Genomic DNA, 56,389 nt, shown 5'->3' with positions numbered 1-56,389 from the left:
CCGTGACAGCGGGCAAGCTCAAGGACGGCTGGCTGATCCGCTGGCGAGTACGCACCACAACCTCCACCGCAATAGCCGGACCGTGGTCAGAATGGCAGGCGGCCACGGTCGCGGTGAGCGGGACCGCCGGCAACGGCCTGGGCGCGGTGCCGGCCACCCGCGGCACCGACTCCTGGACACTGGCCTCGGCCACACCATGGCTGTATGCCAAGGTGACCGACGCCGGCGGATCAAAGCTGGTGCTGGGCGCGGAAATCGAACACGACCCGGCCACACCCGCACAGGGCACCGGACTGATCTGGTCCGGCAAGGGCACCACCTCCTACACCTCCGGCGGCAACGCCTGGGTACAGGTACCGGCAGCGAAACTCACCGACGGCATGAAGATCCGCTGGCGAGTACGCGGCGTCACCACCGCAGGCGTCGAAGGCCAATGGTCCCCCTGGCAAAACGCCACCGTGGACCTCCACAAGCCGAGCATTGACGGCTTGGGGATGAGTCCGGCGATTCGCGGCACGACGTCGTGGACGGCAGAGTCGTTGACGCCGTGGATGTACGCCAAGGTGACCGACCCGGAAAACCGGCCCAGCAAGCTCAATGTCGAGATGGAGCACGACCCGGCCACCGGTGACGAGGGCACGGGCCTGATCTGGTCGGGCACCTCTGACAAGGAATACGCGTCCGGGACCAACGCCTGGGCGGTCGTACCGGCCGAGAAGCTGACCGACGGCTGGCACATCCGCTGGCGAGCACGGGCCACGACCACCTCCGGAGTGTCGGGCCCGTGGTCGGGTTGGGTGTACGCGACCGTGGCGGCGCTGCCGTTCGAGTCGTTCTCCCCGGCGCACAACAGCCAGGTGGACACCCTGACGCCGGTGCTGTCGGCGAATGCGCGGCCCTTCAACAAGGGCGAGGTCAAGTACTGGTTCCAGCTCTGCGCGGGCACCGCACCGAACTGGCGCTGGTGCAAGGACTCCGCGGAGACGACCGAAGAGTGGACCAAAGAAGGCACCTGGCAGGTCAACGACAAGCGGTTGAAGTGGGGTGAGACGTATTCGTGGATGGCCAAGGCGGCCACGACCTACACCACGGTGACCTCCTCGTGGCGAACCTTCACCCCCGCACCGGAGCAGGGCAACATCAACGGGCTGCTGGCCGCCGGCACGCAGGGCCGCGAGTTCAATCACACCTCGGGCAACTTCGCGCACTCCGCCACCGACGCCTCAGTGGCGGTGGTAGGACCGCCACTGTCGGTGAGCCGTACCTACAACAGCCTGGACCCGCGAACCGACGGCATGTTCGGTGCCGGGTGGACGACCCGCTGGGACATGCGGATCGAGACGGAGCCGACCGGCAGCCTGCTGGTGACCTACCCGGGCGGCGAGCAGATGCGGTTCGCGCCGACGGGCAATGGAACCTTCGCACCCCCGCAGGGAACATTCGCGACGCTGGCCGCCGAGCAAGCGGGTGGCTGGCGATTGATGGACAAGTCGGCCACTTCCTACTGGTTCGATGCTTCCGGCCTCCTCACGAAGATCACAGATCATCGGGGACGCGCGCAGGAGCTGACCCGCGGCACCGATGGCAAGCTGACCAAGGTGACCGCCACGGGCGGCCGCTCGCTGTCATTCACCTGGGCGGGGAACCACGTGACGAGCGTGTCCACCAACCCGGTGGACGGCAACCCACTGACCTGGACCTACACCTACGAGGGTGATCAGCTGGTCAAGGTGTGCCCGCCTACTTCGGCGACCGCCTGCAACGGTTACACCTACGGCGCAAGCTCGCGGTACAAGAGTGTGATCACCGATTCGCGGCCAGAGTACTACTACCGGCTGAACGAAGCAGAGACCCGTACCGGCGCCACCGTCGCGAGCGCGGCGGGCTGGAACATCACCGAGGAGCAGGCCAAGCTGAACGGGACCACCCCGGCCGACCTCGGCGCCCAGGTGCCGGGTGCGCCGGCCGGGTCGCCGGACACCGCGATGCGCTTCAAGGGAGCGACGACCTCGACCTTCGTGCAGCTGCCGCGGAACGCCGTGAGCGGCCAGGGCGGGGAACTGGCGGTCGAGGCGTGGTTCAAGACCACCGTCTCCGGCACGGTCATCGGCATGCAGAACACCGCCGACAACACGCCGTCGGCGTCCGCGCCGGTGGTGTACGTCGGCACCGACGGCAAGCTACGTGGCCAGTTCTTCACCGGCCTCTCCACCGTCGCGCAAAGCCCGATCACCTCCACCGGGGCGGTGAACGACGGAGCCTGGCACCATGTGGTGCTGTCTGCGGTGGAGACCAAGCCTGCCACCGACTCGACGCCGGCGGAGCATACCCAGACGCTCTACCTGGACGGTGTCGCGGCGGGCACGTTGGCCGGGGAGATCCAGCACGGTGACATGGTGGAGACCCGGATCGGCTCCGGCTACGGCTCCTCGGCCTGGCCGTTCACGACCGGCACGGCCGCGGTCTTCCCGTTCAACGGCGACATCGACGAGGTGGCGGTGTACGGCAAGCCGCTCGGTGTAGCAGCGGTGGCGCGGCACTTCGCGGCCGGGAAGCCGCAGCCGCAGCTGACGCGGGTGACGTTGCCGTCCGGCCGAGCCTGGGTGGTCAACACCTACAACCCCGACGGGGGCCGGTTGGCCACGCAGGTCGACGCCAACGGCGGCAAGTGGACCCTCGCGGAGCCGGTGTATGAGAAGCAGACGACGCTGTCGACGTTCATGACGGTGAAGGTGACCGACCCGCACAACGGCGTGGTCACCTATGTGGACGACGCACAGCGCGGCTACCGGCCGGTGTCGCATACCGACCAGGCCAGCGCGACCACCAAGTGGGCGTATGACGTAGGCGGGTACCCGGCCAAGGTGATCGACGCCAACGGCAACGTGGTGGAATCGGCGTTCAACGAGCGCGGGAACCTGCTGTCGAAGAAGACGTGCCGTACCGCGGACAAGTGCCACACGGAGTACTACTCCTATTTCGTCAACGTGGACAAGCCGTTCGACCCGGGCAACGACGCGAAGGTCGCCCAACGCGACGCCCGGTCAGGCTCGGCCGCGGATGAGACCTACAAGACCTCGTGGGCATACAACGCCTTCGGCGAAGAGATAAAGGTCACCACCCCGGCCACGGAGGATTTCCCGACCGGTCGCAGCACGAGCAAGATTTACACCGACGGTACCGAGCCCGCGACCGGCGGCGGCACCATGCCCGCGGGCTTGGTGAAGTCAGCCAAGGACTTCAAGGGCAACGAGACCACGTACGCGTACAGCGCCGCCGGTGACCTGGTCAGCGAGATTCTGCCGTCCGGTTTGGTGAGGAAGCACACTCACGACGCGTTCGGCCGGGTGATCGCCACGACGGAGATCTCCAAGGCGCACCCCGAGGGTGTGACCAGCACGTTCACCTACGACGGCCTGGGCAAGGCGCTGACCAGGACCGAGTTCGGGATCAAGAACGAGCTCACCGGCAAGACCCACACGCCGAAGTGGTCTGCCACCTACGACGCCGACGGCCTGCTGTTGACCGAAACCAGCGCGGATGCGACGGGTGGAGACGCGGCGCGGACTACGACCTACACCTACGACGCCTACGGACGGCAGGAGACGATCACCGGCTCCGAGGGCGCGGTCACCAGGTTCGGCTACGACCCCAAGGGCCAGAAGGTTAGTTCCACCGACCCGCGCGGCGCCACTCTGGCCTACACCTACACGCCGCGTGGCCAGCTGGCCACAACGGTGCTGAAGGGATGGACGGGCAGTCCGCTCGCCCCCCAGCAGGCCACCGACGTGGTGATGGAGTCGATCGCCTACGATCCGGCGGGCCGGGTGGCGTCCAAGACCGACGCGATGGGCCGCACCACCGCCTACACCTACTACGCCGACAACCTGCCGTTCGAGCAGATCGCCAAAGGCGCCGCGCTGAACGGCTCCGGCACCGGCCGCGACGTTGTGCTGGACTCGCGGGTCTATGACGCGGCCGGGCTCCTGACCAGGCAGACCACCGGTGGCGGCACGCTGCGCATCGACGCCGCCTACGACGCCGCCGGACGGACCACTTCGCAGGTGGCGGCCCCAGAGACACTGGCACGCAAAACCAGCTTCGCCTACGACGCAAACGGCAACGTGACCAAGATGACGCGCACTGGCGCGGCCACCAGCCGGAGCGAGGTGTCCGAGTTCGAATACGACGTACTCGACCAGCCGATCCGGCAGACCGTCCGCAACGACGGCGCCGACCTGGTCACCACGCTCACCGTGGATGATCGCGGTCTGGTGACCGCGATGACCGACCCACGTGGCAACGCCACGGGGGCCAACGCGGCCGACTTCACCACCAATGTGACCTACAACGCGGCCGGGCTGCCGGTGCTGCTGCAACTGCCCGCCGTCCAGGTGGAGCGTAACGGCGGCGCCGCCGTCAGTGACCGGCCTACTTCCAAGCTGGGCTACAACACCTTCGGCGAGCGCACCCATCAGGTCGACCCCGAAGGCCGCAACACCACGGTGACCTACGATCGGGCTGGGCGCGCTACCGCTCAGACCCTGCCTGTCTACACCCCGCCCGGCGGGCAGCCGATCACCCCGACCGCAACCTCGGAATACGATGCCGCCGGCCAGTTGATCAAGGCAACCGACCAGCGCGGTCAGACCACGACGGCCCTCTACGATGCGCTGGGTCGCAAGGTCAAGGTCACCGACCCACCCGCCAACGGAGCCGCGGCCGGGGCGTGGACATTCGGTTACAACCTGCTCGGTGAGGCGTCATGGACGGTGGACCCCACAGGAGCGCGGTCGGAGGCCACCTACGACGACCTCGGGCGGCAGATCACGCTCACCACGATCGAGCGCAGGCCGACACCCGGCATCTACGTCACCAAGCTGGAATACGACGACGCCGACAGGCTGACCAAGACCACCCGTCCCACCGGCGATGCCTCCACCCGCGCATACGACGCGGCCGGCGCGCTCATCAAGCACACCGATGCGCTCGACAACGCCACCACCTTCGGCTATGACCTGGCTGGCCGCGCCACCACGACCACCAACGCACTCAGGCTCACCTCCCAGACCCTTTACGACCTGGCCGGCCGCAAGATCGAGACCCGCGAGCTGGACGCCAACGGCACCGTGCTGCGTACCCGGAAGACGGGCTACGACCTGGCCGGTAACCCGATCAGCAACACCTCGGGGGCGGGGCACACCGTCACCCGCTCCTTCGACGCGGCCAACCGCATCACCCAGTTGGTCGAGCCGGTCTCCGAGAGCGAGCAGATCACCAGCACCTTCGGCTACGACGCGGCCAGCGCGCAGACCCGCGCGACCAACGGACGCGGCCACTCCACCTACACCACCTACAACAGCCTCGGCCTCGTGGAGACGGCGATCGAGCCGGCCACCGCGCAGCACCCGGACCCGAAGGACCGCACCTGGACCGCCACCTACGACGCGGGCGGCAACCCCACCGTCACGCTGGCCCCCGGCGGAGTGCGCGTCGAGCGCACCTTCGACGAGCTCAACCGGCTCACCAAGCAGACCGGGACGGGCGCCGAGGCCGAGACCGAGGCCAAGACGTTCGGCTACGACCAGGCCGGACGCCTGATCACCGCGAACGATCTGACCTTCAGCCTCGACGACCGCGGCCAGTTGCTCAAATCCAGCAGCGCCGTCGCCGGTGACCTCAACGTCTACGCCTACGACGCCAACAACCGGCTCACGCAACGCGTCGACGGCACCGGCACCTCTACCTTCAGCTGGGACAACGGCGACCGGCTCACCCGATCGGTGGACCCGGTCTCCGGCACCACCCTTGACTACAGCTACGACAAGGCCAACCGCCTGACCGGCATGGCCTATGGCGCGGGCGGTGCCCGCCGCACCTACAGCTACGACGATTTGAACCGGCTCACCAAGGACACGCTGACCACCTCAGCCGCGGCACCGATCGCGTCCATCGAGTACGGCTACGATCCGGACGACAACATGACGTCCAAGACCACCGCCGGAACCGCTGGTGCGGGGAAGAACACCTACACCTATGATTGGGCCAACCGGCTCACCTCCTGGACGGGGCCCGGCGGGGGCAAGACCGATTACGGCTGGGATGCGGCCGGCAATCGGATCAGGGTGGGCGACAAGACCTATGACTACGACGAACGCAACAGGCTGACCGCAGGCGATGGGCGTACGTACACCTACACCGCTCGCGGGACCCTCGCCGAAGAAGGCGGCGGCATGGTCCGCATCACCAAGTTCGACGCCTTCGAGCGCATGGTCAGTGACGGCGACGTGCAGTACGACTACGACGCCCTCGACCGGGTCGAAACCCGCGTCCAAGGCGGCAAGACCCAGCGCATGACCTACGACGGCATCACCAACAATCTCGTCACCGTCGCGGACGGCGCCACCGGTACCAAGACCGCGATGTTCGGCCGGGACGCCCTTGGCCGCACCCTCGGCCTGTCGGACGGCGCCGGCGCCCAGCTCGCATTCTGTGACCTGCGCGGCGACCTCATCGGGACCTTTGCCGCCACCGGCACCTCACTGGTCGACTCGGTCGCCTACAACCCCTTCGGGGAGGTCATCACGCGCACCGGGGCGACCCACACCCTCGGATATCAGGGCGGCTACACCGACCCCAGCTCGGGCAAGGTCAACATGGCCGCCCGGTGGTACCAGCCCAACACCGGCAGCTTCGTCAGCCGCGACACCCTTACCCAGAGCCCCGACCCCTCGGTCCAGCTCAACCGCTACGCCTACGCCAACGACAACCCCCTCACCAACACCGACCCGGACGGGCACAAGGCCAAGGCGAAAGCGAAGGCGGCGAAGACAGTGAAGACGGCGGCAGCAAAGAAAGTGACATGTCCTGCAGGCTCAAAAAAGGGCAAGGGCGCCATATGTGGCGATGCGGCAGTCGAATATAACGATTGCCGTGATGCCGGCAACAAGAAGAAGCAGTGTCAGGGCATGAAGACCGACTATGTTGAATGCCGTAACGAGAAGAAGACAGGGAAAGCCCTGTGTTCTGATTATGCCAATGACTACATTGGCTGCCGTGTCGGCAGTAACGGTAATCACCCCGCGACACCGCAAGGTCACAACACCTGTTCAGGTGCCAACAAGGAAGAGCGCCGGTGCTCCCTGGAACGGGATCGCAACAGTGGATACGGCGCCAGCAACGGCGACTGTGAGATCGCTCGACAGGACTACGTCTCCTGTAGGGGCGACAAGAAGAACCGCGATGACCACAGGATATGTAGCGAATATGCCGAGTTGAACTATAAGTGCAGAAGGCATGACGCCAGCATCTGCGGCAACAACCTGGACAACATGCTTACGTGCTACGCGAGAGGGCTGTCGGAGAACGAATGCGCCTTCGGCGCCAACGCAAACTATCACTGCCGGGGCAGCGTAAAGGCCGGCGACCTTAAAAATGCGAGCGCCTGTAAAGACACATGGGACACATTCCTTGAAGAATGCGTGGGCAAAGCGGGACTGGAGAAGTCCGGCTGCACAAAGGGCAGGGATTGGCAGGATGTTTCCTACACCATCTGCGATAAGCTGGCAAATAATTACAACTGTGTCGGCTACATCAGCAGTAAGGACGCAGCCGCCATTCTGGAGAACAAAGAGAACGTGGACCTGCTTGTTTTCGCAGCTGGCATGGATCTCTGTGCGGCAGTAGTGGGCCCTGGAAACCCCTGGGTTGGCGGTGGCTGTGGAGTGGCTAAAGTCCTCGCCGATTCGGTTGCCAAGGTGATCGACGGGATCAAGAAGGATTCTGTTTCCACGGCTCTGGGCGGCAGCGCCAAGCACGGCGAGGCGGGCGGGATTCAGCTTGTCATGAACATGAGTATTTGCACTACGGTCGCATATGAAGGAGCAGTGGAAGCTTATTGCGATCCCAAAAACCCATACGCCAAGAAAACGACGTACAAGCCCCTGTGACAGCGAGGTGAACCAATACCAAGGAGAACGACCAACAGCTTCGCGGGAGAGACGACTCTCTGTGGCCCTCTCATCCTCTCGCAAGCCGTCATCACCGGTATTCTGTGGCACAGCGACATCGGCAAGCAGTGGGAGATGGGTGTACCGCCATGACCGGCCGTCTTAGCGTGAAACGCCTTGTCATCATCGGCCTGGCCGTGCTGGGTGTCATAGCGATGGTCGGCTCGTTGCTGGTCTACCTGCGGCGGGAAGCCTTCGTGAATGAGCGGACCCTTCTAGCTCGCTCTCTCGCCCTCCAGGCGAGCGAATTGAGGGATGTGGATCCATACACATCCCTCAGGCTCGGCGTGGCTGCGGTACATATCAGCCCGGACGCCACAAACCGCAGGGCATTGATTGAAAGCCTCTTGGTGCTACGGCGCGAAGATCTTTTCTCGCTGAATCCAAGGGGTGCCCGCAGTGTGGCGTTGAGCCAGGACGGCCACGTGGCGCTCATCAAAGACGCAGACGAGATCGGCGTCTGGGACCTGAGCGGAGTGCTCGAACCGAATATGGAAGGTGCGGTCGAAAAGCAAGCCAAATTGGACGGTGATTACGAAGATGTGGACGCCCTCGCACTCTCCGCCGACGGTCGGACCGCGTTGGTCGGCCAAGATGACGGCACCGCGGTGCTATGGGATCTGAACAACCTCGCAAAGCCCACTCGCTTAGGAGCTGTCGACGCGAGTGCTGAAAATGAGGCCGATCGCCGGATAGGGGCGCTCGCATTGTCACGTGACGGTCGCACGGCGTGCATCGGTGACCTCGACGGCAATTTTTCCATCTGGTCCCTCGGTGTAAAAAAGAAACCGATCAGGCGCTCGCATGTTCGGCCACCGAGTGGCCGTGTCAGCAGCATTTCCCTTGACGCCGATGCCCGCCTTGCCGCTATCCTGACAAAGGATAAGGACGTGGCCATCTGGGATCTCGGCCGCCACGACAACCCAATCCAACGCAGCAGGCTGGCTCTGCCGTTCAAGACTGCAGAGCCGATATATCTTACCGCAGACGGAGGCGAAATCCTCGTCGGGAGCTCACACCGGGCGGATATATGGTCGCTGGCAGACCCTGCCAAGCCGATTCACACTGCCACTCTGGATATGCCCAACAAGGATCTTTACGGTATCGCCCTCTCCGACTCCGGGAAGATCGCACTTTTTGCGGGAGACGGCGGCAGTGTGCCGCTCTGGGATCTGTCGATTCAATCTCGGCCGGCAAACGTCTCCTCCCTGAAGAATTACTCCCAAGAAGTCAGCCGCATCGCCGTCAGTGCCAACGGAGAGGTGGCGCTGACCGCTGGCCCCGACCGTGGAGTGACGATGTGGGACCTGAGGGACATGCCGGAGATACTGGAGGATCCCGTGGATGTCGCTTGTAATGCTCCAGACAGTCTGAAGATTACTCGCGAAGAGTGGGCTCGATACGCCGGCGACGCTGATTGGACGCGATACGGTGGCGGCCTCTTGGGTGAAGACACCTTGGCAGCGTGCTCGATCGACTGGGCGCTGGGCCTGAACCCACGGCGTGAATCTCAGAGCAAAGTCGGAAAAGCATGAAAGGCGCCCTCTGAGCTGGGAGGATGGGCCTTCGCCACGCTGCCGTCGGACCATTCGAAAGGACACCTCGCACTGAGGCTTTTCCAGCCCGAGCGACGGGCTCTCCTTGGTGCATGGGCCGGGAAGGTGCGCCCCTGGGGGCCCTGATAACGCCAAGGGTCAGCCCGTGGCCGCCCGCCGCAGGTCGAACAGGTCCGACGGGGAGATCGGCATCTTGTCGATCCGGATCCCCTCCGCGTCCTCGATCGCCGAGGCGATCACCGCCGAGACCGGGATCACCCCCGCCTCCCCCGCGCCCTTGATGCCCAGGGGATTCAGCGGGGACGGGGTCTCCAGGTGGGCGGTCTCGATGAGGGGCACCTCGGTGGCGTACGGCATCAGGAAGTCCATGAACGAGGCGTTCAGCAGCTGGCCGTGACCGTCGTAGACCATCTTCTCGTACAGGGCCCCGCCGACGCCCTGGGCGACCCCGCCGTGGATCTGGCCCTCGACGATCATCGGGTTGATCAGTTTGCCGCAGTCGTGGACGACGGCGTAGCGCAGGATGCGGATCTCGGCGGTGAGCGGGTCGGTCTCGACGACGGCCGCGTGCATGCCGGAGGCGAAGGTCGAGCGGATCGGCGAGTAGTAGTCGCGTCCCTCCAGTCCCGGCTCCTCCCCCTCGGCCACCGGCGGCCGGTCGTAGGACGCGGCGCCCGCGAACTGGGTGGCCCTCGCGGCCTCCTCGTCGAAGGCGTAGCGCAGCGGGTTGGACAGCACCGCCACGGTCGCCAGCGGGATCGAGGCGCCGGGAATGCCCGCCACCCGCACCTCGCCGTCGACGATCTCCAGGTCGCGGGGGTCGGCCTCCAGCGCGTCGGCGGCGATCCGCAGCGCCTTCTCCCGCACCTTCCTGCAGGCGAGCGCGATCGCGTTGCCGCTCATCACCGCGGCGCGCGAGGCGAACGTGCCGACCGCGTAGCCGAACCTGCGGGTGTCGCCGGTGACGACCGAGACCCGTTCCATCGGCACGCCCAGCTCGGACGCGGCGATCTGCGCGAACACCGTCTCGTGGCCCTGGCCCTGCGAGGTGAGGCCGGTGGAGACGTGCACCCGGCCGTCGGAGGTGATCTGGACGTGCCCGCCCTCGTACGGGCCGACGCCGGTGCCCTCGACGTAGCAGCCGACGCCGATCCCGATCGTGCGGCCCTCCTCGGCCGCGCGGGCCTTGCGCGCCGGGAAGTCGTCCCAGCCGATCAGCTCCTTGAGCATCCGCAGCGACTCGGGGTAGTCGCCGCTGTCGTAGATGAGCGGGCGGCCGTCCTGGAAGATCAGGCCCTGGTCGTAGGGGAACTCGTCGGGCTGGATGAAGTTGATCGCGCGCACCGCCGTGCGGTCGGCCCCGAGATATTCGGCGATGTGGTCCATCGTCCGTTCCATGCAGAAGACCCCCTGGGGGCGGCCCGCGCCCCGGTACGGGGTGACCTGCACGGTGTTGGTGTAGATCGAGGAGAACTCGACCCGGTAGGCGCCGATCCGGTAGGGGCCGAGCAGCTGGGTGGAGGTGATGATCGGCACGATGATCCCGTACGGCGTGTAGGCGCCGTGGTCGTGCAGGATCTCGACGTCCAGGCCGAGCACCCGGCCCTCGTCGTCGAAGCCGACCCGGACCGACTGCACCTGGGCCCGCTCGTGCGCGGAGGAGACGAAGTGCTCGCGCCGGTCCTCGGTCCACTTGACCTCGTGGCCGAGCGTCATCGCCGCCCACGGGACGAGGATCTCCTCCGGCCACGGGTGGACGATCTTCACGCCGAAGCCGCCTCCCACGTCGGGGGCGATCACCTCGACCTTCGGCAGCGGCAGGCCGAGCTTGGCCGCGATGGCCATCCGGACGCTGGTGGAGGTCTGGGTGCTGGAGTGGACGCGCAGGGAGCGGTCGTCGGCGTCCCAGCGGGCGTGCACGCCGCGTCCCTCCAGCGGCATGGACGCGCTGCGCTCGATGTCGAGCCGGAACGACAGCGTGTGCGGCGCGGCGTCGATCGCCTCTCGCGCGCCGAGCCCGTCGGCCGAGGGCACCTCCTGGACGAGGTGCGCGCCGACGTTGCCGGGCACGCCCTCGTGGACGAGCTGGGCCGACTGCGCGGCCTCCTCCACGCCGACCACCGGCTTGAGGATCTCGTAGTCGACCCGGATGAGCGCGCAGGCGTCCTCGGCGAGGTAGCGGTCGCGGGCGACGACCATCACCACGGGCTCGCCGACGTGCCTGACGATCTCGCGGGCCAGCGGGTACGCGGTGCGGCCGTGGGTGAGCGCCGGGTGCGGGATGAGCAGCGGCAGCGGCTGGGCGAGCGCGCCGGGCAGGTCCTCCCAGGTGTAGATCGCCACCAGCCCGTCCACCTCGATGGCGGCCGAGACGTCGATGTCGCGGATCCTGGCGTGGGCGTGCGGGGAGCGGACGAACGCCGCCTCCAGCGACCCGGATCCCAGGTCGTCGAGGTAGAGGCCCTTCCCGGTCAGCAGCCGGGGGTCCTCGCGCCGGACGACCGGCTCGCCGAACAGTTTCGTGGTCATGATCGCCTCACCTGACGTCCCGCCGGGACGTGCCCGCCGCCTCGGCCGCCCGGGAGCCCCCTGAGCCCGCGCGGGAATCCCCCGCGCCCGCCCATGAGGTGCCCGCTCACGGCTCCTCCGCCATGATCTCGGCCGCGCGGTGGACGGACTTGACGATGTTCTGGTAGCCCGTGCACCGGCACAGGTTGCCGGAGATGCCCTCCAGCACCTCCTCGTCGGTCGGCGCCGGGTTGTCGCGCAGCAGCGCGGTCACCGTGCACAGGAAACCCGGGGTGCAGAAGCCGCACTGCAGGCCGTGGCACTCGGCGAAGGCCCGCTGGACCGGCGAGAGCGTGCCGTCCTCCTCGGCGAGCCCCTCGACGGTGGTGATGTCGCGCCCGTCCACGGTGACCGCGAACGTCAGGCAGGAGCGGACGGGCTCGCCGTCCAGCAGCACCGTGCAGCACCCGCAGACCCCGTGCTCGCACCCGACGTGCGTGCCGGTCAGCCCGAGGTCGTGCCGCAGGCAGTCGGACAGCAGCCGCCGCGCCGGGACCTCGGCCTGCCGGAGCACCCCGTTGACGGTCAGCGTGATCTCATGCATCCGCGGCCTCCCTGGCGGCGTCACGGAGTGCCTGCTCGGCGAGGACTCCGGCGAGGTGCCGCCGGTAGGCGGCGGTCGCGTGGATGTCGGTCTCGGGATCGACCCGTTCCCGTACGAGCCGGGAGGCCGAGGCCCAGTCGGCCGAGGCGGCCGGGCGGTGGCCGACGGCCTCGGTGACGTCGACGAGCAGCGGGACGAGGGCGAGGCTCACGCACGCCACCGTGGCCGAGGTGATCCTCAGGTCGTCGTCCAGCACGACCAGCGCCGCGATCCCGGCCAGGGCGTAGTCGCCGTGCCGCCGGGCGACCTCGCGGAACGCGGTGCCCGAGCGCGGGGGCGGCGCGGGGAAGAACGCGGAGACGGCCAGCTCTCCCGGGGCGACCGCCGACTCCAGCGGTCCGGTGAAGAAGTCCCCCGCGGGGACGTCCCTGACCGCGCCGGGCCGCGCCAGCCGTACCGAACCCCGCAGCAGGGTGAGGACGGCGGGCAGCTCGGCGGCGGGGTCGGCGTGGGCGAGGCTGCCGACGACGGTTCCCCGGTTGCGGATCACCGGGTGGGCCACCAGCCGGAGCGCCTGGCGCAGCAGCGGCTGGGCCGCGGCGGCCGGTTCGTGCCGTTCCACCTGGGCGTGCCTGGCCAGGGCGCCGACCCGGACGCCCTCCGGCGCGACGTCGACGAACGCCAGCTCCGGCAACCGGTTGATGTCGACCAGGTGGCCGGGGGCGGCGAGCCGCATGTTCAGCAGCGGGATCAGGCTCTGCCCCCCGGCGAGCACCTTGCCGTGCTCCCCGGCCCCGGCGAGGGCGTCGAGCGCCTCGCCGAGGGAGCGGGGGGCGTGGTATTCGAACGGGGGTGGCTTCACCCGGCGGCCTCTCGTTGCGGCTCGGACACCTTCGGACCGGCGCCGCCGCCGGTGCCGCCCCGCCCGTCGATGACCCGGAGCAGGTGGTATCCGGCCACCACCACGATGGTGCCGAGGGCGATGCCCTCCAGCGTGAAGTCCGAACTGATCATATGCTTGACCGGGCCGATGGCGAGGATGATCCCGGCCCCGATCGGGACGAGGTTGACGGGGTCCGCGAAGTCGACCCGGTTCTCGATCCAGATCTTCGCGCCGAGCAGGCCGATCATGCCGTACAGGATGACGGTGATGCCGCCGAGCACGCCGCCCGGCGTGGCCGCGACCAGCGCCCCGAACTTCGGGCACAGGCCGAACAGGATCGCGATGACGGCGGCGATGTAGTAGGCGGCCGTCGAGTAGACGCGAGTGGCGGCCATCACGCCGATGTTCTCGGCGTAGGTGGTGGTCGGGGAGCCGCCGAAGGCGCTGGCGACGACGGTGGCGGCTCCGTCGGCGGCGACCGCCCGGCCCATGTACGGGTCGACGTCGGTCCCGGTCATCTCGCCGACGGCCTTGACGTGGCCGACGTTCTCGGCGACCAGCGCGATCACGGCCGGGAGGACCAGCAGCACGGCGGAGAACTTGAAGTCGGGGAAGTGCATGCTCGGCAGGCCGATCCAGTCGGCCGACGCCACCGCGTCGAAGTTCACCCTGGGGTGCGTGTCGACCGCGCCGGTGCCCGCGTTGAAGGCGGTGATGTTCCCGAAGACCTTGTCGGCCCCCCAGGAGAGCACGAAGCCGATGATCAGGCCGAGCAGGATGCCGATCCTGCCGACGAAGCCCTTGAAGAGCACGATGATGACGAAGGTGACGGTCATCGTGATCAGGGCGATCCACTGGTCCTGCGGCCAGTAGATGTCAGCGACGACGTACGCCAGGCCGAAGCCGATCAGCATCACGACGGCGCCGGTGACGACCGGCGGGAAGACGCGGTTGATGATCTGCACACCGAGGAAGTGGATGGCCACGCCCACGAGCGCAAGGACGAGCCCGGCGACGAGGATGGCGCCGGTGACGATCGCGTCGGTGGCGGGCGTGTCACCGCCCATGAGCGCCCGGATCGCGAGCACTCCGCCCACGAACGAGGCGCTGGTCCCGAGGTAGCTGGGGATCCTCCCCTTCACGATGAGCAGGAACATGATCGTCCCGACGCCCGAGAACATGATGGCGACGTTGGGGTCGAGTCCCATCACCAGGGGGAAGACGAAGGTGGCGCCGAACATCGCGACCACGTGCTGCGCCCCGAACCCGACCATCCGCGGCCACGACAGCCGCTCGCCGGGTCTGACCACCTCTCCCGGGGCGAGTGTCCTGCCGTCGCCGTGTTTCGTCCAACCTGCAACCATCGAGCCCCACCTTTCACCGGGCCGTCGGTCGGTGACCACCCCGCGGGCTTCCCTCCGGCGAATCCCCTTACAGCTGTTGCGGGCACGTTAGGACGGAAAGCATGCCCTTACACCGTCATGATCTGCCAAATCTGAGCGGCCGACCAGTGGACACCTCGCGCACGGCCTATCTATCCGCCCGGTGAGATGGGTGAGGATCGCGTACGCCGCACCCGTGTGCCCGGCGAGGGGCACGCGGGAGCACTCTCCGGTCCAGCGAAGGGCACGCGGGCGCGCTCTCCGGCCCGGCGAGGGGCACGCACGACACACCCGCCGACCTGGCGAGGGTTCACGCGCACGGCAGTCCCGCCGCCCCGCCGAGGGTCACGTGTGACGCGCACGTCGATTCGCGACCACGTGGATCTCGAAGCCGTCGCCGGTCACCACCTGGCCGTCGCGGATCTTGCAGGTCTTGCGGAGCTCGACCTCGCCGTCCACCAGCACGTTGCCGTCGGCGATGAAGTGCTTGGCCTGGCCGCCCGTCTCGGTGACGCCGCAGTATTTGAGCAGGTCGCACAGCGGGATGTACTCGGTGTCCAGCTCGAAGGTCTCGTTCACGCCGAACAGCTTAGATCCCGCGTACGCGCCGGATCCCCCGTCGCGTCCCGGCGCGGGCCGCGGCCGTCAGATCCCGCGCATCCGCAGGACGTGCAGGGCGAGGGTGAGGTTCAGGCGCAGGTGGGCGTCCTCGGTGAAGCCGCCGAGCATGCGCTCCAGCTTGCCGATCCGGTAGCGCAGCGTGTTGTAGTGGAAGTGCAGCCTGCGCGCCGTCTCGGCCACGTTGAGGTTGGTCTCCAGCAGCACCTGCAGCGTACGGCGCAGGTCGGCGTTCTCCACGTCGTCGTCGGAGGCGAGCGGCCCGAGGGTCTCGCGGACGAAGGCGTGCAACTCCGCGGTGTCGTTGACCAGGGAGAGCAGGCGGTAGACGCCGAGCTGGTCGAAGTGCGCGACCGCGCCGTTGCCGTGGAGCTGGCGGCCCACCCGCGCGGCCTTCAGCGCCTGGCCGTACGCCTCGGGCAACGCCTCGGCCCCGACGGCGGTGCGGCTGGCGCCGGTGGAGAAGGTGGCGGGCAGGGACTCGGCGAAGGCCGCGGCGGCGTCCTTGGCGAGGCGGCCCGCGTCGACGGACGCGTCCACGACGGTGACGACCTCGTGGGAGAACCCGGCCACCGCGCCGCGCGCGTCGTGGCGGCGCATCGCCGCGGTCCAGCAGGTGACCAGGCGGTCCTGGGCGGCGCGCTCGTCACCTTCGGGGTCGAGCTCGGCCACCAGCACGGTGACCGGGCGCTGCAGGTCCCAGCCGAAGGCCCTGGCCCGGGAGGCGACCCGCTCGGAGCCCCCGGCCCTGCCGGTGAGCACGTCGCGCAGGAAGTCGGCGCGGTACTTGCTCTCGACGGCGTTCACCGCCTCCTGCCGGGTCACCACCAGCGCGGCGACCGTAGCGGCACGTTCCAGAATGCCGACGTCGCCGTCACCGATGGACCCGACCGGGCCGCAGGCGACGATCCTGCCGTGGTGGTGGCCGCCCGCCACGACCGGCACCGAGGTGTGGCGCCCCTCGGGTGCCCCGGGGGCCTCGCGCAGCGTGGCCACGTGCTCGACGGGCCCGGCCGCGGCGAGCACGTGGCCCGCCCCGTCCAGCACGGCCACCCCCACGCCCAGCAGCCCGGCGACCTCGGCCGTCACCTCGCGCAGCCCGCCCCCGGCGAGCACGACCTGGACCAGCGCCCGGTGCGCCTCCTCGGCCCTGGCCAGCACGGCGGCCTGGCGGTTGAGGATGTCGGTCAGGACCTGGTTGAGGATGTCGTCGAAGCCGACGTTGTCGGGAAGCTGGATCAGCGGGAAGCCCAGCCGGTCGGCCTGCTCCACCATCTCCTCGGGCAGCTCGTCGAGATAGCGTCCGAGCTTGATGGCGAGCGCGGCCAGGCCGCGCTCGTCGAGGTCGGCCACCAGCCTGCCGAGCGACTGGGGGGTGTTGCGCAGCGGGTAGCCGGTGGTGAGCAGCAGCTCGTGCGGCTTGACCCAGGCCAGGACGTCGGGCACCTCCATCACGTTGAGGCGCTGCACGACGCGGTCCAGGCCCCGCTCCCCCGCGATCAGCCGGGCCCCCGCGAGTGTCGAGACGCCGAGGACCTCGCCGACGGCGACGCCATGGATGATCGTTCCGGTGCTCGCCGGGCGCACGGGGGGTTCCATTAGGCGATTGTGACTGATGGACCCGTCTGTCAGGAAGAGCCAACCTTTGGACAGACTGTTGGCAGCTTTCTCCGTACGGCCTGTGTCCACGCCCGTTCTACCGTCGGCTCAATGGATGGGGGGTCCGTGAGCGAGCGAACCGCTGGAGAGAGCACCTTCACACCCACGGGGCCGGCCGAGGAGCGCTCATGAGCATCAAGACGCGCCCGAGGGCGCAGCGCGTGCACGTACGGACGCACCGGACCGGCGCGGCCAGCACGGCCCTGCGCCAGATGCTGGAGGCGCCCCGCCGCCCGGCGCGGGTGCTGGCGGCCTTCCCCGCCGGCGTCTACCTTGAGGTACGCACCGAGCTGGAACCGCAGGTCATCGCGGTGTTGACCGGCGAGGCCACCCGCCTGCCCAACGCCATGGTGGTCACCGACCCGATGCCCCTGGTCGCGGTGGGCGACGAGGCGTCCGTCGGCGACGGCTCGATCGACGTCGGGCGGCTCAGCCTGCGGGCCCACCGCTGGTGGAACCCGGCCCCGCCGCTCGGCGCCGTGGACGCCGCGCGGCTGGCCCGCTCGCTGCCCGCGATGGCGGAGCTGTGCGAGCGGTCGCCGAGGCGTCCCGGGCTGGAGGGCAACGGCGCGGCCGGACTGCTGGCCCAGGGCTGCGCCGAGGGTTCGCTGCTGAAGAGCGTGATGGCCGCCGAGCAACTGGTCGGCCTGGGTCCCGGGCTCACGCCGAGCGGTGACGACGTGCTCGCGGGACTGCTGGTCGCGCTGCGCCACCTGGGCGGGGCGACGGGGGCGGGCCGGGCCGTCTGGCTGGCCGACTGGCTGGCCGCGGCGGTCACCTTCGACGTACGCGGCAGGACCACCCCCATCTCGGCGGCGCTGCTGCACTGCGCCGCCCGGGGCGAGGCCAGCGGCGAGGTGCTGGCCGTGCTGCGGGGCATGGCGGGACGGCAGTCCCTGGAGCCGGCGCTGCACCGCCTTCTGCAGCTGGGCCACACCTCCGGGGCGGACCTGGCGTGGGGGCTGCGGATCGGGCTCGCGGCGGTGATCGATCTGGAAGGCGGGGGCGATGGCGAGTACTGATGTGGTCCGGACGCGTACGGGGGTCTACCACGACTCCGTGAGCCTGATGCGGGTGAGCCGCGCGGCGTCCGCGCTGCCCGGCGTGGAGGTCGCGGTGGTGGCGATGGCCACCGAGCTCAACCTCGGGATCGCCGCCGAGCTGGGCTTCGGCCTTCCCCCGGCGGATCCCGCCGACCTGCTGATCGCGCTGCGCGGCGAGGCGGACGCCCTGGAGGCCGCGTCCGCGGAACTCGACGGGCTGCTCGCCGCGCTGTCGGCCCCGTCCACGAGCGGTGGCGGCACCGAACGCCCTCCGCGCACCGTCCGCGCGGCGGCCCGCGAGCGCGCCGCCGCCCTCGCCCTGGTCTCGGTGCCGGGCCCGTACGCGTTCGCCGAGGCGCTGGACGCGGTCGAGGCGGGCCTGTCCGTGATGATCTTCAGTGACAACGTGCCCGTCGAGCAGGAGGTGCTGCTCAAGAGGCGCGCCGCCGAGCGCGGCGTGCTGGTCATGGGTCCCGACTGCGGCACCGCGGTGGTCGGCGGGGCGGGTCTCGGCTTCGCGAACGTCCTGCGACCGGGCCCGGTCGGGGTGGTGGCCGCCTCGGGGACCGGCGCGCAGCAGGTGACCTGCCTGCTCGACCTGGCGGGGGTGGGGGTCTCCCACGTGCTGGGCGTGGGCGGTCGCGACCTGTCCGCGGACGTGGGCGGGCTGTCCACCCTGCGCGCCCTGGAGGCCCTCGACGCCGACCCCGCCACCGAGCTGATCGTCCTGATCTCCAAGCCCCCGGCCCCCGAGGTCGCGCGGGCCGTCGAGGAGGCCGTCGCGAAACTCCGCACGCCGGTCGTGACCGCGCTGCTCGGCCCCGGCCGGGACGACCTGACCTCGGTGACCGAGGCCGCCCTGCGCGCCCTCGGCGTCCCGGTCCCCACCTGGCCCTCCTGGCCCGCTCCCGGGACGAGTGGCGCGGGAGCCGGGCTCTCTGGGCTCTCCGGGTCGAGCGACGCGGGAGCCGGGAAGGCCGGGAGGAACGTGCGGGGGATCTACTCGGGCGGGACGCTGTGCGTGGAGGCGCGGCTGATCGCCGGGACCGGCGAGTTCACCGACTTCGGAGACGACGCCTACACGGTCGGCAGGGCCCACCCGATGATCGACCCGACGCTGCGCCTGGAGGCCCTGGCGGAGGTGCCGTCCGGCGACGTCGTCCTGCTCGACGTGGTGCTCGGTCACGGCGCCGACCCCGACCCCTCGGCCAGGCTCGCGCCCGCGATCGCCGAGGCCGTCGCGAGAGGCGTCACGGCGGTGGTCGCGCTGGTCGGCTCCGAGGGCGACCCGCAGGGGCTGGCCGCGCAGGCCGGGGCCCTGAACGCGGCGGGGGCCGCGGTGTTCACGTCCAACGCCGGGGCCGCCGGGTACGCCGCGCGAGCGGCCTCCGGGACCACCACGGACGCTCGTTGACCGCTCGTTGACCGCTCGCCGGAAGGCGGAGGTCTCCGGGCTCGTCTCAGGCCGGGTCTCATGCCCCGGTCCGGGGTCGGGCTCGGGGTCGGGTTCCAGGACCCGGCCGCAGGCTCGGGTTCGAGTTCCAGACCCGGCCACGGGCTCGGGGTCCGGGGCCGGGCTCCGGCCGCGGACTCGGCTCGGGTTCCAGAACCCGGCCGCGGGTTCGGGGTTCAGGTTCGGGTCGCGGGCTCCGGTTTCGGGCTCGGGGTTCAGGTTCGGGCTTCACGCCCGGGTCTCAGGTTCAGGGAGAAGTGATGACGCTGTCCATGCTTTCCGGCGAGCCGGAAGTGATCACGGTGGGGGCCGACCTGCTCGGTGAGGCGCTGGACGCGCAGGCCGTCCCGCGCGTCCGGGTGGACTGGCGCCCGCCGATGCCCGGCACCGAGGCGGACCTGGCCAGGGTGCTGGCCGACCCGCGCAGGGTCCGCGCCAACGAGACGGCCGTGGGCCGCCTGGTCTCGGCGCGGCCGCAGCTCGTCGGGGTGCGGCCCGCGCACGAGGTGCTCGACCTGCCGAAGGGGACGTTCCTGCACGCGGGGCCGCCGATCGAGTGGGAACGGGCGTCGGGCCCGATGCGGGGCGCGCTCATCGGGGCGATGCTGCTGGAGGGCCTCGCCTCCGACGCCGGGGAGGCCGAGGAACTGCTGGCCGCCGGACGGGCCCGGCTGGACTCCTGCCACCACCACCGGACCGTCGGGCCGATGGCGGGCGTGGTCACCCCGTCGATGTGGATGTTCGAGGTCCGCGACGCCGAGCACGGCGGCACCGCCTACTGCTCGCTCAACGAGGGCCTGGGCAAGGTGCTGCGCTACGGCGCGTACGGCCCCGAGGTGCTGGAGCGGCTGCGCTGGATGGGCGAGGTGCTCGGCCCGGTGCTCCAGGCCACCCTGGAACGGAGCGGGCCGCTCGACCTCAGGTCGCTGGCCGCGCAGGCCCTGCAGATGGGCGACGAGCTGCACAACCGCAACCGCGCCGCCACCTCGCTGCTGGTGCGCGAGCTCGCCCCCGACGTGGTGGAGGCCGCTCCCGGCCACGCCGCCGAGGTCCTGCGCTTCGTCAACGGCAACGACCACTTCTTCCTCAACGCGGGCATGGCCGCGTGCAAGGTCAGCACGGACGCCGCGCGGGACATCCCCGGCTCCACGATGGTCGTCGCGATGGCCCGCAACGGCACCGACTTCGGGGTCCAGGTCTCCGGGCTGGGCGACCGGTGGTTCACCGGCCCCGCGGGAGTGCCGGACGGCCTCTATCTGGGCGCGTACGGCCCGGACGACGCCAACCCCGACATCGGCGACTCGACGATCACCGAGACGGCGGGGCTGGGCGGCTTCGCGATGGCCGCGGCCCCGGCGATCGTGCGGTTCGTCGGCGGCGACGTGTCGGACGCGATGGCGGCGACCCGGTCCATGTACGAGATCACCCTGGCCGAGCATCCCGCGTACCAGATCCCGGGGCTGGACTTCCGGGGCACGCCGGTCGGCGTCGACGTCACGCTGGTCGCCAGGACGGGCCTGCTGCCCACCGTGAACACCGGTATCGCCGGACGGGTCGCCGGGACCGGACAGGTCGGCGCGGGCCTGGTCAGCCCGCCCTCCTCGGCCTTCACCTCGGCGCTGGCCGCGCTGGCCGAGGCCGCCGATCGTGAACATCGGACGACTGAGTGATCTTTCATCTATTAAGATTGGGTAAAGCTGACATTTTGTCCATCCGCCGGTAGCATTCGGCGACGTCGGAGCGCGGACGCAGGCTCAGTGATCCGAAGAACACCGATCCTGACAAATACCGTCACGTGCTTTCTCAGCATGCAAACTTCCATGACCAAATGCCATCTCGCTATCGTGTCCACCTCACGAAAGCGCTGGTTATGGGGAACGGGGAACGATGACCGATCGCTTGCTCGGGAGAAACCCCCAGGGGCCTGAGGGCGGCGATTCCGGCGGCGGAACACCGGAGGGCCAGGGCAGGCTGGTGGGCAGGCGCTACCGCCTGGTGTCACCGGTGGGCCGTGGCGGCATGGGCATGGTGTGGCACGCGCACGACGTCCTGCTCGACCGGGACGTCGCGGTCAAGGAGCTGATCCTCCCCTACGGACTCGACCACGCGGGCACCCAGGGAGCCCACCGGCGGATGCTGCGCGAGGCCCGTTCGGCGGCCCGGCTCAGCCACCCCGGCATCGTCACCGTTCACGACGTCGTCGAGGAGGACGGCCGCCCCTGGATCGTGATGGAGCTGGTCCGCGCCTGGTCGCTGGAGCAGGCCGTGCGGCAGAGCGGCCCGCTGCCGGTGGTCCAGGCCGCCGAGATCGGCGTCCGGGTGCTCGACGCGCTCCGCCACGCCCACGCCGCCGGGATCATGCACCGCGACGTCAAGCCCGGCAACGTGCTGCTCACCTCCGACCGGGTGGTCCTCACCGACTTCGGCATCGCCGCCATAGAGGGCGACGTCGCGATCACCCAGACCGGCCTGCTGATGGGCTCGCCCGCCTACATCCCGCCGGAGCGGCTGTCGGGCCAGCCGGTCACGCAGTCCTCCGACCTGTGGTCCTTCGGCGCCACCCTGTACGCGGCGGTCGAGGGGCGGCCCCCCTACGAGGGGCCGGACGCGGTGGCCGTGCTCGGCGCGATCCTCACCCAGGAGCCCAGCCGCCCCCAGCGGGCCGGTGCCCTGATCACCGTCATCGAGGGCCTGCTCCGCAAGAACCCCGCCGACCGGATGAGCGCCTCGCAGGTGTCCGACCTGCTCGACAGGGTGCTGCGCAGCCACGGCTCCAGCACCCCGAACCGCGCGCCCACCCCGGCGCCCTCGTCGATGCCGGTCCCCGGCGACTCCATGCCGATCCACCTGATGCCCCCGCTGGACATACCGTCGGGGCCGATGCCCTCCCGGATCATCGAGACGCCCTCCGGCCCGATCCGGGTGCCGTACGGCTCGGGCAACGACTCCTCCGGCGGCCACCCGCTCCCCTACGACGCGCTCGCCGGCCCGTCGGGGTCCCACCGCGCGGACCTGCTGTCCTTCCCCGGTCCCACTTCCGGCGGATTCCCTCGGGCGGGCGGACCGCAGGCCGACGCGGCCACCGGCCTGACCGGCGGGCACCAGCGCGGGTACGACGCGCTGCGCATCCCGGCGACCGGACCAGACGGCAACTCGTTCGACCCGCTGACCAGCTTCTCGGGCGACCTGCCCGCCGCGCCGTCCACTCAGTCCGCACCGCTGTCCGCGCCACCGGCCGCGCCGCGGCGCGGCGGGCAGAGCGAGGCCTCCCGAGCCCGCGAGGCGGCGCTCTGGCCCACCCCCTCCTCGCAGGAGTCGTCCTCCCGCGCCGCCGTACGGGACTCGCAGCTGACCTCCCCCGGCCGGACCGGATCGCGCGGGACCTCGCGCCGCGCGCCGGGAAACGACGGCGGCGGCCCCGACCTCCGCCTGCTGATGCTCGGCGGGGGCGGCGTGCTGGCCATCGTGGTCGCCGGCCTGCTCGTCTTCCTGCCCGGCGGGAACTCCGATCCCGCGACCCCCGCGACCCCGTCCACGGCGATCTCCACGGCGGCCGAGCCGCTGACGCCCGCGGGGCCGAGCGAGGTCCCCGAGGGCTTCAAGCTGGTGGACGCCGCCGGTGTCTCCGGCGCGGTGCCCGACGACTGGACGGTGAAGGAGAGCGCAGGCGCGGTGGCCACCTTCTCCGGGCCGAAGGGGGGCGGGCAGAACATCGTCGTCGCCAAGGTGCCGGTCGCCGAGCCGGTGCTGGCGCTGAGCAGGGCGAGCAAGAAGGGCCTGGACGAGTACACCGAGGTCGGCGTGACGACCGTGAGCTATCGCGCGTGGAAGGCCGCGGACTGGGAGTACACCTACGTCCAGCCCAACGGCGTCCCGATGCACGGGCTGACGCGCTACGTCGCCGTCAACGGCCTGACCGCCTACCAGATCACGTTCAGGGTCCAGGATCTGGACTGGGAGAAGAACGCGGAGATCCTCCAGACGTTCTTCGCCACCTTCGTACCGGTCGACTGATCCCGCCGGTCGTCCCCTCACCCCGCCGGTGAGACGACCGCGTGGTGCGGTCATGGGTAATAACCTCGTGGCGCGGTCATGAGTGATGACAGACTTCGCTAGTGACCGCGAACCCCACCAATACCGCGAATCCCGACGGCTTCCCTGACGGCTCTCCCGGCGGATCCTCCGGCGGCTCCCCCGGTGAGGAACGGATCGCCGCCGTGCGGCGGCGGACGCTCACCGTCCTGTCCGCGGCCCAGATCAGCGGCGGGATCGGTGTCGCCGTGGGACTCACCTTCAGCTCGGTGACCATGGAGGAGCTCTCCGGCTCCACCGCGCTCAGCGGGCTGGCCGGGACCGCGGTCGTGCTGGGCGCCGCGCTGCTGGCGCTGCCCACCGCGAGATCGTCCGGCAGGGGAGGACGGCGGGCCGGGCTCGCCCTGGCCTACGGGTGCGCCCTGCTCGGCTGCCTGCTCTCGCTGCTCGCCGTCGGCCTGGGATCGTGGCCGCTGCTGCTGGCCGGGCTGGTGCTGTTCGGCGCGGCCAGCGCGGGCGGCCTGGCCTCACGCTACGCCGCGACCGACCTGTCCCCGCCGGGGCACGCGGCCCGGCACCTGTCGCTGGTGGTGTGGGCCACCACCATCGGATCGGTCGCCGGGCCGAACCTCGCCGAGCCCGCCGAACGGTTCAGCGCCGGGCTCGGGTTGTCGGCGGGCAGCGGTCCCTTCGCCCTCGCCCTGCTGGGCTTCGCGATCGCCCTCGGCATCATCGTGATCGCCCTGCGTCCCGATCCGCTGCTCCTGGCCCGCGCCACGCTCCCGGCCCCGGACGTGTCTCCCGCTTCCGGCACCCCCGAGTCCGGCCCGGCCGACCCCTCGGGGAAGGGCGGGGGCACCTTCCGTACCGCCTGGCGGGTGCTGCGCGGGACGCCCCTGGCGGGCCGCGCCCTGGCCGCGATCGCGGTCAGCCACACCGCGATGGTCTCGGTCATGTCCATGACGCCGATCCACCTCGACCACGGCGGCTCGACGTACACGGTCATCGGCGTCGTGATCAGCCTGCACATCGCGGGGATGTACGTCCTGTCACCCGTGATCGGCTGGCTCGCCGACCGGGTCGGCAGGATCCCGGTGCTGGTGCTGGGGATGGGCCTGCTGCTGGCCGCCACCGTCCTCGCGGGCGGCGCCGGGGCGCACGACGTCCCGCGGGTGACCATCGGCCTCGTCCTGCTCGGCCTCGGCTGGTCGTGCGGGCTGATCTCCGGCTCGGCGATGCTCAGCGAGGCCGTGCCACTGGAACACCGCACCCCCGTGCAGGGCCTCTCGGACCTGCTGATGAACGTCTGCGGCGCGACCGGCACCGTGATCGCCGGAGTGATCGTCGGCAGCCTGTCGTACGGCGTGCTCGGCGCGTCCGTCGCGGTCATGGTGGCGGTCACCGGCACCTGGCTCGCCCTGGCCCGCACCCGAGCCTGAGCCTGAGCCGCGACCACCCCCGCCCCGGCCACGTCGGCCCGTACCCGGTTCTCACCGTCACCGCCAGGGAACCCCCGGGACCGCACGAGGCCGGAGCCGGGAGCGGGACCGAGGCCGGGAGCGGGACCGGGACCGACGGCAGGAAACGGGAGCGGGAGGGAAAGCGGGCCCGGGACTGACAGCCGGGAACGGGAGCGGGCTTGGGGCGGCGGCCGGGACCAGGAGGTGCGGCCGGGAGTGTGGGCAGGGCCCCGGGCGTCATTTGGCGTCGGCGTAGCACCTGACCGGGACGGCCTGCATGGGGAAGCGCACCGGGGTCGACCCGAACAGCAGCCGGGTCGCCTCCTCCGCCGCCTTGCCGACCGCCGCGACGACCTCGCCGGCCTGCTCGGCCGGGCAGTGCACCATCACCTCGTCGTGCTGGAAGAACACCAGCCTGGCCGGGTCGGGCAGCAGGCCGCGCAGCACGGCCATCAGCGCGAGCGCCCACTCGGCCGCGGTCGCCTGGACGACGAAGTTACGGGTGAACCGGCCGCGGTCGCGGGCCGCGCGGCCTCCCTCCGGGCCGGAGACCAGCTCCCGCCACCTGGCGGAGGGCGGGGGCGAGGTGCGGCCCAGCCAGGAGCGGACCACCTTGCCCTCCTCCCCGGCGCGGGCGGCGTCTTCCACGAACCGGTGGGCGAGGGGGAAGCGCCGGCGCATCACGGCGAGCAGCCTGGACGCGTCTCCGCTGGTGCCCCCGTACATCGCCGACAGCATGGCGAGCTTGGCGTTGTCGCGCTCGCCGCCGAACGCCTTCGCCAGCGCCTGGTAGAGGTCGGCCTCCCCGGCCGCCCTCGCCAGGCCGCCGTCTCCCGCCATGGCGGCGAGCACCCGCGGCTCCAGCTGGGCCGCGTCGGCGACGACGAGCGTCCAGCCCTCGTCGGCCACGATGACCTTGCGCATCAGCTTGTGGATCTGCAGGGCCCCGCCGCCGTTGGTGGCCCAGCGGCCCGTCACCACGCCGCCCACCACGTATTCGGGCCGGAAGCGGTGGTCGCGCACCCACTGGTCGGCCCAGGCCCAGCCGTGGAAGCTGTAGAACCTGGCCATCTCCTTGTAGGCGAGCAGGGGCGCGACCCCCGGGTGCTCGACCTGCTTGATGTCGTGGGCCCGGGTGGAGGCGACCGGCACGCCCGCCGCCTTGAACGCCCTGACGATCTGCTGCGGGGAGTCGGGGTTGAACGGCGTGCCGAAGGCGGCGGCCACCTGGTCGGCCAGCGCCTGGAGCTTGGCGGGCCGCATGCCGTGCACCGGGCGCGGGCCGAGCATGCCGGTGAGCAGCTCGTCGTGCACGTCCTCCCGCCAGGGCATGCCCTCCTGGGCCATCTCCGCGGCGATCAGCGCCCCGGCCGACTCGGCGGCGACCAGCAGCCGGAACCGCCGCGGGTCGGCGGTGGCCTCGACGCGGCGCAGCTGGTCGGCGTACACCTCGGCGACCAGGTTCGCGTCCGGCGGGGGCGCCTCCTCCTCGAAGAGGGTGGCCTGCCGCGCCTGGGAACCATGGTGGTCGTCGGGCACGGGGAGGCCGTGCAGCCGGGCGTAGGCGGCGGGGACGGACCTCGGCTCGCCGAACCGCCCCTCGTGGGCGAGCAGCAGCCCCTCGGTGAGCACCAGGTCGTGGCAGCGCGCCAGCCGCACCCCGGCGGCGAGCAGCGCGGGGTAGACCTCCCGCGTGTCGGCCCAGACCCAGCGCGGGTCGCGGGCCTCCAGCTCGCGGGCGGCCGAGGCCAGGTCGGCGACGGCCCCGGCGGGCTCGCCGTCCACACGCAGCACACCCCCGCCCCCGGGAGCCACCGCGACCGACACGTGCATACCCCAACCCTGCCACGCCGGTACGACATTCTCGATCAGACGAGCGGGATGGCGATCTCGTCCTCGAGCGGGGGTTCGATCTCCTGCGGCAGGCAGCCGGTGGCGGCGAAGCAGCGGATCCTCAGCGTCTCGGGGGTCACCGAGATGTGCAGGAAGCTCTTGAAGAACGGCGGGGTGTCCCAGTCGGACAGCTCAGACAGGTAGCGGTGGAAGGTCCTGCCCACGGGCAATCGCAGCGGCATCGGCCACCCGCCGAGGATCCGGGCCGCCCACCTCATCCGCCGGGTGATCGGCACGGGCGGGATGTCCCGTACCGGGGTGTTGCCGATCCGGCGGGACATCAGCGCCGCGCTCTCGTCGGGGGTGAGATAGAGCCAGCGCATGCGCAGCCGGTCGCTGTAGAGCCTGCTGTAGAACGACAGCGAGTCGCCGCGCAGCGGGTAGCAGCGGTAGTCGTCCTCGTCCAGGCCGCCGACGGTGACCCTCGGGATGGTGTGGGTGGCGTGCATGAAGGCACCGGAGCCGCCCGCCACGAGATACTGGATGGTCCGCTCCCCGACCTTGATCGGGAAGCGCTGGTAGTTGTGCACGTCGCCACCGATCGCCGCGACGTAGTTGTGCGCGGGATCGGTGACGATGTCGTCGACGGTGCCGCCGCCGGCCAGCTTCGACGGCTTGTAGTCGTTGCGGGTGTAGATGGGCTTGCCGGTGATCAGCACCTTGGGCCGGGGGTCGCGGGAGACCGTGCGCAGCCAGTCGGCCTGCTCCCTGTCGATGTCGCCGCGGATCCCGGTGTCCACGCCGACGATGAGCAGCCCCGGGGTCTCCATCGCCCAGTAGGGGGCGGGCTGCACGGCCCGCTGCTCGGGCCTCGCCCGCCGCTCGCGCGCCCTGGCCAGCCGGGCCTCGTCGATCTTCTCCGGCTTGCGCCAGAGCAGGCCGCGCAGCCCCGAGGGCGACAGCTTGAACCCCTCGTCCTCGGCCGCCAGCGCCGGGGCGTCGCAGAAGACGCGCATGAAGCCGCCGAGCCCGTCGTACCAGTCGTGGTTGCCGGGGATCGCGTAGATCGGCGCCCGGTAGTCCTGGTAGGGGCGGAAGAACTTGTCCTCGTACTCGTTGCCCGAACCGGTGGGGTAGATCACGTCACTGGCGACGACCGCGAAGGAGGTGCCCTCGCCGATCTTGAGCATGCCCGGCACGACGGCGTACTGCGAGGCGTCGCCCTCCCCCGTGTCGCCGAGGACCAGGAAGGAGAACTCGGGGCCGACGTCCATCGGGATGCGGAAGGAGGGGTCGACGCCCCGGTCCCGCTGGGAGCCCACCCAGCGCGCCCGCACCTGGCCCGAGGGGTCTCCGAACAGGATCGCGAGGACCTCGTTCCGCGACCGCCAGATGGTGCGCGGGTTCAGCCAGGAGAAGGTCTCCTTGCCGGGCAGCAGGTCCGTGAAGGTGCCCGTCTGGGCGCAGGACCAGCCGGCACCCTCCTTCGACACCCGGGAGGAGGCCTCACGCCCGCGCTCCGCCGCCTGTCCTATGTCAACCATGCCCCATATCTTGGCAATGATCTTAAAGGGCCGCACACCCTCTTCCACTATCAGGACCGGCCTGTCCGGAACTCGCCCCGGCTCCCCGGAGCGGCCACCCTCTGGAATATGGTTCTACCGTGTACGCCTACTGGGAGACGGTTCCGACCAGGTGGAAGGACAACGACGTCTACGGCCACGTCAACAACGCCGTCCACTACTCGATGATGGACACGGTGATCAACACCTGGCTGATCAGGACCGCCGGCCTGGACATCCACGATGGCGACGCCATCGGCCTGTGCGTCGAGTCGCACTGCGTCTACCGGGCCTCGGTGTCCTTCCCCGAGGCCGTCAGGGTCGGGCTGCGGGTCGGCCACCTGGGCCGCTCCAGCGTCCGGTACGAGCTGGGACTGTTCCGCGAGGACGGCGAGACGGTCGTGGCGGAGGGCCACTTCGTCCACGTGTTCGTCGACCGGGAGACACGCAGGCCCGCCGGGATCCCCGGGCCGCTCCGCGAGGCCATGGAGAAGCTCGTGGTCGCCGGTTGACCACCCCCGCCCGGGCAACGGGCCGGACCCGGCGCAGTTCCCGGCCCTCCCGGTCCCCCCGGCCGGACCCGGTCGCGCCCCCGCCCGGACCTCCCCAGCCGAACCCGGCCGACCTCCCCCTGCCCGAACCCCCGGCCCTGCCCGAACCCCCGGCCCTGCCCGAACCCCCGGCCTTGGCCGAACCCCCGGCCTTGGCCGACCTCCCCCGGCCCTGCCCGCGCTCCCCGGCGCCGGCCGAACTCCCCTGCCGCACCTCTCCGTGCGCGTCACCTCTCCGTGCGCGTCACCTCTCCGTGCGCGTCACCTCTCCGTGCGCGTCACCTCTCCGCGGGAACGAGAACGCCTGGGTTGAGGACGCCCTCGGGGTCGAGCCGGTCCTTGATCCCGCGCAGGATCTCCACGCCCAGGTCGCCGATCTCGGTCGCGTAGGCCTCCCGGTGGTCGCGGCCGACGCCGTGGTGGTGCGAGACGGTGCCCCCGGCGGCGACGATCGCCTCGGTGACCGACCGTTTGGCCGCCTCCCACTGCCCGACGGGGTCCTCGTCCTGTGCCGTGACGACCGTGAAGTACAGGGAGGCGCCGGTGCCGTACACGTGGGAGATGTGGCACATGACCAGCGGCGAGCCGAGCGAGGCGTGCAGCGAGAGCCGTACGGCGTCGTAGAGGCGGGGCAGGTTGGACCAGAAACCGGCCGTCTCCAGCGTCTCGACGGTCGCCCCCGCGGCGAGCAGCGAGTCGCGCAGGTAGGGCGCGGAGTAGCGCCCGTGGGCCCACGACTCCCCCGGCTCCGTGCCGAGGGGGACGCCGCCGAGGCCGGACAGCGCGGCGGCGACCCGCTCCCGCAGGGCGGGCACCTCGGAGAAGCCCTCGTACCCGGCGATCGCCAGGCAGCCCGCGCCGGTCGGCGAGGCGCCGATCTCGCCGGGGCGGGCCAGGCCGACCATCGTCTCGGTCTCGTCGGACAGGCGCAGCACGGTGGGCACGACGCCCTCCTGGACGAGGTGGCGCAGCGCGGCCGACCCCTCCGCGAAAGACGCGAACCGCCACCCCTCGTAGACCCGCTCGGCGGGCGCGCGCCGGACGCGGAGCCGCAGGGAGGTGATCACCCCGAAGGCGCCCTCGGAGCCGAGGATCACCTGGCGCAGGTCGGGCCCGGCCGCCGACTTGGGCGCCCTGCCGAGTTCCAGGGTGCCGCGCGGGGTGGCCACGGTCATGCCGACGACCATGTCGTCGAAGCGCCCGTACCCGGCCGAGGCCTGGCCGCTGGAGCGGGCGGCGGCGAAGCCTCCTAGCGTGGCGTACTCGAACGACTGCGGGAAGTGACCTAGGGTGAGTCCGTGCCCGGCCAGAAGCCGCTCGGCCTCCGGGGCCCGCAGTCCCGGCTCCATCTCGGCGACCATCGACTCCGCGTCGACGGCGACCAGCCGGTCCAGTCTGGCCAGGTCCAGCGCGACGACACCGGCGAAGCCCCGCCGGGTCGCGACCAGGCCGCCGACCACGGAGGTTCCGCCGCCGAACGGGACCACCGCGACCCGGTGCGCGGCGCAGGCCGCCAGCACCTCCAGCACCTCGCGGTGCGAACCGGGCAGCACCACGGCGTCGGGGGCGTCGGAGCCGTCTCCGGCGCGCATGCGCATCAGGTCGGGGGTGGACTTGCCCCGGGTGTGCCGGACGCGGGACTCGTCGTCGGCGCGCACGTGGCCGGCGCCGACGATGCCGCGCAGCTCCGCCAGCGCGGGCGGGGGGAGGGGCGCGGCGGGCAGCCGCACCTCGCCGAGCTCGGCGGCCCGGTCCTGTCGCGGGCGCACGCCCAGCACGTCCTGGAGAAGTTTTCTGACCGGTTCCGGCAGGTCGGCGGCCTTGCCGGGGTCGCCCCAGCCGGACCAGAGCATGGGATCCGCAGCGCTTGTCGGGTTTTCCACCCTTACACTGTGACACATGACGTCTATTCGTCACAACGCAGACATGGAGAACACCGACCGGGTCCTGGACGCCGCCCGCGCGGCGGTCCTCGCGGTGGGGGTGCGTCGCACCACGCTCACCGACGTGGCACGCAGGGCCGGGCTCTCCCGCATGACGATCTACCGCCACTGGCCCGACGTGCGCACCCTCGTCGCCGACCTGATGACCCGCGAGTGGGTACGCGTCGCGGACCGGTTCGCGACCGGGGACCCGGTCACCTCGGCGGTGGCGGTGGTAGGGGCACTGCGCGGCCACCCGCTCTGGCGGAAGATCGTCGAGGTCGACCCGGAGCTGCTCCTGCCCTACCTGCTGGACCGCAGGGGCGCCAGCCACGAGGCCATGCTCGCTCTCGTCGAGGCCGCGATCGTCCGAGGTCAGGAGGAGGGCACCGTGCGCCCCGGTGACCCGGCGAGGCTGTCCAGGGCCGTGCTGCTGACCGCCCAGTCGTTCCTGCTCTCCGGTCCGACCATGCTCGACCCTGCCGGTCCGGAGACCCCGGCCGACCCGGCCGGTCTTGACGACCCGGCCTCCCCGGTCCCCCCGGTCGGACTGGACGACCTGGACGCCGAGCTCGCCACGCTCCTGGAAAGGTACCTGCGACCGTGAACTCCTCTCTCAACGCCGCCCGCCGCGAACGCGAGCTGGCCGAGGTACGCGACCTCGTGGTGGACGTGCTGGTGGTGGGCCTGGGCGCCACCGGCGCCGGGGCCGCGCTCGACGCGGCCTCCCGGGGCCTCTCCGTGGCCGCGATCGACGCCCACGACATGGCCTTCGGGACCTCCCGGTGGAGTTCCAAGATGATCCACGGCGGGCTCCGCTACCTGGCCAAGGGGCAGGTCGGGGTGGCGTACGAGAGCGCGGTGGAGCGCGGCCTCCTGCTCGGGCGCACCGCGCCGCACCTGGTCAGGGCCCACCCCTACCTGCTGCCGCTGGTCCCGGAGGTCTCCCGCCGTCACGCGGCGCTGGTGATGACCGGGTACCGCGTCGGAGAGGGGCTGCGCATCGCCACGCGCACGCCTCGCCACCTCCTGCCGGGCCCCTCGCGGATCTCCGCCGCGCAGACCCTCGCCCTCGCCTCGCCGCTGACCTCGCGAGGGCTGCGCGGCGCCCTGCTGTCGTGGGACGGGCGGCTGGTCGACGACGCCCGCCTGGTGGTCACCGTGGCCAGGACGGCCGCCGCCCTGGGGGCGAGGATACTGACGCGCTGCCGGGCGCTGGAGCTGTCCGGCGACGGCGCGCTGGTCCGCGACGAGCTCGACGGGGACACCTTCACGATCCGGGCCAGGACGGCGGTCAACGCCACCGGCGTCTGGGCCGCCGGGCTGCACCCGGGCATCCGGTTACGCCCCTCGCGCGGCACCCACCTGGTGCTGCGGCCCGAGACGCTGCCGGGGCTGGCCGCGGGACTGCACGTGCCGATCCCCGGGGAGAGCAACCGCTTCGCCCTGGTCCTCCCCCAGCCCGACGGGCGGGTCCACGTCGGCCTCACCGACGAACCGGTGGACGGCCCCGTCCCGGACGTCCCGCCGGTGCCCGAGGAGGACGTGATCTTCCTGCTCGCCGTCCTGAACTCCGTGCTGGAGGAGCCGATCCGGCGCGAGGACGTCGCCGGGACCTACGCGGGGCTGCGGCCACTGATCGCCGCCGACGGCCGCACCGCCGACCTGTCCAGGAGGCACGCGCTGCTGACCACGCCGGACGGGATGGTGACGATCGTGGGCGGCAAGCTCACCACGTACCGGCGGATGGCCGAGGACGCGGTCGACCGGGCCGTGTCGCTGGGCCGGCTCGACGCGGGGCGGAGCCGCACGGCCGAGATCCCCCTCGTCGGGGCCGTCCCGGCGAACGGCCCCGAAAGCCCCGACGGCGCGCGCAACGGGAACGACAGAAACGGCAGGAACGGTGGAAATAGCGGAAATGGCACGAACGGCGAGGGGGACCAGGAGGTGGACCGGCTGCGGGAGCGGTACGGGAGCGAGGCGGACGCCGTACGGGCCCTGATGGCGGAGGACCCCTGGCTGGCCGAACCCGGGCCGACCGGGGTCACCGGGGCCGATCTCGTCTGGGCCGTCAGGCACGAGGGCGCCCTGGACGTGGACGACCTCCTCGACCGGCGGACCAGGATCGGCCTCGTCCCGCAGGACCGCGCCGCGGCCCTTCCCCTGGCACGCGCCGCACTGGCCTACTGACCCCATCCACACCCGCGCCCGTCCGCCGGGAGCCCCGGACCGGGAAACCGCCGAAACCACCGAACCTCTCCGGCACGCGTCGCACCGGCCCACCGGCCCCGTCCGGCCTCGCCCCGTCCACCGGTAGGCGCGAGCAGCAAGCCGGGGCCGCGGACCGGGGGCCGCGAACCGGGGGAGCCGTCACGTCACCGGATCCCTCTCGCGGGCGCGTCGCCTTCACACGCCTATGATCGTTTCACTCTCGCCCCTTCGGTTCACCTGTTAGGTTAGTCTTACCTAACAGGAGGACCGAGGAGAGAGCGTGAGCACGGGAAGCGTCGCGAGCGGGGCGGGCACGGCACCCAAGGGGTGCGCGCACCCGCCGGGCTGCCACACCGGCGAGCTGCCGGTCTACGCCAGCGCGACCGTCGGAGCCCGCTTCTGGCTGCTCATCGAGCACTCCGGCCCCTGGGCCTCGCACCTGGAGGACTGCAGCCTCCCCGAGGATGTTCACATCCTTATCAAACGCGCCACCCGGCTCGGCATCCGGCCCCAGCTGATCCGTCGCCCCGGACGCAGGAACCCCGAGGAAACCGGCATTCACGTCATGATCGCCGACTCCGGTTCCGCCCGGCCATGGATCGCCGAAGGCGTCATCGCAGGTCCGGACGATCTTAACCTTGACAGCGTGGTGGCCGGAGTGGTCCCGGAGTCCTGCATACTTGTGAGTGAGCCGGTTTTTCTGGTCTGCACGCATGCCAAGCGCAACGCGTGCTGCGCCCGCATTGGACTACCCCTAGCTCGGTCCTTGGCAAAAACATTGCCGGACACAGTATGGGAAACATCACATGTTGGCGGCGATCGATACGCCGCCAACCTCGTGTGCTTGCCACACGGGCTTTACTACGGCAGCATGTCTCAGGCTGCTGCGATCGCGGCAGCCGACGCGTACCGGTCCGGCGAGGTCATCCTCGACCGTTTCCGGGGACGCGCAGGCATCCCTGAGCCACTGCAGGCCGCTGAGCATTTCATCCGCATTCATACGGGTGATCTCTCGGTTGGCGGAGTGGCCGTGGAGTCCTCCAGGTTGGACGGCGCCGTCACCGAGGCATTTCTGCGCGGTAGTGGCGCTCGTTTTCGGGTAGTGGTTGAACCCATGACGCTGACAACGCCATGCGGTACGGCTTGCGCCGATACGATCACTACCTACCGGCTGGTCACGCTGGACAGGCTCACCCCTGTGCGGTACGCCACGTCCGCCCTGATCTGACCTGAGGGAACATCACGGCCAATCCAGGCGTTGGACCCAGGGACGTCACAAGCGTCCAATGCGGCATTAACCAGAAATACCTCTCACTATAAGGTGGTTTTCTCATGTCTCAGGTACGTCGGCAGACCGCCCGGCCTCGGCCCAGCTGGGGCTGGCAGGATGACGCCGCGTGCCGGGGCGAGGACCTCGTGCTCTTCTTCGGCCCCGACGGCGAGCGCCAGCCCGAGCGTGACATCCGCGAGCGCAAGGCCAAGGCGATCTGCGCCCAGTGCCCTGTTCGCGCAGAGTGCCTGGACTACGCGCTTTCCCGGCCGGAGAAGTACGGCACCTGGGGCGGTCTGAACGAGGACGAGCGCGCCTCCGAGCGTCGTCGTCGTATGCGCCGCGCCGCCAGCGCCGGCATCAGTGCCGTCGCCTGAGCAGTACCTCCACCCGGCTTCCCCCGCACGTGTGATCTCGCGCACCCCCTGCGAGATCACACGTTGTCGTGTCGGGCCCCGCTCGTGCGGCGCCCGGGGCGGGCGACCGCACGGCGGGCTTTCCCCGAGGGTCAGGGCCTGTTGCGGCCCGTCTTCCGCATCTCCTTGGTGATGCTCTTCCACTTGCCCTGAAGCTCCTTGCGGAGCCGCGCGTCACTCCTGGACGCCATCCACGCGGCCTCCCTCTGGAGCTTGTGCCAGCTTTCCAGCCGCCGCTCGGGGAGCGTGCCGTCCTCGATCGCGGCGATCACGGCGCAGCCCGGCTCGCTGTCGTGGCGGCAGTCACCGAACCGGCACCGCTCGGCGAGCTCCTCCAGGTCCGAGAAGACCATGTCCACGCCCTCGCCCATGTCGTACAGGCCGACGCGGCGGATGCCCGGCGTGTCGATGACGAGGCCGCCTCCCGCCAGCGGGATGAGCTCGCGGTGCACGGTGGTGTGGCGGCCCCGGCCGTCTCCGGCCCTGACCTGCTGGGTCTCCATGACCCCCTCCCCCGCCAGGGCGTTGACGAGCGTCGACTTGCCCGCACCCGAGGCACCGAGCACCACCGCGGTGCCCGTGCCCTGGAGGTATCCGCGGACGATGTCGACCCCCTCGCCCGTGAGGGAGCAGACCGGGTGCACGTCCACACCCGGTGCCGCCGAGGCGACCTCGTCCATCAGGAAACCGAGGCCCTCGCCGATCAGGTCGGACTTGGTGACGAGCACCACGGGACGGCCCCCGCTCTCCCAGGCGAGCGCGAGCAGCCGCTCGATCCTGCCCAGGTCGGCGGTGTCGGTGGCGTGCAGGGCGGGTTCGGCGACGAAGACGACGTCGACGTTGGCGGCGAGCACCTGCCCCTTGGAGTCTCCGGAGAGCCCGCCCCTGGAGACCCTGGCGACGCCGCCGCGCACGAACGCGGTGCGCCGGGGCAGCAGCGCCTCCAGCTCGAAACGGCCCTCGGCCAGGCGGCGGAGCCCAGCCCAGTCGCCGACGCAGGGCAGGGCCACGGGGTCGGCGGCGGCGTCGCGCCGCACCCTGGCGCCGTAGTCGGCCCGGAGATGACCGGAGGCCGTGAGCACCTCGGCGGCCCCCCGATCGACGCGGGAGACCCGGGCCGGGGTCAGGCCCGCGGGAAGCTCGGCGGCGAAGGAGTCGTTCCAGCCGAGCGCGGTGAGAACGGATGAGGAAGAGACGATTGACGAAGACAACGTAAGCACCCTTGTGGAAGGCCGGGTGCCCTGTCGCGAATCGGCTAGGCGGGCACCCGGAGGTTGACGGACGGCAGGCTCACCAGAAAGACCCGCATAGTCCCCACCTCCTGTCGCCTCGTGGCCGTGCGTCTCCCGGACGGCGTCTCGGGGAGAACTCTAGCGCAGCGCCTCCCGTCCGGCGCAAACACATTTACGGTGTTTCCCGGGCCCGGCCCGGAGGGTTCCGGCCCGCCGGGACACGCCGGACACCGCCGTCGCCCGGCGTGTCCCGGCCCCTCGTGCCGAGGCTCCGGCCCTGCCCCTCGCTCCAGCCCTGGCTCCGGCTCCGAGGTGGATCTCCCGGCCGCCGCGACACCCGGCCACGCGAGAACGCCCGGCCGGGAGATCCCGGCCGGGCGTTCTCGTCCTGCTCTGTACAGTCGATCAGCGCGTCACGGCGCCCCGGAGACCTCCCTGCCCCGGGGACCCGCGGCCCCCGCGAAGGTCACGCGAGGGGCGAGCCCGCCGCGAGGGGCACGGTCACAGGCCGGGGGCGGGGAAGTGGGAGGTGAGCTCCCTGACCTCGCCGTGGACCCGGGTGATCACGTGCTTGGCCTCTTCCTCGTCCTTGGCGAGGGCGGTGACGACCTGGTCGATCCAGGCGCCGATCTGCCGCATCTCCGCGACGCCCATGCCCCTGCTGGTCACGCCCGCGGTGCCGATGCGGATGCCCGAGGGGTCGAACGGCTTGCGGGTGTCGAAGGGCACGCTGTTGTAGTTGGTCTCCAGCCCGGCCCTGTCGAGGGCCTGGGCGGCGGGCTTGCCGCCGATGCCCTTGGGGGTGAGGTCGAACAGGATGAGGTGGTTGTCGGTGCCGCCGGAGACCAGGTCGAAGCCCCGGCCCAGCAGCTCCTCGGCCAGCGCCTGCGCGTTCAGGACGACCTGGCGGGCGTAGTCCTTGAAGTCGTCGGTCGACGCCTCCTTGAGCGCCACCGCGATGGCCGCGGTGGTGTGGTTGTGCGGCCCGCCCTGCAGGCCGGGGAAGACGGCCTTGTTGAGGGCGGTGGCGTGCTCGTCGGAGGTGGCCATGAGCATCGCGCCCCGGGGACCGCGCAGGGTCTTGTGGGTGGTGGTGGAGATGACGTCCGCGTGGCCGACCGGCGACGGGTGGGCGCCACCGGCCACCAGGCCCGCGATGTGCGCGATGTCGGCGGCGAGCACGGCCCCGACCTCGCGCGCGATCTCGGCGAAGGCCGGGAAGTCGATCGTGCGCGGGACCGCGGTGCCACCGCAGAAGATCAGCTTGGGACGCTCTCGGAGGGCGATCTCGCGCACCTCGTCCATGTCGACGCGGCCGGTGTCCTGCCGCACGCCGTAGCGGACCGGGTTGAACCACTTGCCGGTGGCCGAGACCGACCAGCCGTGGGTCAGGTGGCCTCCGAACGGCAGGCCCATGCCCATCACCGTCTCGCCCGGCTTCAGGAAGGCCAGGTAGATGGCGAGGTTGGCGGGCGAGCCCGAGTAGGGCTGCACGTTGGCGTGGTTCACGCCGAACAGGGCCTTGGCCCTGTCGATGGCGAGGGTCTCGATCTGGTCGATGACCTGCTGGCCCTCGTAGTAACGCTTGCCGGCGTAGCCCTCGGAGTATTTGTTGGTCAGGACGGTGCCCGTGGCCTCGAGGACGGCCTTGGAGACGTAGTTCTCCGAGGCGATCAGCTTGACGGTGTCGGACTGCCGCCGCTCCTCGGCCTTGATGAGCTCTGCGATCTGCGGATCCACGCTGGAAAGAGCGCTCATGCGCCTTCACTCCCCTGTCATCGTCGACATCGCGCGAAGACCCAGGCGCTCGGCCTCCTCGCCCTTCCGCTCCCCGGTGGTCTCTCCCACCTTATGCGCCAGTCGCGGCTTAGACGATAGCGGACTGGGCCCCGCGCCCGGCGCGACCTGCGCCCTCGACGGGCCAGAGCCGGTCGACCTCGGCGTTGAGCGTGGCGCCGATGAGCACCGCCAGCGCGGTGATGTAGAGCCACAGCAGCACGGCGATGGGGGCGGCGAGCGAGCCGTAGATCGAGACCGGCGAGAACCAGGCGGCGAGGACCGCGCGCAGCACGGCGGCGCAGACGATCCAGATGACGAGCGCGAGCACCGCTCCCGGCAGCTCGCGCCACCAGCGCGTGCGTACGGGCACGCTCACGTGGTAGAGCAGGGTGAGGAAGATCACCGAGCCGATGACGACCACCGGCCAGTAGAGGATGTCGACCAGCACGGCGTAGTCGGCCGGCAGCGCCCCGCGCAGCGCGGCCGGGCCGAGGACGAGCACCGGCATCACCACCAGCCCGATCAGCAGGCCCGCGAGGTAGAACCCGAAGGACATCAGGCGGGTGCGGATGATGCCGCGCTCCTCGCCGAGGCCGTAGGCGACCGAGATCAGGTCGACGTAGACGAACAACGCCCGCGAGCCCGACCAGAGCGCGAGCAGGAAGCCCAGGGAGATCAGCGAGACCTGGTTCTCGGGTTTCAGCACGTCCTCGATGAGGGGGGTGACGACGGTGTCGACGGCGTTGTCGGTGAAGAGCAGGTGGGCCTGCTGGTCGATCCAGTCGCTGACGTTCTTGACCGTCTCCGGGCCGAACACCCGGGTCAGCTGGCCGAGCACGCCGATCAGGCCGAGCATGAACGGCGGCAGCGACAGCAGCGCGAAGAAGGCCGCCTCACCCGCCAGGCCGGTGACGCGGTAGGTGACGCCCGCGTTCGTGGTGGCGACGACCAGGGTCCACACGTCGGTGCCGCGGATCCACGAGAGCAGCGCCCGCAGCCTGGCCCAGACGTCCGTACCGCGGATCCACGCGATCCCGGCGCGCAACCGCGTCCCGGGCCCGCGCGGAGGGCGCCGCTCGGGCCCGGGCCGATGGGCCGGGGCATCAGTGGACGTCATGCCACACAACGGTATTCCTAGCCGCGCTTGATCACGAGTCGGGCGGGCAACGATCGAATCTCGCCCACCTGCCCGCACCCCCCGCGGCGAAACCTACCTGCGGTAGAACGCCTCGACGTCGCCGGTGTCGACGATGCGCGCGCCCAAGGGCAGCAGGGAGACCGGGATCAGCTTGAGGTTGGCCAGGCCCAGCGGGATGCCGATGATCGACAGGAAGAGCGGGATCGAGGTGAGCAGGTGCCCGATCGCGAGCCAGATCCCGGCCACGACGAACCAGATCACGTTGCCGATGGCCGACAGCGCCCCCGCGTCGGGGTCGCGCACCACGGTCCGGCCGAAGGGCCACAGCGCGTAGGCGGCGATCCGGAACGACGCGATGCCGAACGGGATCGTGATGATCAGGACACAGCACACGATCCCCGCGAGAACGTAGCCCATCGCCAGCCAGATTCCCGCGAAGACCAGCCAGATGACGTTCAACAGGGTCCGCATATTTCCGAGCATGTCAGGCAGAAGGAGGCCGGTTCCATCCGGTGTCCCCCTGAGACGACCCTGATCGGACCCCCGGCCCGAGCGGGGCCCGTTCCCCGCCCGGCGGCCCGGCGAAGGCCTGGGCGATCGCGGTCCACGTCCGGGCGGTCTCGCCGCGCACCCGCAGGGACGTGTCGGCGAGGTGGCGGCGCCGGACCACCAGGAGGCAGAAGTCGATCATGGAGCCGCGGACCACGTCGGCGGCGTCCGGGGGTCCCGCTTCCCAGGGCGACCCGTCGGGCATGGTCAGCTCCACCCGAACCGGGCGCGACGGCGGCTCCAGGCCGCGCACCGCGAAGCCGTACGGCATGGCGCGCACCCCGAGCGTCGCCACGTGCCTGAGCCTCGCGGTCGGCACGCGCGTGACGCCGAGCGCGTCCGCCACGTCCTGCCCGTGGGCCCAGGTCTCCATCAGGCGCGCGGTGACGAAGGACGCGGCCGACATCTCGGGTCCGTACCAGGGCAGCCTGGCACCGGCGTCCAGCCGGGCGAAGGACTCCAGGCCGCGGGCCCTCGCCTCACGGAACCACTCGTGGAGCTGGGCGGCGGTCAGGCCGCGCGAGGCGGCGGCGAGCTCGTCCACCGCGGAGTCCCCGCGGGCGAGGAACGCGGGCAGGGCGGCGCGGAACGCCTCGGGATCGTCGGCGGAGACGGTGGCGGCGTCGTCGAACCAGGCGAGATGACCGACCTGGTCCCGGACCGCCCAGCCCTCGGCCGGGGTGGGCAGCTCCCACTCCTTGGGGCCGAGCCCCTCGATCATGGCGTCGAACTCGGCCGTCTCGGCGCGCAGATCCGCCAGCAGCTCGCCCATCAGCCCCATGACGCCTCCCTGTCGCGGCCCAGACAAGGGTAACCGAGTGATGTTCTAGAGGGAACGGAGCAGAATGGACCCATGATCTGCGAGGACTGCAAGGAGCGGCGGCACGAGAAGTGCCGGGGAGGCTCGTGGTGCGACTGCCAGCACCAGCCCGCCCCGAAGCCCAAGGAGACGGCGCTGGACTGGCCGCGTCAGGGGTGACCCGGCTCCCGCTCCGCCGGGGATGACCCGGATCCCGCCCCCGGCCCCTCCGGCGCCCCGGCGCGGGCCCGGACTCCCACGCCCGTGTCCCCCTGTCCTCATGTCCCCTTGGCCCCGTGGCCTCATGTCCCCTTGGCCCTGGGTCCCCGTGTCCTCACCCGGGTCCGCCGTCCGGGTCCGCGCCCAGTCCAGATAGTGGACCTGGCGTTGGACATCCACGAGGCCCGGGGTATCGTCGTAGACATGCCAGCGGACCCGTTGCTCGTCGTGCGACGCCACGTCGACCTTCTGCGTGTCCGCAGTGCCATCTGTTGTGACGTCCGTTAACCGTCGCCCCCTGCTGATTTCATCCAGCTCGGCCGCGTAACAGGCGTCCTCCTCTGAGTAATCAACCCCCGCACTCAACGACGAGGCGGGAGGTGCCGCCGTGCGCGTCCGGAAATCATTCCATCGAGCCACAAAAAGGACGCGCACATGACGACCCCAGCCCGGTCGGCGAATCGACATCACAAGCGCCCGCGCGGCGAAGGTCAGTGGGCTCTCGGCTACCGCGAGCCCCTGAACAAGAACGAGGAGAACAAGAAGAACGACGACGGCCTCAACGTCCGTCAGCGGATCATCGACGTCTACTCCAAGCGCGGCTTCGACTCCATCGACCCCGCCGACCTGCGCGGCCGGATGCGCTGGTTCGGGCTCTACACCCAGCGCAAGCCCGGGATCGACGGCGGCAAGACCGCGATCCTGGAGCCGGAGGAGCTCGACGACCGCTACTTCATGCTCCGCGTCAGGATCGACGGCGGCCGCCTCAACCTGGCCCAGCTGCGCGTCATCGCCGACATCTCCAACCTCTACGGCCGGGGCACCGCCGACGTCACCGACCGGCAGAACATCCAGCTGCACTGGATCGAGATCGAGGCCGTCCCCGACATCTGGGAGCGCCTGGAGTCGGTGGGCCTGTCCACCACCGAGGCCTGCGGCGACACCCCGCGCGTCATCCTGGGCTGCCCGCTGGCCGGGATCGACACCGACGAGGTCATCGACGGCTCCGCGCTGGTCCAGGAGATCCACGACACCTACATCGGCGACCCGGCCTTCTCCAACCTGCCGCGCAAGTTCAAGGCCGCGGTGAGCGGGTGCCCGGCGCACTGCACCGTGCACGAGATCAACGACGTGGCGTTCGTGGGCGTGGTGAACGAGAACGGCGAGCGCGGCTTCGACCTGTGGGTGGGCGGCGGCCTGTCGACCAACCCGATGCTGGCCAAGCGGCTGGGCGTCTTCCTCACCCCGGAGCAGGTCGCCCCCGCCTACGGCGGCGTGATCGGCATCTTCCGCGACTACGGCTACCGCCGCCTGCGCCACCGGGCCAGGATCAAGTTCCTGATCAACGACTGGGGCGTCGAGAAGTTCCGCGACGTCCTGGAGAAGGAGTACCTGGGGTACGTCCTGCCCGACGGCCCCGCCCCCGAGCAGCCGCGCGGCGGCCGCCGGGACCACGTGGGCGTCTTCCCGCAGAAGGACGGCAACTTCTACGTCGGCTTCGCCCCGAAGGTCGGCCGCCTCGACGGCGACAAGCTGCACCTCATCGCCGACATCGCCGAGCGGCACGGCTCCGACCGGGTGCACACCACGGTCGAGCAGAAGATGGTCATCCTCGACGTGGCGCCCGACAGGGTCGACAGCCTCGTCGCCGAGCTGGAGGCGAGCGACCTGCGGGTCAACCCCTCCACCTTCCGCCGCCAGACCATGGCGTGCACCGGGATCGAGTTCTGCAAGCTGGCCATCGTCGAGACCAAGGTCACCGCGGCCGACCTGATCGACGAGCTGGAGCAGCGGCTGCCCGACTTCAAGAGCCCGCTCACCATCAACGTCAACGGCTGCCCCAACTCCTGTGCCCGCATCCAGGTCGCCGACATCGGCCTCAAGGGCCAGCTCGTCGTCAACGACAAGGGCGAGCAGGTCGAGGGCTTCCAGATCCACCTGGGCGGCTCGCTGGGCGTCAACCCCGGCTTCGGCCGCAAGGTCCGCGGCCTGAAGACCACCTCCGAGGAGCTTCCCGACTACGTGGAGCGCGTGCTCCGCAACTTCGAGAAGCAGAAGGACGAGGACGAGACCTTCTCCGACTGGGTGCAGCGCGCCGACGACGCGGACCTGAAGTGAACGGCCGGTACGCCGGTCCGCGGCGGACGAGCGGGACGGGGAGGAACGGATGAGCGAGCGAGCCGTTCCCTTCCACTGCCCGTACTGCGGCGAGGAAGACCTGGAGCCCTACGAGGGCGACGGCGGCTGGTACTGCCGGTCGTGCGTGCGCGCCTTCAAGCTGAAGTTTCTCGGAATCGGGGTGCGCTCGTGACGCGCGGCGAATCCGACGCGGCGAACGTGACGGCCGCGGTGACCTCTCCGTCCGGCGAGGTCACCGCGGCCCGGACGGCCCGCACGGTGAATTCCGGCACGACGACGAGCGCAGATGTCCGCGCGGCACGACCTGCCCGCGCGGCGAATGAGGATTGGGTGAACGAGCGATGACACTGGTGGACATCGAAGTCGGGTTACGTCAGCAGCGGGGGACGCTCGATCTGCAGGAGATCGTCGAGTCCGCCGCGCGGTTCCTCGAGGACGCCTCGGCCCTTGAGATCATCCGCTGGGCGGCGGCGACCTTCGGCGACCGGCTCTGCCTGACCGCCTCGATGAGCGACGCCCTGCTGATCGACCTGGTCAGCCGGGTCAAGCCGGGCGTGGACGTGCTGTTCATCGACACCGGGTACCACTTCGCCGAGACGATCGGCACCCGTGACGCCGTCCAGCAGGTCTACGACGTGAACGTGATCGACGTGAAGCCGTCCCGCACGGTCGCCGAGCAGGAGCGCGACCTGGGTCCGCGCCTGTTCGGACGCAACCCCGACCTGTGCTGCTACCTGCGCAAGGTCGAGCCGCTCAACCGCGCCCTGGAGCCCTACCTCGCCTGGGTCTCCGGCATCCGCCGCGACGAGGCAGTCACCCGCGCCGGAGTCAAGGTCGTCGAGTGGGACGCCAAGCGCCAGATGGTCAAGATCAACCCGATCGCCAGGTGGACGCAGGAGGACGTCGACAACTACATGGCCGACAACGGGGTGCTGATCAACCCGCTGCACTACGACAACTATCCCTCGATCGGCTGCGCCCCCTGCACCCGCCAGGTCGCCCCGGGAGAGGACCCGCGCAGCGGCCGCTGGGCGGGCATGGGCAAGACCGAGTGCGGGCTCCACGTATGACGTGGCGTGCCACCGGCACGGCCCCCGGGATGCCGCTGGTCGCGGTGGCGCACGGGTCCCGCGACCCGCGCGCCGCCGCGACGGTGGAGGACCTGCTCGACCTGGTACGGGACGCGCGGCCCGGTCTCCTCGTACGCACCGCCTACCTCGACCACGCCTCCCCGACGCTTCCCATGGCGCTGTCGGGGCTGGCCGAGGCGGCGGTGCTGCCGCTGCTGCTCACCGAGGCCTACCACAGCCGGGTCGACATCCCCGGCGCGCTGGCCGAGGCGACGGCCCGCAGGCCCCTGCTGCGGGTGCGCGCGGGCGCCACGCTGGGCCCGCACCCGCTGCTGGTCACTGCGCTGGAGCGGCGCCTGGCCGAGGCGGGCGTGCGGCCCGGCGAGCCCGGCACCGCCGTGGTGCTGGTCTCGGCCGGTTCCAGCGACCGGCGGGCCAACGCGACGATCGCCGGGATCGCCGGAGACTGGGCGAGGCTGCGCGGCTGGCGGTCGGTGACCGCCGCCTACGCCTCGGCCGCCGGCCCCACCCCCGAGGAGGCCGTGCTGCGCCTGCGCCGCTCGGGAGCCTCGCGGATCGTGGTCGCCCCCTACCTGCTCGCCCCCGGCCACTTCGCCGACAAGATCCGCCGAGAGACCCTGGCCGCGGGCGCCGACGCCGTCGCCGACGTGCTGGGCGCCGCCCCCGAGGTCGCCGCGGTGCTGCTCGAACGCTACGAGCGGGCCGCGCACCGGCACCCGATGCTCGCCACCGCCTGAGGCGCGGCGGGGGCGGGCCCGCTCAGGGGCCGCCCGGAGGTGTGGCGCCCTCGCCCTCACAGCTCAGGCGGACCATCTCCCCGGTGCGCGGATCCACCTGGCGTACGTTGTCCCGGCAGACCGGGTGGATCATCTCCCGCACCGTGATCGACCACTTGAGGGGGAAGGGCTCCGCTCCGGCGAGCTCCTCCTCCCAGCCCTCGAAGAGGCCCTCCATCCCCCCGACCAGCTCACCGGCCGTCCTGCCCGCCCTGTCGACCTCGCCGGGCAGTACGGCCGCGGACACGACCCGTTCCCCGGCCAGGCGATCCTCGCCCTCGATCACCGTGCCGCCCACGTTGTCCCAGTAGATCTCCATGGTGTACCCGTCGGGACCGGTTCCGCAGAGGTGCCGCTGGGGAGGACCGTCCCCGATCCAGACGAGCGCCCGCCGCAGCGGCCCGGAGCAGTGGACGGTCACTTTCAGCGGCTTGCTCCCGGATTCGATCCGGAGTCGCTCGCGTTTCCCGCCGGTCCTGTAGTCGCCGCTCGCGACCTCGTCCCCGGGGTACGGTCCGCCCAGCGGCTGCGACGTCGTCGGGACGGTGGGGGACGGCCGGGCCATGACGCCGGTCCAGACGTCCGGGTCGTCGGCGGCGCCGCCCGCGGGCGTATTGAGGGCCATCGCGACGGTGAGGGCGGCCGCGACCGCGCCGCCCGCCGTCCAGCGGCGGCGGCGCCTGATCGCGTGGACGCGCCGGTGGACACCGGCGACGGTCACCCCAGTGCTGCGGCCCTCGCCCTCGTCTCCGTTCAAGATCGCGCGCAATTCTGATTCGCTGATCGTCATCGGATACCTCCAGCGTGGAGCCCCCGGGCTTTGGCCCTGGGGAGGAAAAGCGGCACGGCGCCGCGTGGTCTGGGATCGAATACACATGCGTACTTAACTGATCGTGCGGTAGAGCGTGAGGTGTGGCGCAGATCGTGAAGCGGGCGTTCAAGTTCCGCCTCCATCCGACGAACGAGCAGGCCGATGAGCTCACCCGGACGTTCGGCTGCGCCCGCCTCGTCCACAACAAGGCCCTCGAAGAGCGCACCCGCGCCTACACCCTCGAAGGCCGCAGGATCTCCTATGTGCAGTCGTCGGCCACCTTGACGGAGTGGAAGCGCACCGACGAGCCGGCGTTCTTGAACGAGGTGTCGTCGGTGCCGCTGCAACAGGCACTGCGGCACCTGCAGGCCGCGTTCACGAACTTCTTCACCCAGCGCGCCGAGTATCCGACGTTCAAGTCCCGCAAGAAGTCCCGCCACAGCGCCGAGTACACCCGCTCCGCATTCACCTGCCGAGACGGCCGGCTCACCCTGGCGAAGATGGACGGCTCGCTGAACGTCGTATGGTCGCGCCCCCTGCCCGAGGACGCGAACCCGTCCACGGTGACGGTGTCGAAGGATGCGGCGGGGCGTTGGTTCGTGTCGATCCTGTGCGAGGACCGCATCTCCCCGCTCCCTCCTACAGCCAACACCGTCGGTGTGGATGTGGGTATCACGGCGTTGGCGACGCTCTCCACCGGAGAGAAGATCGTCAACCCTCGGCATGAGCGGACCGACCGCCGCAAACTCGCCAAGGCTCAGCGCAACCTCGCCCGGAAGGAGAAGGGTTCGGCGAACCGGCAGAAGGCTAGGCTCACGCTCGCCCGTGTCCACGCCCGCATCACCGACCGTCGCCGTGATCATCCGCACAAGGTCACCACTCGTCTCGTCCGTGAGAACCAAACGGTCGTGATCGAGGACCTCACCGTCCGCACCATGGTGAAGAATCACAGCCTGGCCCGCGCGATCTCGGACGCCTCGTGGCGCGAGATGCGGTCCATGCTGGAGTACAAAGCACAGTGGTACAGGCGGGAACTTCTGGTCGTGGACCGCTGGTTCCCCTCGTCGAAGCTGTGCTCGGCGTGCGGCACGACCCAGCGGTCCATGCCGTTGGGCGTCCGGACGTGGGTGTGTGCCTGCGGCGCCGTCCATGATCGAGACGTTAACGCCGCGAAAAACATTCTCGCCGCCGGACTGGCGGAGAGGTGAAACGCCGGTGGAGGGCCGGTAAGACCCGATCCGCGAAAGCGGCGAAGGCACGGCCTGGCGAAGCAGGAAACCCAACCCGTGAGGGGTGGAGTCCCCCGACTTCAGTCGTGGGGAGGATGTCAACTCAGCTCCCCGTGGTGATCGCAGCGACGGCCGCGGGATCGACGCGCAACTTGCTCAGTGCCCGGCTGGCCTGGCTGCGTACGGTCGCCACCGAGCAGCCGAGGATCTCGGCGATCCGCTGGTCGGGCAGGTCGGCGAAGTAGCGCAGGACGATCACGGCCCGCTGCCTGCCGGGAAGCCCGGCCAGGACCTGCCGGACCGCCTCCCGCGTGGCCAGTGCGTCCATCGCGTCGCCGTCAGGCGCCTCGGGGAGGACCTCGCTCGGCGTCTCTCCGCGCCACCTGCGCCGCCACCAGGTGGCGTGGGTGTTGACCAGGATGCGGTAGACGTACGGATCCGGATCGTCGCCCACCCTGCGCCAGGCGAGCCACGCCTTGGCCAGGGCCGTCTGCAACAGGTCCTCCGCCGTGTCCCAGTCGCGGCACAGCAGGTAGGCGGCCCGCAAGAGACGGGCCGAGCGTTGCTCCACGTAGTGCTCGAAGTCAGCCCGATCTCGCATCGGGGGAATCCTCACTGTTCGGTGTATGTCACCGATCACTACGCTCCGGGGGTCCCGGGACGTTGCACATGTCCCGGGGTTCGGTCGCGGAGGGCGCGAAAGAGCGGGAGAGGGAGGGCAGCCCAGGCCGCGAGTCTGGTCCTGATCAAGCCGGCTAGTTCTCCGCGCGGAAAGGGGAGGGCGGAGCCGCCGTCAGTGGCGGGGCGGCTGCGGGGGGTGGGGAGGCTGGGGCGGCGCCGGGGGCCACGGGGGCGCGTGCGGGTGCGGGTGCTGCGAACGCTCCGGGTGGGGGGAGTGGAGATGGTGGGAGCCCGGTCCGGCCTGGTAGTGGCCGTACTCGCCGGTGAGCTCGTCCCACTGCTTGCGCCAGGCGGCTATGGCCTTCTTGAGCGGCTTGGTCCTGGAGTCCCCGACCACCTTGACGTCTCCCATGAAGGCGTAGGCGGTGACCCGGACGAGCGGCGCGTTCGTGCCCGGGGGCGCCTCGGCGACCTGGACCTTCTTGTCCCCCATGACGGCGATGCCGTCGAGCTCGACGTCCACCCCGTCCGGGACGATGATCTTCACGTTGCCCATGACCGCGGTGGCCATGATGTCGACCACTCCCCCGGTGCGGACCTCGGCCTGGCGCAGGTCCAGCAGGACGTCGCCCATCACGGCGACGGCGCCGAGCGGCTTGTCGATCCGCCACGAACCGCGCCGCTTGGAGCTGCTCATCACCGCCACGAACCAGCGCCGCACCTGGCCGCGCTCCGGCGGGGGCGGACGGTAGGCGGGCGCGGGGGCCGGGTGCCCGCCGGGCAGGTCGGAGGTGATCACCGCCAGTTGTGCCTGGGTGCGGGCGGTGTAGGCCGCCTCGGTGCGCTCGGTCAGCTCCCCGAGGGTGAGGCGGCCCTCGACGGAGGCGATCCGCAACCGCTCGACGATGGCTTCCCGCTCCGCGTCCGAGACCCGCATTTCCCCGGGATCATTCATAACTCACAACATATCGCGAGTTTCCCCGATAGAGGATCCCTCGAAAGAAGGAAGCCCGATAAACACATCGGATGACGGCTCCTCTCCGGACCTCCTCTCTGATCCTCCTCGCCGGACCTCCTCTCTGATCCTCTCCGGGCCTCTCCGCGCGTCCTCACCGCGCGTCCTCACCGCGCGTCCTCACCGCGCGTCCTCACCGCGCGTCCTCACCGCGCGTCCTCTCCGGGCGCGCGGCCGGCGTACGGCCGAGCCGGTGAGGCACGCCATATGATCCGGAGACATGTACCGAGAACTCCTGGACGCGGTGGCGGCCAACGACGCCGAGCTGGCCGAGCGGCTGCTGCGGAGCGGCACGAGCGCCGACCCCGAGGGCGCGGAAGAGCCCACCGCCCTTTACCTGGCATCGAACCAGGGCCGCGTGGCCGTCGTGCGCGCCCTGCTGGCCCACGGAGCCGACCCCAACCGGATCAGCGGCGGCGAGGACGGGGGGCTGCCCCTGTCCGCCGCCGCCGCCCTGGACCGCGTCGAGGCCCTGGAGGCGCTGCTGGCCGCCGGTGCCGACGTGTCGGGGCGGGAGGCCGGTGGGTGGACCGCCCTGCTCTGGGCCGCCGCCAACGGGCGGGCCGAGGCGGCCCGCGCGCTGCTCGCCGCCGGGGCGAGCCCCGAGGACGCCACCGAGAACGGCGACACCGCGCTCACCCTGGCCGCCCGGCGCGGCGCGCTGGGCGTCGTGCAGGCGCTGCTGCAGGAGGGCGCCGAGGCCGACCGGCCCGACGGCGACGGCGACACGCCGCTGTCCATCGCCTACGACTGGCTGGGCACCCAGTTGGAGAGCGCGCTCCTGGAGCAGCTCACCGAGCAGGTCCCCGAGGACTCGCAGTTCGTCGTGGGCCGCAGCAGGGCGAAGGACGGCACCGACCTGGTGACCGTCGCGGCGGTGGGCCCCGACGGGACCCGCCTGGCCGAGCTCACCTGCCAGCGCGGGCACGCGGCGGTCGCCACCCTGCTGGAGGACGCCACAGGCGAGCGGCTGCCGTTCGACGACCTGGTCGAGCGGGCGATGCCGTACCGGGACGTCGACGAGGAGGCCGAGACCTGGTGGACCGTGGCGAGCTCGCTGAGCGGGCGCGGCGACGGGGAGACCTTCGACGCGGCGGCGCGGCTGTGCTCCAGCGAGGATCCGCGCAAGCGTGAGTTCGCCGTCGACGTGATCGCCCAGTTCGGGTTCACCGACGACGAGAAGCCCTACCTGGAGGAGGCGCTGCCGATCCTGCGGCGGATGGCGGCCACCGAGGGCGACGAGCGGGTGCTGCGCTCGGTGCTCGGCGCGCTCGGCCACCACGCCGACCCGCGCGCCCTGCCCGAGGTGCTGGAGATCATCACCGCCGACGGCTGGACCCGCACCCAGGCCGACCCGGCCGCGCTCGCCGCCGTCCTGCCCCCGGGCCACGCCGAGGGGCTCGCGCTGCTCGTCTCCATGACCGAGGATCCCGACGCGGAGGTGCGCGACTGGGCCACCATGGGCCTGGCGGGCCTGTCGGAGGACCCGAAGGACAGCGAGCGGATCCGCGACGCGCTCGCCGCCAGGCTCGACGACGAGGACCTGAACACGGTCGCCGAGGCCACCCGGGGCCTGGCCACCCGGGGCGACGCGCGGGCCCAGCGGGGCGTCGACCGCGTGCTCGCCGAGAGCGACGAGGACGACGACTACGTCCGCGACCTGGTCAAGAACCCCTGACCCACGGGCCGGGCGTCCCACCCGCCCGGCCACTCCGCACTCCCGGTCCCGGCCCCCGCGCCCGCCTCGGCGTCATCGAGGCGAGCCGGGGCCTGCCCCACGCCGCCGGGACAGTGGGTGGCCGGGGCCTGCCCCACGTCGTTCCCCACGCCGTTCGGCACAGCGGGCGGCCGTCCGCGCGGCCGGGGTGGGCGCGGGCCGCGCGGACGCACCCGCGCCAGGCCGGCGCCGGCCGCGTACGGCGGGGTGAACTTCCGGCGACCGGCGTCCAACTATGGACGAAAATCGGATATAGCACCCAATAAAGGGCGCCACCCCTCCGGAAGGGTGTTGAGATAGGCACAGAAGCCGGCGACGAGCCGGATGATTCACCGGAGGCCGCACGTGACCCATGACGTCTTCAACCAGGCTCACCCGCTCACCGGGCACGACGTGTCCGCCGACGCCGCCCTGATGGACGGCGTGGAACGCGAGGGCGCGGGGTGGGCCACCGGGGAACTGCGCAGGCTCGGCCTCCTCGCCGGTTCCGAGCAGGCCCAGGACTGGGGACGGCTGGCGAACGAGCACCCGCCCGTCCTGCGTACCCACGACCGGTACGGGCGGCGGATCGACGAGGTCGAGTTCCATCCCGCCTGGCACGAGCTGATGACCGTCGCCGTCGACAACGGCATGCACGCCACCCCGTGGTCGAGCGCCAGGCCGGGCGCGCACGTGGCCCGCGCCGCCAAGTTCTTCGTCTGGAGCCAGGTCGAGGCCGGGCACGGCTGCCCGATCTCGATGACCTACGCCTCGATCGCCGCGCTGCGCCACAGCCCGGCGCTCGCCGCCGACTGGGAGCCCCTGCTCGCCTCCCGGAGCTACGACTTCGGGCTGCGCCCGCCGCTCGGCAAGCGCGGCGTGCTCGCCGGGATGGCGATGACCGAGAAGCAGGGCGGCTCCGACGTGCGCGCGGGCACCACCCGCGCCGAACCGCAGATCGACGGAAGCTACCTCCTGACCGGCCACAAGTGGTTCAACTCCGCCCCGATGTGCGACGTGTTCCTGGTCCTCGCCCAGGCCCCCGGCGGGCTGTCGTGCTTCCTGCTCCCCCGCGTCCTTCCCGACGGGACCCGCAACGCCGTCCACCTGATGCGGCTGAAGGACAAGCTGGGCAACAAGTCCAACGCCAGCGCCGAGGTGGAGTACCACGGCGCGACGGCCTGGCTGGTGGGCGAGGAGGGCCGGGGGCTGCGGACCATCCTGGAGATGGTCAACATGACCCGGCTCGACTGCGTGATCGGCTCCGCGGCCGGCATGCGGTACGGCGTCACGCAGGCCGTCCACCACGCCAGGAACCGCGGCGCGTTCGGCAGGAAGCTCGCCGACCAGCCGCTGATGCGCAACGTCCTGGCCGACCTGGCCCTGGAGTCGGAGGCGGCGACCGTCCTGATGACGCGGCTCGCCGGGGCCACCGACCGGGCCATCGCCGGTGACCAGGCCGAGGCCGCGCTGCGCCGCACCGCACTGGCCGTGGGCAAGTACTGGGTCTGCAAGCGCGCCCCGGTCCACGCGGCGGAGGCGCTGGAGTGCCTGGGGGGCAACGGCTACGTCGAGGAGTCTCAGATGCCGCGGCTGTTCCGCGAATCGCCGCTGAACGGCATCTGGGAGGGGTCGGGCAACGTCGCGGCGCTGGACGTGCTGCGCGCCCTGGGCCGCGAGCCCGGGGCCCAGGAGGCGTTCTTCGCCGAGGTCGCGCTCGCCGCCGGGGCCGACCGGCACCTGGACGCCGCCGCCGACCGCCTGCGCAAGTCCCTCGACGACACCACCGACTTCGAGATCCGGGCCCGGCGCGTCGCCGAGGACATGGCGCTGGTGCTGCAGGGCTCCCTGCTCGTCCGGCTGGCTCCCGCGGCCGTGGCCGACGCCTTCTGCGTCTCGCGCCTGTCCGGCGACGCGGGCCGCGCCTTCGGCACCCTGCCCACCGGCCTGGACCTGGACGTCCTCATCGAGCGCGCCTCGTTCTGACCCCTGTCTTACGGGTTCGGGAACAACGAGGCGCTCCGGGTCACGGCCAGGTGACGACGCCGAGTAGGGTCGGTCATGGCCAACGGTTCATGATCGAAAGGACAATCGCCATGGCGACGACACGTACCGCGACGACCCAGTGGAAGGGCGCGCTGCTCGACGGTTCGGGCAGCGTCTCCCTCGACTCCTCGGGGGTGGGCACGTTCGACGTGTCCTGGCCCTCGCGCGCCGAGCAGGCCAACGGCAAGACCTCCCCGGAGGAGCTCATCGCGGCCGCCCACTCCTCGTGCTTCTCGATGGCCCTCTCCCACGGCCTGGCCCAGGCCGGCACCCCGCCCCAGACCGTGGAGACGAAGGCCGACGTGACCTTCCAGCCGGGCGAGGGCATCACCGGGATCGTCATCTCGGTCCGCGCCCAGGTTCCCGGCCTGACGGCCGAGCAGTTCCAGGAGGCGGCCGAGACCGCCAAGGCGAACTGCCCGGTGAGCAAGGCCCTCTCCGGCACGACGATCAGCCTCAACGCCGAGCTGCTGAGCTGATCGCGGTCATGCCCTCGCGATCGGGATGACGGCGGCCGGGCCGCTCCGCGGGGCGTTCACCACGGGTGGCCGCCCCGGAGCGGACGGCCGCCTCGAACCGGTCACCGAGGGTGGTCGGCGGCGGGCCGACCGCGACGCCCTCGCGGCCACGCGTACCCCTGCGGTCACGCGTGGTCGCGCGGCACGTACGGAAACGGTAGGTACGGAAAGCACGCCATACCCCGCATACGAAACTCCTCTTTACCACCTTAAAGTGACAGAGGCGGAAACACCCTGCACACAGGGTGCCTGACCAGAGGAGAAAGGGTCACATGCGCGCAGTCTGGCCGGGAGAGTCCTATCCGCTCGGCGCCACCTGGGATGGTGTGGGCGCCAACTTCTCACTGTTCTCCGAGGTAGCGGAGCGTGTCGAACTCTGCCTTTTCGGGGACGACGGCCGCGAGGAGCGTGTCGAGCTGACCGAGGTCGACGGATTCGTCTGGCACGGCTACGTCCCGGGGATCATGCCGGGACAGCGGTACGGCTACCGCGTCCACGGCCCCTACAACCCCTCCCAGGGACACCGCTGCAACCCTTCCAAGCTGCTCCTCGATCCCTACGCCAAGGCCGTCGAGGGTGACGTGAAGTGGAACGAGGCGATGTTCTCGTACCAGTTCACCGATCCGGGCAACCGCAACGACGAGGACACCGCCCCCTTCATGCCGAAGAACGTGGTGATCAACCCGTTCTTCGAGTGGGGCAACGACCGGTCGCCCCGGACGCCGTACCACCAGACCGTCATCTACGAGGCGCACGTGCGCGGGCTCACGATGCGCCACCCCGCGGTGCCCGAGGAGCAGCGCGGCACCTACGCGGGGCTGGGCCACCCGGCGGTCATCGAGCACCTGCTGAGCCTGGGCGTCACCGCGGTGGAGCTGATGCCGGTGCACCAGTACGTGCCCGAGCACGCGATGGTCGCCCGGGGGCTGACCAACTACTGGGGCTACAACACGATCGCCTACCTGGCCCCGCACGCCGCCTACTCCGGCTCGGGCCAGCGCGGCGAGCAGGTGCTGGAGTTCAAGGCGATGGTGCGGGCGCTGCACGAGGCGGGGATCGAGGTCATCCTCGACGTGGTCTACAACCACACCGCCGAGGGCGACCACATGGGGCCCACGCTGGGCTTCCGCGGCATCGACAACCGCTCCTACTACCGCCTGCACGACGGCGACCGGCGCTACTACCTCGACTACACCGGCTGCGGGAACTCCCTCAACGTCCGCTCGCCGCACGCCCTCCAGCTGATCATGGACTCGCTGCGCTACTGGGTGCTGGAGATGCACGTGGACGGCTTCAGGTTCGACCTGGCCTCCGCCCTCGCCCGCGAGCTGCACGACGTCGACCGGCTGAGCGCCTTCTTCGACCTGATCCAGCAGGACCCGGTGATCTCCCAGGTGAAGCTGATCGCCGAACCGTGGGACGTGGGGCCCGGCGGCTACCAGGTGGGCAACTTCCCGCCGCTGTGGATGGAGTGGAACGGCAAGTACCGCGACAGCGTGCGCGACTTCTGGCGCGGGAGCGGGTCCGCGCTGCCGGAGTTCGCCTCCCGGCTGACCGGGTCCGCCGACCTCTACGCCATCTCGGGGCGCCGCCCGGTGGCTTCCATCAACTTCGTCACCTGCCACGACGGGTTCACCCTGACCGACCTGGTCTCCTACGACCACAAGCACAACGAGGCCAACAAGGAGAACAACCGCGACGGCACCGACGACAACCGGTCGTGGAACTGCGGGGCCGAGGGCCCGGTGGAGGACCCGGAGATCGTGAACCTGCGCCGCCGACAGCGCCGCAACCTCCTGGTCACCCTGTTCATCTCCCAGGGCGTGCCGATGCTGCTGGCCGGCGACGAGTTCGGCAGGACCCAGTACGGCAACAACAACGCCTACTGCCAGGACAACGAGATCTCCTGGATCGACTGGTCGCTGGCCGACAACGAGGCGGACCTCCTCGACTTCGTCAGGAGCCTGTCCAAGCTGCGGCGCGAGCACCCCGTGTTCCAGCGGCGCCGTTTCTTCCACGGCCACAAGGCCGACGACGGGACCCGCGACATCGTCTGGCTCACCCCGTCCGGCGAGGAGATGTCGGCCGGTGACTGGCACACCGGCTACGCCAAGTCGCTCACCGTCTTCCTGAACGGCGACGCCATCACCGAACCGGGCACGCGCGGCGAACGCATCGCGGACGACTCGTTCCTGCTCCTGATCAACGCCCACCACGAGGACATGTCCTTCACCCTGCCCGAGGCGAAGTACGGCAAGCGGTGGCAGCGCGTGCTGGACACCGCGGACGACGGTCCCGGCGAGTCCCCGTTCGCCGAGGAGTCGTGGCCGGCCGACGCCTCGGTGGAGGTGACCGCGCGCTCGGTGCGGATCCTGCGCTGCGCGCGCCTGTAGGGCACCTCGCCCTCGAAGACCCTCAGGTGCCGGACGCGACCGCGGCGGTGAGCAGGACGAGCACGAAGGTCGCCACCCCCACGGCGCCGTGCAGCAGGACGGCGACCATGGGGAAGCGCTGCTCGGCGCCGCGGGCGTGGCGGCCACCGCCCAGCCAGCGGGTGAACATCGTGAAGCCCAGCAGCGCGGAGGCCGAGAGCACGCCGAACGACAACCAGGCGAAGAGCGGATCCAGGCTGAGCACGTAGACGACCCAGCAGGCCAGGGCGGAGACCGCCAGGAGCGGATGAGCGAAGATCAGCAATGTCGGAAAGCGAGTGACCTTGGTCGCCTGCTGGCGCAACCCTCCCCCGGAGAGCCACACGTACAGCAGGTAGATCCCGACCATCGCGGTGATCGACCAAGTCACGATCGCGACAAGCCCCACACAACCCTCCCGTGTCTCCCAGAATGAATCATGTATCGGGAGCCCACCGAAGTCACTACAAGCCGTCACAACCGTTATCGGCCATGTTGGGAAAGCTCACAGGCCGCTTTCACGCGGAGATAGGGCACCGGGGCGGGGCGACCTCGGCACGGAGGCGAGATGGTTCCCGTGCGGAGATTCCAGTGGCCTCCGAGCGAAGGCGAGGTGGTTCCCGTGCGAAGGTTGGACGGCCTCCGTGCGGAGGCGAGGTGGTCACCGTGCGAAGGTGGGGCAATGCGCCTCATCCACCCCGAGACCTCGGCCGAGGTCGACCTCGCGCGAGCCTACGCCTACCCGGCCGGCCCGTGCCTCCGGATCAACATGGTCGCCAGCGCCGACGGCGGGACCTGGCTGAAGGGGTTGTCGGGCGAGCTGTCCGGCAGGGGTGACCGCCACGTCTTCTGGGTGCTGCGCGGGCTGGCCGACGTCGTCCTGGCCGGGGCGGCGACCGTACGGGCCGAGGGGTACGGCCCGGCACGGCCCAGGCCGTCGTGGCGGGGGCTGCGCGAGGGCCGCCCGGCCGCCCCGCCGGTGGCGGTGATCACTCGCGGGCTCGACCTCGACCTGTCGGGTCCGCTGTTCGCCGAGGCGGAGCCGTACGCGCGGACGATCGTCATCACCTGCGAGGCCGCGCCGAGGGAACGCCGTGAGGAGGCCGCCAGGCACGCCGACGTGATCGTGGCCGGGGACGAGCGGGTGGATCCGGCGCTGGCGATGCGGGAGCTCACCGAGCGCGGCCTGACCCGGGTGCTGTGCGAGGGCGGCCCCAGGGTCAACGCCCAGCTGGCCGCCGCGGACCTGGTCGACGAGCTCTGCCTCACGGTGAGCCCGGTGCTGATCGGCGGGGACGCCGCCAGGGTCCTCGACGGCCCGTCCTCGCTCACGCGCCTGCGCCTGGCC

Annotated in this window: 41 protein-coding genes and 1 riboswitch (1 of these 42 running past the window's edge); of the genes, 23 read left to right on the top strand and 18 right to left on the bottom strand. The window is 70.9% G+C overall.

The window, feature by feature from the left end:
- Positions 1 to 113: 113 nt before the first annotated feature.
- Both ACFFRH_RS32190 and ACFFRH_RS32185 read left to right on the top strand, forming a co-directional pair.
- On the top strand, positions 114 to 7,949 hold the full coding sequence (locus ACFFRH_RS32190) for an RHS repeat-associated core domain-containing protein (protein WP_386161190.1): 7,836 nt from the start codon (positions 114 to 116) through the stop codon (positions 7,947 to 7,949).
- 167 nt (positions 7,950 to 8,116) lie between these two features.
- Positions 8,117 to 9,544 carry a WD40 repeat domain-containing protein gene (locus tag ACFFRH_RS32185; protein ID WP_386161189.1) on the top strand — a complete coding sequence of 476 codons (1,428 nt, stop codon included), beginning with the start codon at positions 8,117 to 8,119 and terminating at the stop codon, positions 9,542 to 9,544.
- Positions 9,545 to 9,703: 159 nt separating this feature from the next.
- Here ACFFRH_RS32185 and cutA read toward each other — a convergent pair whose 3' ends face one another.
- The 6 genes from cutA to ACFFRH_RS32155 form a co-directional block, all read right to left on the bottom strand.
- Positions 9,704 to 12,094 carry an aerobic carbon-monoxide dehydrogenase large subunit gene (gene cutA / locus ACFFRH_RS32180; protein ID WP_344748234.1) on the bottom strand — a complete coding sequence of 797 codons (2,391 nt, stop codon included), beginning with the start codon at positions 12,092 to 12,094 and terminating at the stop codon, positions 9,704 to 9,706.
- A 106-nt stretch (positions 12,095 to 12,200) separates the two neighbouring features.
- Positions 12,201 to 12,677, bottom strand: coding sequence for a (2Fe-2S)-binding protein (locus ACFFRH_RS32175; protein WP_344748235.1), 477 nt, complete (start codon positions 12,675 to 12,677; stop codon positions 12,201 to 12,203).
- Positions 12,670 to 13,539: an FAD binding domain-containing protein gene (locus ACFFRH_RS32170; RefSeq protein WP_344748236.1), complete on the bottom strand. Its 870-nt coding sequence runs from the start codon at positions 13,537 to 13,539 to the stop codon at positions 12,670 to 12,672. Before ACFFRH_RS32170 ends, ACFFRH_RS32175 begins: the two co-directional genes overlap by 8 nt.
- Positions 13,536 to 14,924 (bottom strand): uracil-xanthine permease family protein, encoded by a 1,389-nt coding sequence (locus ACFFRH_RS32165; protein WP_344748237.1) that lies wholly within the window; start codon positions 14,922 to 14,924, stop codon positions 13,536 to 13,538. Before ACFFRH_RS32165 ends, ACFFRH_RS32170 begins: the two co-directional genes overlap by 4 nt.
- 363 nt (positions 14,925 to 15,287) lie before the next feature.
- Entirely contained in the window at positions 15,288 to 15,521 is a 234-nt protein-coding gene (locus ACFFRH_RS32160) for an RNA-binding S4 domain-containing protein (RefSeq protein ID WP_344748238.1), read from the bottom strand.
- A 66-nt stretch (positions 15,522 to 15,587) separates the two neighbouring features.
- A complete protein-coding gene (locus ACFFRH_RS32155; RefSeq protein ID WP_344748239.1) occupies positions 15,588 to 17,159 on the bottom strand; it encodes a PucR family transcriptional regulator in 1,572 nt (523 codons plus the stop codon).
- A 188-nt stretch (positions 17,160 to 17,347) separates the two neighbouring features.
- Here ACFFRH_RS32155 and ACFFRH_RS32150 point away from each other — a divergent pair, with 188 nt between their 5' ends.
- From ACFFRH_RS32150 to ACFFRH_RS32130, 5 genes are all read left to right on the top strand, one after another.
- Complete coding sequence (locus tag ACFFRH_RS32150) at positions 17,348 to 18,241, top strand: oxamate carbamoyltransferase subunit AllH family protein (protein WP_344748240.1); 894 nt, start codon at positions 17,348 to 17,350, stop codon at positions 18,239 to 18,241.
- Positions 18,228 to 19,676, top strand: a complete 1,449-nt coding sequence (locus ACFFRH_RS32145; protein WP_344748241.1) for an AllF/FdrA family protein — start codon at positions 18,228 to 18,230, stop codon at positions 19,674 to 19,676. Before ACFFRH_RS32150 ends, ACFFRH_RS32145 begins: the two co-directional genes overlap by 14 nt.
- A gap of 299 nt (positions 19,677 to 19,975) precedes the next feature.
- Complete coding sequence (locus ACFFRH_RS32140; protein WP_344748242.1) at positions 19,976 to 21,385, top strand: YlbE family protein; 1,410 nt, start codon at positions 19,976 to 19,978, stop codon at positions 21,383 to 21,385.
- A gap of 217 nt (positions 21,386 to 21,602) precedes the next feature.
- The gene (locus tag ACFFRH_RS32135) at positions 21,603 to 23,729 is read left to right on the top strand and encodes a serine/threonine-protein kinase (protein WP_386161188.1); all 2,127 of its coding nucleotides are present in this window, start codon (positions 21,603 to 21,605) and stop codon (positions 23,727 to 23,729) included.
- Between the two features lie 101 nt (positions 23,730 to 23,830).
- Positions 23,831 to 25,186, top strand: coding sequence for an MFS transporter (locus ACFFRH_RS32130; protein ID WP_344746645.1), 1,356 nt, complete (start codon positions 23,831 to 23,833; stop codon positions 25,184 to 25,186).
- Between the two features lie 258 nt (positions 25,187 to 25,444).
- Here ACFFRH_RS32130 and ACFFRH_RS32125 read toward each other — a convergent pair whose 3' ends face one another.
- Together ACFFRH_RS32125 and ACFFRH_RS32120 are read right to left on the bottom strand one after the other, a co-directional pair.
- A complete protein-coding gene (locus ACFFRH_RS32125; RefSeq protein ID WP_344746647.1) occupies positions 25,445 to 27,040 on the bottom strand; it encodes a bifunctional 3'-5' exonuclease/DNA polymerase in 1,596 nt (531 codons plus the stop codon).
- A 35-nt stretch (positions 27,041 to 27,075) separates the two neighbouring features.
- On the bottom strand, positions 27,076 to 28,584 hold the full coding sequence (locus ACFFRH_RS32120) for a metallophosphoesterase family protein (RefSeq protein WP_344746648.1): 1,509 nt from the start codon (positions 28,582 to 28,584) through the stop codon (positions 27,076 to 27,078).
- A 119-nt stretch (positions 28,585 to 28,703) separates the two neighbouring features.
- Between ACFFRH_RS32120 and ACFFRH_RS32115 the strand changes: the two genes are divergently transcribed.
- Positions 28,704 to 29,114: an acyl-CoA thioesterase gene (locus tag ACFFRH_RS32115; protein WP_344746649.1), complete on the top strand. Its 411-nt coding sequence runs from the start codon at positions 28,704 to 28,706 to the stop codon at positions 29,112 to 29,114.
- A 317-nt stretch (positions 29,115 to 29,431) separates the two neighbouring features.
- On the opposite strand, the gene ACFFRH_RS32110 is transcribed toward ACFFRH_RS32115, so the two are convergent.
- Positions 29,432 to 31,006 carry an FAD-binding oxidoreductase gene (locus ACFFRH_RS32110; RefSeq protein WP_344746650.1) on the bottom strand — a complete coding sequence of 525 codons (1,575 nt, stop codon included), beginning with the start codon at positions 31,004 to 31,006 and terminating at the stop codon, positions 29,432 to 29,434.
- Between the two features lie 46 nt (positions 31,007 to 31,052).
- Between ACFFRH_RS32110 and ACFFRH_RS32105 the strand changes: the two genes are divergently transcribed.
- The 4 genes from ACFFRH_RS32105 (at position 31,053) to ACFFRH_RS32090 (ending at position 34,933) form a co-directional block, all read left to right on the top strand.
- Positions 31,053 to 31,682 (top strand): TetR/AcrR family transcriptional regulator, encoded by a 630-nt coding sequence (locus ACFFRH_RS32105; RefSeq protein WP_386161187.1) that lies wholly within the window; start codon positions 31,053 to 31,055, stop codon positions 31,680 to 31,682.
- On the top strand, positions 31,679 to 33,265 hold the full coding sequence (locus tag ACFFRH_RS32100; protein WP_344746652.1) for a glycerol-3-phosphate dehydrogenase/oxidase: 1,587 nt from the start codon (positions 31,679 to 31,681) through the stop codon (positions 33,263 to 33,265). The genes ACFFRH_RS32105 and ACFFRH_RS32100 overlap by 4 nt, the downstream gene beginning before the upstream one ends.
- 301 nt (positions 33,266 to 33,566) lie before the next feature.
- A complete protein-coding gene (locus tag ACFFRH_RS32095; RefSeq protein WP_344746653.1) occupies positions 33,567 to 34,514 on the top strand; it encodes a ferredoxin family protein in 948 nt (315 codons plus the stop codon).
- 104 nt (positions 34,515 to 34,618) lie between these two features.
- Positions 34,619 to 34,933, top strand: coding sequence for a WhiB family transcriptional regulator (locus ACFFRH_RS32090; RefSeq protein WP_012893126.1), 315 nt, complete (start codon positions 34,619 to 34,621; stop codon positions 34,931 to 34,933).
- A gap of 131 nt (positions 34,934 to 35,064) precedes the next feature.
- Here the strand turns inward: ACFFRH_RS32090 and rsgA are convergent, their stop codons facing one another.
- From rsgA to ACFFRH_RS32065, 5 genes are all read right to left on the bottom strand, one after another.
- Positions 35,065 to 36,183, bottom strand: coding sequence for a ribosome small subunit-dependent GTPase A (gene rsgA, locus ACFFRH_RS32085; protein ID WP_344746655.1), 1,119 nt, complete (start codon positions 36,181 to 36,183; stop codon positions 35,065 to 35,067).
- A 522-nt stretch (positions 36,184 to 36,705) separates the two neighbouring features.
- The gene (glyA, locus tag ACFFRH_RS32080; RefSeq protein WP_344746656.1) at positions 36,706 to 37,962 is read right to left on the bottom strand and encodes a serine hydroxymethyltransferase; all 1,257 of its coding nucleotides are present in this window, start codon (positions 37,960 to 37,962) and stop codon (positions 36,706 to 36,708) included.
- A 32-nt stretch (positions 37,963 to 37,994) separates the two neighbouring features.
- A riboswitch (ZMP/ZTP riboswitch) is annotated at positions 37,995 to 38,078 on the bottom strand.
- The gene (locus tag ACFFRH_RS32075) at positions 38,072 to 39,100 is read right to left on the bottom strand and encodes a YihY/virulence factor BrkB family protein (protein WP_344746657.1); all 1,029 of its coding nucleotides are present in this window, start codon (positions 39,098 to 39,100) and stop codon (positions 38,072 to 38,074) included. Its footprint overlaps the riboswitch before it by 7 nt.
- Positions 39,101 to 39,193: 93 nt before the next feature.
- Positions 39,194 to 39,592 carry a YccF domain-containing protein gene (locus ACFFRH_RS32070; RefSeq protein ID WP_344746658.1) on the bottom strand — a complete coding sequence of 133 codons (399 nt, stop codon included), beginning with the start codon at positions 39,590 to 39,592 and terminating at the stop codon, positions 39,194 to 39,196.
- 13 nt (positions 39,593 to 39,605) lie between these two features.
- Complete coding sequence (locus ACFFRH_RS32065; protein WP_344746659.1) at positions 39,606 to 40,451, bottom strand: TIGR03084 family metal-binding protein; 846 nt, start codon at positions 40,449 to 40,451, stop codon at positions 39,606 to 39,608.
- A gap of 72 nt (positions 40,452 to 40,523) precedes the next feature.
- Between ACFFRH_RS32065 and ACFFRH_RS32060 the strand changes: the two genes are divergently transcribed.
- The 5 genes from ACFFRH_RS32060 (at position 40,524) to ACFFRH_RS32040 (ending at position 44,655) form a co-directional block, all read left to right on the top strand.
- Positions 40,524 to 40,649, top strand: a complete 126-nt coding sequence (locus tag ACFFRH_RS32060) for a hypothetical protein (RefSeq protein WP_344746660.1) — start codon at positions 40,524 to 40,526, stop codon at positions 40,647 to 40,649.
- Positions 40,650 to 41,123: 474 nt separating this feature from the next.
- Positions 41,124 to 42,806, top strand: coding sequence for a nitrite/sulfite reductase (locus tag ACFFRH_RS32055; RefSeq protein ID WP_344746661.1), 1,683 nt, complete (start codon positions 41,124 to 41,126; stop codon positions 42,804 to 42,806).
- 49 nt (positions 42,807 to 42,855) lie between these two features.
- Positions 42,856 to 42,999: a hypothetical protein gene (locus ACFFRH_RS32050; RefSeq protein WP_012893136.1), complete on the top strand. Its 144-nt coding sequence runs from the start codon at positions 42,856 to 42,858 to the stop codon at positions 42,997 to 42,999.
- A gap of 169 nt (positions 43,000 to 43,168) precedes the next feature.
- Complete coding sequence (locus ACFFRH_RS32045; RefSeq protein WP_344746662.1) at positions 43,169 to 43,897, top strand: phosphoadenylyl-sulfate reductase; 729 nt, start codon at positions 43,169 to 43,171, stop codon at positions 43,895 to 43,897.
- Positions 43,894 to 44,655 carry a sirohydrochlorin chelatase gene (locus ACFFRH_RS32040; RefSeq protein WP_344746663.1) on the top strand — a complete coding sequence of 254 codons (762 nt, stop codon included), beginning with the start codon at positions 43,894 to 43,896 and terminating at the stop codon, positions 44,653 to 44,655. The genes ACFFRH_RS32045 and ACFFRH_RS32040 overlap by 4 nt, the downstream gene beginning before the upstream one ends.
- A 22-nt stretch (positions 44,656 to 44,677) precedes the next feature.
- Here ACFFRH_RS32040 and ACFFRH_RS32035 read toward each other — a convergent pair whose 3' ends face one another.
- Positions 44,678 to 45,484, bottom strand: a complete 807-nt coding sequence (locus ACFFRH_RS32035; protein ID WP_344746664.1) for a hypothetical protein — start codon at positions 45,482 to 45,484, stop codon at positions 44,678 to 44,680.
- Between the two features lie 122 nt (positions 45,485 to 45,606).
- Between ACFFRH_RS32035 and ACFFRH_RS32030 the strand changes: the two genes are divergently transcribed.
- Positions 45,607 to 46,713 carry an RNA-guided endonuclease InsQ/TnpB family protein gene (locus ACFFRH_RS32030; RefSeq protein ID WP_344746665.1) on the top strand — a complete coding sequence of 369 codons (1,107 nt, stop codon included), beginning with the start codon at positions 45,607 to 45,609 and terminating at the stop codon, positions 46,711 to 46,713.
- 124 nt (positions 46,714 to 46,837) lie between these two features.
- Here ACFFRH_RS32030 and ACFFRH_RS32025 read toward each other — a convergent pair whose 3' ends face one another.
- Positions 46,838 to 47,335, bottom strand: coding sequence for a SigE family RNA polymerase sigma factor (locus ACFFRH_RS32025; protein ID WP_344746666.1), 498 nt, complete (start codon positions 47,333 to 47,335; stop codon positions 46,838 to 46,840).
- 192 nt (positions 47,336 to 47,527) lie between these two features.
- Entirely contained in the window at positions 47,528 to 48,310 is a 783-nt protein-coding gene (locus tag ACFFRH_RS32020) for a DUF1707 SHOCT-like domain-containing protein (RefSeq protein WP_386161186.1), read from the bottom strand.
- Positions 48,311 to 48,590: 280 nt separating this feature from the next.
- Here ACFFRH_RS32020 and ACFFRH_RS32015 point away from each other — a divergent pair, with 280 nt between their 5' ends.
- The 4 genes from ACFFRH_RS32015 to glgX all read left to right on the top strand — a co-directional run bounded on the left by ACFFRH_RS32015 (position 48,591) and on the right by glgX (position 55,023).
- A complete protein-coding gene (locus tag ACFFRH_RS32015; protein ID WP_344746668.1) occupies positions 48,591 to 50,048 on the top strand; it encodes an ankyrin repeat domain-containing protein in 1,458 nt (485 codons plus the stop codon).
- A 363-nt stretch (positions 50,049 to 50,411) separates the two neighbouring features.
- Complete coding sequence (locus ACFFRH_RS32010) at positions 50,412 to 52,052, top strand: isovaleryl-CoA dehydrogenase (RefSeq protein WP_446697427.1); 1,641 nt, start codon at positions 50,412 to 50,414, stop codon at positions 52,050 to 52,052.
- Between the two features lie 110 nt (positions 52,053 to 52,162).
- Positions 52,163 to 52,591 carry an OsmC family protein gene (locus ACFFRH_RS32005; RefSeq protein ID WP_329083919.1) on the top strand — a complete coding sequence of 143 codons (429 nt, stop codon included), beginning with the start codon at positions 52,163 to 52,165 and terminating at the stop codon, positions 52,589 to 52,591.
- Positions 52,592 to 52,902: 311 nt separating this feature from the next.
- Positions 52,903 to 55,023: a glycogen debranching protein GlgX gene (gene glgX / locus ACFFRH_RS32000; protein WP_344746670.1), complete on the top strand. Its 2,121-nt coding sequence runs from the start codon at positions 52,903 to 52,905 to the stop codon at positions 55,021 to 55,023.
- Positions 55,024 to 55,045: 22 nt separating this feature from the next.
- Here glgX and ACFFRH_RS31995 read toward each other — a convergent pair whose 3' ends face one another.
- Entirely contained in the window at positions 55,046 to 55,450 is a 405-nt protein-coding gene (locus ACFFRH_RS31995) for a hypothetical protein (protein ID WP_344746671.1), read from the bottom strand.
- Between the two features lie 273 nt (positions 55,451 to 55,723).
- Here ACFFRH_RS31995 and ACFFRH_RS31990 point away from each other — a divergent pair, with 273 nt between their 5' ends.
- Positions 55,724 to 56,389 carry the 5' portion of a pyrimidine reductase family protein gene (locus tag ACFFRH_RS31990; protein ID WP_344746672.1) on the top strand. 72 nt of this gene lie beyond the right edge of the window, so the window shows 666 of its 738 coding nt (coding positions 1-666); the start codon lies at positions 55,724 to 55,726; the stop codon falls past the right edge of the window.

This window comes from Streptosporangium vulgare (assembly GCF_042428775.1).
In the GTDB taxonomy this organism is placed as follows: Bacteria; Actinomycetota; Actinomycetes; order Streptosporangiales; family Streptosporangiaceae; genus Streptosporangium; species Streptosporangium vulgare.
Note: the sequence above shows the minus strand (reverse complement) of the source record. Positions and strands in the feature narration are given on the sequence as shown.

What these genes read in the sequence shown, in the direction of transcription:
- ACFFRH_RS32150 (WP_344748240.1), top strand. Translation starts at nt 17,348, where the DNA reads ATGAGCATCAAGACGCGCCCGAGGGCGCAGCGCGTGCACGTACGGACG.
- ACFFRH_RS32075 (WP_344746657.1), bottom strand. Translation starts at nt 39,100, where the DNA reads ATGACGTCCACTGATGCCCCGGCCCATCGGCCCGGGCCCGAGCGGCGC.
- ACFFRH_RS32125 (WP_344746647.1), bottom strand. Translation starts at nt 27,040, where the DNA reads ATGCACGTGTCGGTCGCGGTGGCTCCCGGGGGCGGGGGTGTGCTGCGT.
- ACFFRH_RS32005 (WP_329083919.1), top strand. Translation starts at nt 52,163, where the DNA reads ATGGCGACGACACGTACCGCGACGACCCAGTGGAAGGGCGCGCTGCTC.
- ACFFRH_RS32090 (WP_012893126.1), top strand. Translation starts at nt 34,619, where the DNA reads ATGTCTCAGGTACGTCGGCAGACCGCCCGGCCTCGGCCCAGCTGGGGC.
- ACFFRH_RS32020 (WP_386161186.1), bottom strand. Translation starts at nt 48,310, where the DNA reads ATGAATGATCCCGGGGAAATGCGGGTCTCGGACGCGGAGCGGGAAGCC.
- ACFFRH_RS32070 (WP_344746658.1), bottom strand. Translation starts at nt 39,592, where the DNA reads ATGCGGACCCTGTTGAACGTCATCTGGCTGGTCTTCGCGGGAATCTGG.
- cutA (WP_344748234.1), bottom strand. Translation starts at nt 12,094, where the DNA reads ATGACCACGAAACTGTTCGGCGAGCCGGTCGTCCGGCGCGAGGACCCC.
- ACFFRH_RS32165 (WP_344748237.1), bottom strand. Translation starts at nt 14,924, where the DNA reads ATGGTTGCAGGTTGGACGAAACACGGCGACGGCAGGACACTCGCCCCG.
- ACFFRH_RS32055 (WP_344746661.1), top strand. Translation starts at nt 41,124, where the DNA reads ATGACGACCCCAGCCCGGTCGGCGAATCGACATCACAAGCGCCCGCGC.
- ACFFRH_RS32050 (WP_012893136.1), top strand. Translation starts at nt 42,856, where the DNA reads ATGAGCGAGCGAGCCGTTCCCTTCCACTGCCCGTACTGCGGCGAGGAA.
- ACFFRH_RS32035 (WP_344746664.1), bottom strand. Translation starts at nt 45,484, where the DNA reads ATGACGATCAGCGAATCAGAATTGCGCGCGATCTTGAACGGAGACGAG.
- glgX (WP_344746670.1), top strand. Translation starts at nt 52,903, where the DNA reads ATGCGCGCAGTCTGGCCGGGAGAGTCCTATCCGCTCGGCGCCACCTGG.
- ACFFRH_RS32145 (WP_344748241.1), top strand. Translation starts at nt 18,228, where the DNA reads ATGGCGAGTACTGATGTGGTCCGGACGCGTACGGGGGTCTACCACGAC.
- ACFFRH_RS32065 (WP_344746659.1), bottom strand. Translation starts at nt 40,451, where the DNA reads ATGGGGCTGATGGGCGAGCTGCTGGCGGATCTGCGCGCCGAGACGGCC.
- ACFFRH_RS32155 (WP_344748239.1), bottom strand. Translation starts at nt 17,159, where the DNA reads ATGGAACCCCCCGTGCGCCCGGCGAGCACCGGAACGATCATCCATGGC.
- ACFFRH_RS32040 (WP_344746663.1), top strand. Translation starts at nt 43,894, where the DNA reads ATGACGTGGCGTGCCACCGGCACGGCCCCCGGGATGCCGCTGGTCGCG.
- ACFFRH_RS32140 (WP_344748242.1), top strand. Translation starts at nt 19,976, where the DNA reads ATGACGCTGTCCATGCTTTCCGGCGAGCCGGAAGTGATCACGGTGGGG.
- ACFFRH_RS32105 (WP_386161187.1), top strand. Translation starts at nt 31,053, where the DNA reads ATGACGTCTATTCGTCACAACGCAGACATGGAGAACACCGACCGGGTC.
- glyA (WP_344746656.1), bottom strand. Translation starts at nt 37,962, where the DNA reads ATGAGCGCTCTTTCCAGCGTGGATCCGCAGATCGCAGAGCTCATCAAG.
- ACFFRH_RS32015 (WP_344746668.1), top strand. Translation starts at nt 48,591, where the DNA reads ATGTACCGAGAACTCCTGGACGCGGTGGCGGCCAACGACGCCGAGCTG.
- ACFFRH_RS32135 (WP_386161188.1), top strand. Translation starts at nt 21,603, where the DNA reads ATGACCGATCGCTTGCTCGGGAGAAACCCCCAGGGGCCTGAGGGCGGC.
- ACFFRH_RS32110 (WP_344746650.1), bottom strand. Translation starts at nt 31,006, where the DNA reads ATGCTCTGGTCCGGCTGGGGCGACCCCGGCAAGGCCGCCGACCTGCCG.
- ACFFRH_RS32025 (WP_344746666.1), bottom strand. Translation starts at nt 47,335, where the DNA reads ATGCGAGATCGGGCTGACTTCGAGCACTACGTGGAGCAACGCTCGGCC.
- ACFFRH_RS32010 (WP_446697427.1), top strand. Translation starts at nt 50,412, where the DNA reads ATGATTCACCGGAGGCCGCACGTGACCCATGACGTCTTCAACCAGGCT.
- ACFFRH_RS32045 (WP_344746662.1), top strand. Translation starts at nt 43,169, where the DNA reads ATGACACTGGTGGACATCGAAGTCGGGTTACGTCAGCAGCGGGGGACG.
- ACFFRH_RS32175 (WP_344748235.1), bottom strand. Translation starts at nt 12,677, where the DNA reads ATGCATGAGATCACGCTGACCGTCAACGGGGTGCTCCGGCAGGCCGAG.
- ACFFRH_RS32120 (WP_344746648.1), bottom strand. Translation starts at nt 28,584, where the DNA reads ATGGTTGACATAGGACAGGCGGCGGAGCGCGGGCGTGAGGCCTCCTCC.
- ACFFRH_RS32060 (WP_344746660.1), top strand. Translation starts at nt 40,524, where the DNA reads ATGATCTGCGAGGACTGCAAGGAGCGGCGGCACGAGAAGTGCCGGGGA.